The organism is Paraburkholderia sp. 35.1 (assembly GCF_050436525.1).
Lineage (GTDB): Bacteria > Pseudomonadota > Gammaproteobacteria > Burkholderiales > Burkholderiaceae > Paraburkholderia > Paraburkholderia tuberum.
In genome coordinates, this window is the sequence record NZ_JBNDMJ010000003.1 from 1890110 (window position 1) to 1947104 (window position 56995).

A 56995-nucleotide genomic window follows, 5' to 3' on the forward strand; every position below is an offset into this window, starting at 1 on the left:
GTGCCGAGCGGCAGAAAGTGGCCGGATAGGCGCATCGTCACGAGACCGAGCATCAGCGCAACCAGGGCAGTGACGATCACGCCCGCGATCAGTGCGAGCCACGGCGACACGCCGAAGTTCGTCGTCAGATACGCGGTTGCATACGCGCCGATACCAACGAACGCGGCCTGCCCGAAGCTCGTCATCCCGCCGATGCCGGTCAACAGCACGAGGCCGATCGCGACGATCGAATAGAGACCGATGTAGTTCAGCAGCGTGACCCAGTACTCGGGTACATGGATCGGATGCGGCAGAACCGGCAAAGCGAACAGCACCACGAGGAACAACCAGAAGAACTTCTTTTGCATGATTCGTTTCATCGTGTCACTCCGCTTCCTCTTCGGCGTGCGGGCTCGCAAGACTGCGCCACAGCAGCACCGGGATGATTAACGTGAACACGATCACTTCCTTATAAGCACTAGCCCAGAACGACGAATACGACTCCAGCAGACCAACGAGAATCGAGCCGGCCGCCGCCAGCGGATAGCTGACCAGACCGCCGATGATCGCGCCCACGAAGCCCTTCAAACCGATCAGGAAGCCCGAGTCGTAGTAGATCGTCGTGAGCGGCGCGACGAGGATGCCGCACAGTGCGCCGAGCCCCGCCGCAAGCGTGAATGCGAGGCGTCCCGCCTGCGTGGTGCCGATGCCGACGAGCCGCGCGCCGAGCCGGTTCACCGACGTCGCGCGCAACGCCTTGCCCGAAATCGAGCGATCGAAGTACAAATACAGCGCGCCGATCAGCACGGCCGCGGTGCCGATCACCCACAGGCTCTGTCCGGAGATCGACAACGTGCCGATGCTGAACGTCGCATCGGAAAACGCGTTGGTGCGCGAGCCTTCGGCGCCGAACATCACGAGGCCGAGACCGACCATCACGAAATGCACGGCCACCGCGACGATCAACAGCAGCAGCGTGGTCGCCTCCGCGATCGGCTCGTAGGCAAGGCGATACACGAACGGACCCATCGGAATCACGATCAGCAGCGTCAGCGCGATCTGCACGATCATCGGCAACGGCTGCAGGAAGATGCCGCGCGTGAGCGCGTAGACCGCGATCGGAAACAGCAGGTACTTCCCCGCCAGCACGGGCAGCGTGCGCGCCGCATGACGACGCCGCTCAGCATGCCGCAACACGGCCGCCGTCTCGACGACGAAGCATGCCGCGCCCATCGCCATCAACAGCCAGCAGGTGGCCGGAAACTTCTGCGTTTGCAGTGCGGCGAGCGTCAACGCACCGTACGAAACGAACTCCCCTTGCGGGATGAAGATCACCCGCGTGACGGAGAACACCAGCACCAGCGCAAGCGCGAGCAGCGCGTAGATCGCGCCGGTCGTGATGCCGTCCTGCGCGAGGATCGCCGCAATTGATAGATCCATACTTCCTCGTCCTGAAGCGTCGAAATCGAAAAACCGGGAAACAGTCGCGACGGCGCGGTGCGAAGCCGGCCATCGATCTGCATGTCAGAAAAGACAACCGCCGCGCCGGGACGCGGCGCGGCGGTCGATGCCATTGTCGTCGAACACAATGGCAATGCGGCGTCATGCACCGCAGATTGCGCGAGAGGCGCGTACCGCTACTTGTTTTTGTAAATAGTCTTAGTTGTTCTGCAACTTCCACTTGCCGTCGACGATCTGCACGATCACGCGTGCGCGCTGGTCGAGGCCGTTGTGGTCGTTCGCGGTGGTGTTCATGATGCCGTGCGACACTGGCAGCTCCTTGATGTTTTCGAGCGCGTTGCGCAGCGCCACGCGGAACTCCGGCGTGCCCGGCTGGGCGGTTTTCAGCGCGACCGGAATCGCAGCCTGCAACATCTGGCCGGCATCCCATGCGTGGCCGCCGAAGGTCGCGACCGAACCCGCGCCATAAGCCTTCTCATAGGCGTTCTTATAGGCTTCCGCCGACTTCTTCACCGGGTTCGAATCCGGCAATTGATCGACGACGAGAATCGGACCGGCCGGCAGCAGTTCGCCGTCGCAATCCTTGCCGCACACACGCAGGAAGTCGTTGTTCGCGACCCCGTGAGTCTGATAGATCTTGCCCTTGTAGCCACGCTCCTTCAGCGTCTTGGCCGGCAGCGCCGACGGCGTGCCCGAGCCCGCGATCAGCACCGCGTCGGGATTCGCGCCCATCGTCTTCAGCACCTGGCCCGTCACCGATGCATCGGTGCGGTTGAAGCGCTCGTTCGACACGATCTTCAGGTTGTGCGCTTTCGCGGCGGCGTCGAACGTCGTGTTCCAGCTGTCGCCGTATGCGTCCGAGAATCCGATGAAGCCGACCGTCTTCACGCCGTGATGCTGCATGTAATCGGCGATCGCTTCGGCCATCAGGCTGTCGTTCTGAGGCGGTTTGAATGCCCATGCGCGCTTCGCATCCATCGGCTGAATGATCGCGGCCGATGCCGCGAGCGAGATCACCGGCGTCTTGCCCTCAGCGGCCGGATCGAGCATTGCGAGCGAATTCGGCGTGACGGTCGAGCCGATGATCGCGTCGACGTGGTCTTCGTCGATCAGCTTGCGCGTGTTCTGCACGGCCTTGCTGGTGTCCGACCCGTCGTCGAGGATGATGTACTGCACGCTCTTGCCGCCGATCTCCTTCGGCAGCAACGCGATCGTGTTCTTTTCAGGAATCCCGAGCGACGCGGCCGGCCCCGTCGTCGACAACGTGACGCCGATCTTCACCTGCGCGAATGCAGCCCCCGCGCCGCACATCAGCGCCATCGCGATGCCGGTGCGTACCCAATGCCTTGTCTTTTTCATTGCGAGTCTCCAAACGCTTTGAAATGCGCCTATCTGTAAACCGGCTTGCTGGGCCGGGTGTTTGAATCTAGTGAGCGGGTTCAGGTGTGCCAAGCATGGTTTTCCCTGCTCGGCGCGCATACCTTCCCCCGCTGCGTCGGGTACCGCTCCTCTCGCGTCGCGCGAGTACGCATTCGCGTCATACGCCGCGTTTCTGTGCCGCGGCTTTATTCCAACCAGGCATTTCATAAACCACTAATATGTTAGTAGTTTGCGTTCTGCATTATCGACGGTCAAGAGAGCGTGCGCCAAATGCGGGTTTGTCCTGAAGCAGCGAAGCCACACTTTTGCGCGATGCGGACACCTGGCCCGGGCAATAAAAAAGACGCGTCAACTGCACGCGTCTTTTTCGATGAGGTCCCGTGGCGCAGAGCCTTCGCTCAGTCGCCGGCGAGCTTCCACTTGCCGTCGACGATCTGCACCATCACGCGCGCCCGCTGATCGAGGCCGGCATGGTCGTTCCCGCTCATGTTGAAGATGCCGTGCGACGCGGGCAGATCTTTCGTGCCTTCGAGCGCGGCACGCAGCGCCTCGCGGAATGCCGGCGTGCCTGGCGGCCCCTTCTTCAACGCGAGCGGGATCGCATGCTGCAGCAGCAGACCCGCGTCCCAAGCGTGACCGCCGAACGTCGACACCGACCCCGCGCCATATGCCGTTTCATACGCATGCTTGTACGCGAGCGCGCTTTTCTTCACCGGATTCGCCTCGGGCAGTTGCTCGGCGACCAGCAGTGGGCCAGCGGGCAGCCACGTGCCCTCGCAATCCTTGCCGCACACGCGCAGAAAGTCGTTGTTCGCGACGCCGTGCGTCTGATAGTACTTGCCCTTGTAGCCGCGCTCCTTCAGCGTTTTCTGCGGCAGCGCGGCCGGCGTGCCCGCACCGGCGATCAGCACCGCGTCCGGGTTCTGCGACATCATCTTCAGCACCTGGCCCGTGACCGATGCATCGTTGCGCGCGAAGCGCTCGTTCGCGACGATCTTGATCTTCGCGAGGTCAGCGGCTTTGCTGAATTCCTTGAACCAGCTCTCGCCGTACGCGTCGGAAAAGCCGATGAACGCGACCGTCTTCACGCCGTGATTGGCCATGTGCTGCGCAATCGCCGTGGCCATCAGAATGTCGTTTTGCGGCGTTTTGAAGACCCATCCACGCTTCGCGTCCATCGGCTCGACGATGCCCGCGGCCGCGGCCAGAGAGATCATCGGCGTCGAGGTTTCGGCAGCGACGTCGATCATGGCGAGCGAGTTCGGCACGACGGTCGAGCCGATCAGTGCATCGACGTGATCTTCGCTAGTGAGCTTGCGGGCGTTCTTGACCGCCTGGGTGGAATCGGTTGCGTCGTCGAGGACGATGTAGTCGATCTTCTGGCCCGCCACTTCTTCCGGCAGTAGCGCGATCGTGTTCTTTTCCGGAATGCCGAGCGATGCGGCCGGTCCTGTTGCCGACACGGTGACGCCGATTTTCACGTCCGCGAACGCATGGCCGCTCCAGGCAGCCGAGACCCCTGTGGCGACCAATGCCGCGCTGATCCAACGCAATGCCGACTTCATCCTGCTCCTCTATTAACCCCGTTATTCAATTGCAATTAAATCCGCGGATTTAATTGCCAACCCAGTGGTCGGTGAATAAGCGAGTGTAGCGGACGCAAGCGCCGTGCTGCAAGCGTTTCGCAGGCTTGTGATGTTTACCCCAGCGGCTAACGGAGAGTAAAAAATGGCGCGTGAAATAGCCGGGAGATCGCGTCAAAAAATTCGCTAAACACAAATAAAAAAGCGCTGTTGGATATCAATCCAACAGCGCTTTCTTCTGGGCACTGAGTGCCTCACTTGTCTCCTCGTTCTCCACCTGCAAATTCGTGGTGCATCAGAACTGCATGAAGATTAAACGACCACCCCCAACAGTCACAACTAGCAATTACCCTAGTGGTGCACTGCGGCACCGGATTGGGGCGCGGAGGGCGCATTTCGTCACACGGTTTGCCACAGGTTCGCCCGAGCCCTTGATCCAGCGGACCTTCTGCATGAGCCGCAATTAGATCGGAGGTCGAAGCAATTTCGTATCGCACTGCATCAAGCGAGCGACCACGCGGGCGGGATCCAACAGCCAATCTCAAGCCCGCAACGGTCGCACTCGCGCGACGATCTCACCGACGATGCCGCGCCGGAACGCCAGCACACACGCGATGAAAATCAGCCCGGTGACGATCGTCACCGATTCGCCGAGCGAGCGGAACCAGTCGATGCCGGTCATCGACGCGAGTGCCGCGCCGATATCGCCGAGCCTGTCTTCGAGCGACACGATCAACGCGGCGCCGAGCAACGGCCCGAACAGCGTGCCCATGCCGCCCACCAGCGTCATCAGGATCACGAGCCCGGACATCGTCCAATAGGCATCGCTCAGCGTTTCAAAGCCTTGCACCAGCACCTTCAGCGAACCCGCGAGACCCGCAATGCCGGCCGACAGGATGAATGCGAGCAGCTTGAAACGGTCGGTGTCGTAGCCGAGCGACACCGCGCGCGGCTCGTTTTCCTTGATCGCGACGAGCACCTGCCCGAACGGCGAATGCACGATCCGCACGATCAGCAGGAAAGCCGCGACGATCACCGCGAGCACGACGAAATATAGCGCGAGGTCCGAAGAGAGATCGAGCACGCCGAACAGCTTGCCCCGCGGCACGCCTTGCAGACCGTCTTCCCCGTGCGTGAACGGCGCCTGCAGGAACACGAAGTAGACCATCTGCGCGAGCGCGAGCGTCACCATCGCGAAGTAGATACCCTGACGGCGAATCGCGAAGAAGCCGACGACGAGCCCAAGCAGCGTTGCCGCCGCGGTGCCGCTCAGCACGCCGAGCTCCGGCGAAAAGCCGAGCGTCTGCATCGCATAGCCAGTGACGTAACCGGCCGACGCGAGAAACATCGCATGACCAAAGGACAGCAAGCCCGTATAGCCGATCAGCAGATTGAAGGCGGCCGCGAACAGCGCGAAGCACAGCACCTTCATCACGAAGAGCGGATAGATGCCGAGCACCGGCACCGCGAGCAGCACGATCAGCAGCAGACCGTAGAGCACCTTTCTCTGCATCATTTTTCCCTGCCGAAAAGACCCGCCGGACGCACGAGCAACACGAGCGCCATGATCACGAAGACGACGGTCGCCGACGCCTCGGGGTAGAACACGCGCGTGAGTCCTTCGACTACGCCGAGCATCAGGCCGGTCAGAATCGAGCCCATGATCGAGCCCATGCCGCCGATCACGACCACCGCGAACACGGTGATGATCATCGACTGGCCCATCAGGGGCGAGACCTGAATCACCGGCGCGGCGAGCACGCCGGCAAACGCCGCGAGCGCGACGCCGAAGCCGTAGGTCAGCGTGATCATCAGCGGCACGTTGACGCCGAACGCCTCGACGAGCTTCGGGTTTTCGGTGCCCGCGCGCAGATACGCGCCAAGCCGCGTCTTCTCGATCACGAACCAGGTCGCAAAGCACACGACCAGCGACGCGACCACCACCCATGCGCGATAGTTCGGCAGATACATGAAGCCGAGATTGGTCGCGCCCGACAGCGCCGACGGCACATCGTACGGCTGGCCCGACGAGCCGTAGATCGAATGGAATACGCCTTCGATCACGAGTGTGAGGCCAAACGTCAGCAACAGGCCATACAGATGATCGAACTTGTAAAGCCAGCGCAGCATCGAGCGCTCGATCGCGATGCCGACCAGTCCGACGATCAGCGGCGCGAGCACGAGCATCACCCAGTACGGCAGATTGAAATACGACAGCCCCATCCACGCGAGCATCGCCCCGAGCATGAACAGCGCGCCATGCGCGAAGTTGATCACGTTGAGCAGGCCGAAAATAATCGCCAGCCCGAGGCTCAGAATCGCGTAGAACGAGCCGTTCACGAGCCCGAGCAGAAGCTGGCTCAGCATCGCCGGTAGCGGAACGCCAAAGATGTCCATTGAAGCCCTTAGCCCTTCAAGCCATCGTCAAGGTGAGATCGGTGACGCACGATCCGGCCGGCACGCGACGAGCGGCGACGCTGCCCATCGGCGTACGGCATCTGAAACGGTCATCCGCCAGCGCGTGCCCCTGCAGCGCCGGCGGTTCTCTCAGGTCTGCGCGGTCCTCGACCGCTTACTGCGCCCGCGCTTACTTCCACAGCGCGCAGCGGGTCTGCGCCTTGGTCGTGAAGGCCTGGTCGCCCGGAATCGTCGCAGTGATCTTGTAGTAATCCCAGGGCTCCTTCGATTCGGCCGGCGTCTTCACCTGCATCAGGTACATGTCGTGGATCATGCTGCCGTCCTGACGGATGTAGCCCTTCGCGTAGAAGTCGTCGATCTTCGTCTTGTGCAACTGCGCCATCACCTTGTCCGGATCGGTCGAGCCCACCGCCTGCACCGCCTTCAGATAGTTCATCGTCGCCGAGTAGTCGGCAGCCTGCAGGCTCGACGGCATCTTCTTCATCTTGTCGAAGTAGCGCTGCGACCACTTACGCGTGTCGGCGTCCTTGTTCCAGTACCAGCTGTCGGTCAACACGAGACCTTGCGTCGTTTCGAGACCGAGGCTGTGCACGTCGTTGATGAACATCAGCAGCGCGGCGAGCTTCATCGTCTTGGTGATGCCGAATTCCTTCGCGGCCTTGATCGCGTTGATCGTGTCGCCGCCCGCGTTCGCGAGGCCGAGGATCTGTGCCTTCGACGCCTGCGCCTGCAGCAGGAACGACGAGAAGTCCGACGCCGACAGCGGATGACGCACCTCGCCGAGCACCTGGCCGCCGTTCGCCTTCACGACCTCCGCGGTCGCTTTTTCGAGCGCCTTGCCGAATGCGTAGTCTGCCGTCAGGAAGTACCACGTCTTGCCGCCCTGCTTCGTCACCGCCGAGCCCGTGCCGTTCGCGAGCGCGGTCGTGTCGTATGCGTAGTGGATCGTGTACGGCGTGCATTGCTCGTTGGTCAACGTATCGGCGCCGGCGCCAACGTTGATATAGACCTTGTGCTTCTCGCCCGCGACGGTGTTAGTCGACAGCGCGGTCGCCGAGTTCGTGCCGCCGATCACCATGTCCACGCCGTCGCGGTCGAACCACTCACGAGCGCGCGATGCCGCGATGTCCGCCTTGTTCTGGTGATCCGCGTACAGCACCGTGATCGGCTTGCCGTTCACCTTGCCGCCGAAGTCGGCGACCGCCATCCGGATCGCTTCAAGACCGCCCTGCCCGTCGATATCCGCGTACAGCCCCGACATGTCCGTGATGAAGCCGATCTTCACAGCATCGTCGGCCGCTTGCGCGCTGCCCAGCGTCAGTGCGGTGCCGGCGGCGACTGCGAAACAGAGTGAGGCAATTCGCGCGAGTGGGTTCTTTTTCATGCATGTCTCCTGGTTCTTCGCTTGTGGTTATCAGAGGCAGTCGGGCGCGCGTGTGTCCGTGTCTATACGCCCAGTAAATCGTGCAGCACCGGCATCTTGCCTTCAAGTTCGCTAGCCCCGAAATGCTCGACGATCATGCCGTGCTCCATCACATAGAAACGATCCGCGAGCGGCGCGGCGAAGCGGAAGTTCTGCTCAACCATCACGATCGTGTAGCCGCGCGCCTTCAGCGTAACGATCATGCGCGCGAGCGCCTGCACGATCACGGGCGCGAGCCCTTCCGAGATTTCGTCGAGCAGCAGCAGATTCGCGCCGGTGCGCAGAATCCGCGCGACGGCGAGCATCTGTTGTTCGCCGCCCGAGAGCCGCGTGCCCTGACTCATGCGCCGCTCGTGCAGATTCGGGAACATCGCGTAGATTTCCTCGAGCGGCATCATGCGCGCCTTGTCGCCGACGGGCGGCGGCAGCAGCAGATTTTCCTCACACGACAGGCTCGAAAAAATGCCGCGCTCTTCCGGGCAATAGCCGATGCCGCAATGCGCGATGCGATGCGTGGGCAAGCCGACCGTTTCGCGTCCGTCGATACGGATCGAGCCGGTACGGCGACCCGTGAGGCCCATGATCGCGCGTAGCGTCGTGGTGCGGCCCGCGCCATTGCGTCCGAGCAGCGTCACGACCTCGCCGCGGCCGACCGACAGATGGACGCCGTGCAGAATGTGGGATTCCCCGTACCAGGCTTGCAGTCCCGCGATTTCCAGCGCGGGTGCGCCGCTTTTCGTTTCGTTCGCTTCGAGGCCTTCGCGCTCGACCGTCGTATTCATGCGTGGGCTCCGGCGAGCGCCGCGTCGGCGCTGCCCATGTAGGCTTGCATCACGAGCGGATTCTTCGACACTTCCGCGTAGCTGCCCTCGGCGAGCACTTCACCCCGTTGCAGCACGGTGATCGTGTCGGAGATTCCGGCGATCACGTTCATATTGTGTTCGACCATCAGGATCGTGCGTCCGGCCGACACTTTCTTGATCAGCGCGGTCACGCGATCGACGTCCTCATGACCCATGCCTTGCGTGGGCTCGTCGAGAAGCATCAGTTCCGGCTCCATCGCGAGCGTGGTCGCGATTTCGAGCGCGCGCTTGCGGCCGTAGGCGAGCTCGACCGTCAACACATCGGCGAAATCGGTCAGGCCGACCTGGGTCAGCAGATCCATCGCGCGATCGTTCAGACGGCGCAACGTACGCTCGCTCTTCCAGAAGTGAAACGCGGTGCCGAGCGAGCGCTGCAACCCGATGCGCACGTTCTGCAATGCCGTCAGATGCGGAAATACCGCGGAAATCTGGAACGAACGGATGATGCCGCGCCGCGCGATCTGAGCTGGCCGTTCGCTGGTGATATCGACACCGTTGAAAACGATCTGGCCCGCGGTGGGTTCGAGAAATTTGGTAAGGAGATTGAAGCAGGTGGTCTTGCCCGCTCCATTGGGGCCGATCAGCGCATGGATCGAGCCACGGCGCACGCGCAGGTTCACGCCGTTCACGGCGACAAAGCCTTTGAACTCGCGGGTGAGGCCGCGCGTTTCGAGAATCGTATCGCCGAGAATCATGTTCCCTTCCATACGGAGTAAGGCGAAGCACTACGATCTTTCCGCGCGAAGCTCTGCGCGACTTGTTATTTTTGCGGCACCCCTTGCCGCTCGTTGGCGTGCTGCACCAATCCGGACGGTGAGCCATGGCGCGGCACGCAGCATGGCTGCCATTGTCGCGCCAATGATGCAGCGCAATCATTGGGATTTGCACTTAGGGAACGAGGCCCGCGCCGTGCGCATGTGACGCGCGGTTCACACGCACGCTTCACGTCCGCGGCGGAAAACGGGACCGGTGCGCTCACCGAGTCATGTCACACAGCTGACATCGACGCGTCAACACCGGTATGCGCGGCCATGCTGCCGCTCACGCGCGCGCGACGATCCTCGCGGATCATGTCGCTGGCGCGCTCGGCGATCATCAGCGTCGGCGAATTGGTGTTACCTGACGTGATGTTGGGCATCACCGACGCATCGACGACACGCAAGCCCTCGACTCCGATAACTCGTAGCCGATTGTCGACGACCGCGGCGGGATCGTCGGTCGTGCCCATGCGGCAGGTGCCGACCGGATGGAAGATCGTCGTGCCGACCGCGCCCGCGGCCTGCTGCAATTCTTCTTCACTTTGATACTGGAGGCCCGGCAGGATCTCCCGCGGCTGATAGCGCGCGAGCGCGGGCGCCGCGACGATGCGACGCGTCAGACGTAGCGCGTTCGCGGCGACGTGGCGGTCGTAGTCGGTCGACAGATAGTTCGGCGCGATCAACGGTGGCGCGCAAGCATCGGCCGACGCAATATGAATGCTGCCGCGCGACGTGGGGCGCAGCTGACACACCGAAGCCGTGAACGCATTGAAGCGATGCAGCGGTTCCCCGAAGCGATCAAGCGACAAAGGCTGCACGTGATACTCGAGATCGGGTCGCGACAGCGAGCGATCGTCGGCGTCGGACTTCGCGAACGCGCCGAGTTGCGACGGCGACATCGACATGGGTCCACTCTGAAACAACGCGTACTGCATGCCGATCATCAGCTTGCCCCACCAGTGCGCGGACATCGTATTCAGCGTGCGCACGCCCTGCACCTGATACGCCATGCGCAGTTGCAGATGGTCCTGCAGATTTTCACCGACACCGCGCAGATCCTGAACGACCTCGATGCCGAGATTCTGCAAACGCGCGCCATTGCCGACACCGGACAATTCGAGCAGTTGCGGCGAGTTGACCGCGCCGGCGGAAAGGATCACTTCGCAACGCGCTTTGGCGAGATAGTCGACCTCGCCGCCACGATATTCGACTCCGGTGCAGCGGCGGCCATCGAACACGACACGCTGCGTGTGGGCACCGGTGATGACAGTGAGGTTCTCCCGCTTCAACGCGGGCCGCAAAAATGCCTTCGACGCATTCCAGCGAATGCCACGCTTCTGGTTGACGTCGAAGTAGCCGACACCGGTGTTATCGCCGCGATTGAAATCGTCGGTGGCGGGGATGCCGGTTTGCTGCGCGGCTTGCGCGAACTCTTCGAGAATCTTCCATTTGAGGCGCTGCTTCTCGACGCGCCACGGTCCGCCCGCGCCGTGCGCTTCGTTGGCGCCGCCGTGGTGATCCTCGCTGCGCCTGAAGACCGGCAGCACCGCGTTCCAGGACCACGTCCTGTCGTTCGTCACACGCGCCCACTCGTCGTAGTCTTCCCGCTGACCGCGCATGTAGATCATGCCGTTGATCGACGAACTGCCGCCGAGCACACGCCCGCGCGGATACGACAGCGTGCGGCCGTTCAGACCCGGCTCGGCCTGGGTCTTGTACAGCCAGTCCGTGCGCGGATTGCCGATGCAATACAGGTAGCCGACCGGCACGTGAATCCAGTGATAGTCGTCCTTCCCCCCGGCTTCGAGCAGCAGCACGTGGATGTCGGGATCTTCGGTGAGCCGGTTCGCCAGCACGCAGCCGGCGGTACCCGCGCCGACGATGACGTAGTCGAACTCGCCTTCGAGTCGCCGTGCGGCGCGAGGCGTACTGTCGGTATGAATCATCGTTCAGCCTCCTAAGCATTTTTGCGGCGCACGCGTGGCTGCTCGATCGCTTCCACGCGTGCGCCGCGAAGCGCTTTTATTGCGCTTTTATTGTTTTCCTGGCGCGCTTGCCGACTTGATGCCGCGCAAAGCCGCCAGCTTACTTGGCGACCGGCATCGTGAATTCGGCGCCCTTCGCGATGCTGTCAGGCCAGCGCTGCATGATGCTCTTGTAGCGCGTGTAAAACCGCACGCCTTCCTCGCCGTACGCATGATGATCGCCGAACAGCGACTTCTTCCAGCCGCCGAACGAATGCCAGGCCATCGGCACGGGAATCGGCACGTTGATGCCGACCATGCCGATCTCGATCTGCCGGGAAAACGCGCGTGCAATGCCGCCGTCGGACGTGAACAGCGACACGCCGTTCGCAAACTGATTCGCGTTGATCAGTTCGACTGCGGAGGCGAAGTCGGGCACGCGCACGACGCATAGCACCGGTCCGAAAATCTCCTCGCGGTAGATCTTCATGTCGGGTAACACGTCGTCGAACAGCGTGCCGCCGAGGAAGAAACCCTTCTCGTGCCCCGCGACCTGATGACCGCGCCCATCGACGACGAGCTTCGCGCCCGCGGCGACGCCAGCGTCGATATAGCCGAGCACCTTGTCGCGATGCGCGCCGGTGACGAGCGGCCCCATCTCGGCCGCCGCTTCCATGCCGTTGAGGATCTTCAGGCTCTTCACGCGCGGCGTCAGACGCTCGATCAGCTCATCGGCGATATGCCCCACCGCGACCGCCACCGAAATCGCCATGCAGCGCTCGCCGGCCGAGCCGTAGGCGGCGCCGATCAGGGCGTCGACGGCCTGGTCGAGATCGGCGTCGGGCATTACGACGAGGTGATTCTTGGCACCGCCCAACGCCTGCACGCGCTTGCCGCGCTTCGTGCCTTCGGTGTAGATGTATTCGGCGATCGGCGTGGAGCCGACGAACGACAGCGCGCTGACTTCCGGATGCACGAGCAGCGCGTCGACCGCGACCTTGTCGCCGTGCACGACGTTGAACACGCCGTCCGGCAGGCCGGCTTCCTTCAGCAGTTCGGCGAGCCGGTTCGACGCGGACGGATCGCGTTCGGACGGTTTCAGCACGAAAGTGTTGCCGCACGCGAGCGCGACGGGGAACATCCAGCACGGCACCATCATCGGGAAATTGAACGGCGTGATGCCCGCGACCACGCCGAGCGGCTGCCGCAGATTCCAGTTGTCGATGCCGCCGCCAATCTGATCGGTGAAATCGGTCTTCAGCAGATTCGGGATGCCGCACGCGAATTCGACGATCTCGATGCCGCGCATCACCTCGCCCTTGGCGTCGGAAAACACCTTGCCGTGCTCGCGTGTGATCAGCTCCGCGAGCTCATCGTGATGACGGTCGAGCAGTTCCTTGAACTTGAACAGCACCCGCGCGCGTTTGATCGGCGCGGTTTCGCTCCAGGCGGGAAACGCGGCTTTGGCGGCAGCGACCGCGGCGTCCACCTCGGCGACGCTCGCGAGCGGCACGCGCGCGCTGACGCTGCCGAGCGCCGGATTGAAGACGTCGCCGAAGCGCCCGCTCGTGCCTTCGACGGTCTTGCCGTTGATGAAATGGCTCAGCGCGCGTGCACTCGCCGCGCTGCGTGCGGCTTCGTCCTGCGCGGTTGCGTCGGAATATGTCTCGCTCATCTCGTTCCTCTTTCCTGTGAAATCTTCCGCTTCGCGCGCGATGCCGCGCGCACAAGCGTGCTGAACACCAAGCGTACGGCCCTTACGAGCGACAAATCCAATAAGTAATGCTCATCTGCGCTATAAGCCGCGCTAATATCAGCATATGGATCTCACTCTCCTTAGGGCCTTCGTCACCGTCGCACGCGAGGGCAACCTTACGCGTGCCGCGGTGCAACTGCATCTGACCCAACCTGCCGTCAGCCTGCAAATCAAGCACTTGCAGGAGACGCTCGGGGTGACGCTGTTCACGCGGACTTCGCACGGGCTCGCGCTGACCCGCGACGGCCAGGCGCTGCTGCCGCATGCCGAACGCGCGCTCGGCGCGGCAGCCGACGTCCAGCGGGCGGCGCAGACGCTGCGCCAGGAAGTACGCGGGCGTCTGCGCATCGGCACCATTCTCGACCCGGAGTTTTTGCGCCTCGGCGGTTTCCTGAAGCAGCTCGTCGAGACCTGGCCGCAGATCGAAACCGCGCTGCGCCACGGCATGTCGGGCTGGGTGCGCGAACAGATTCGCGCGGGCGAGCTCGACGTCGGCTATTACATTGGCCTGCCCGCCGACGACGAGACGCACGACGGCGCCACGTTTCACGCGGTCACGCTCACGCATTTCCAGTATCGCGTGCTCGCGCCGGCGGGCTGGAAAGATCGCGTGAAGGGTGCGCGAGACTGGCGCTCGCTCGCGGCGCTGCCGTGGATCTGGACGCCGCCGGCGTCCGCGCACAACCGGCTGCTGTCGCGCTGTTTCCGCGAAGCCGGTGTGAAGCCGGTCAAGGTGGCCGAGGTGGACCAGGAGCCGTCGATGCTCGATCTGGTCAAATCGGGCGTCGGTCTCACGCTTGCGCGCGACGCAACCGCGATCGCGGAGGCGCATGCGCACGCGCTGACGATCGTCGATGGCATAACGGTGCCGACGCAGCTGAGCTTCATCACGCTCGACGAGCGCAAGGACGAGCCAGCGATCGCGGCGGCGTTGAAGCTGATCGAACAGCAGTGGGCGATTTGAGCGGGGACGGTCTGACGCGTTGCGATATGAGCCTCGCTAATGCCCGCCCTCTTCCACTTGTCCGCCGAGCTGAAACCGCTCCGTCACGAAGTTTTTGCTAGATTAGCGGTTTGCGCTCGCGTAGCGCCCTCGCAGCTTTCCGTTCCGCCTGGCTTCGTCCTTCCCGGCGGCCTCCGCCTGGCAACACCAGCAACTCCGGAGCCGCCGGTCACTTCCCCCATCCACAGGAGCCTGACATGGCACGCAACATCGAAATCAAAGCCCGCGCCCGGCATTTCGACCAACTGCGCGAGCGCGCCGCACAGCTCGCGACGGACGCGCCGCTGATCTTCCGCCAGCAGGACTTTTTCTACGACGTGCCGCGCGGCCGCCTGAAGCTGCGCCAGTTCGACGACGGCACGCCGGCCGAGCTGATCTTCTATCAGCGCGACGACCGCGACGGCCCGAAGGCGTCGTACTACACGCGCAGTCCGGTGACGAATCCCGAAGCGATGCATGCGCTGCTCGCGACCGCGCTGACCACGCGCGGCATCGTCTCGAAAGAGCGGCACGTATATCTGAGCGGGCGCACGCGGATTCATCTGGATCGCGTCGACGGTCTCGGCGATTTCGTCGAACTCGAAGTGGTGCTCGCGCAGGACGACGACGAAGAAGGCGGCCACGCGGAAGCACAAGCGATGTTCAAGAGCCTTGGCGTATCGGAAGCGGATCTGGTGCCGGTCGCGTATGTCGATCTGCTGAATGCCGACGACGAGCCGCAGCGGGCGGCATAGAGATCCCGTCACCGCAGGGGCCGCGGCAAGGCATGCGCGGCTCCCCTCTTCCTGTCAGTCGGCACTGCCGGCAACGGCTTCGAACCCTCAAACCGCCGCCGCCCCCGGCGCCAGATGCCCGAGCGGCAACGGCCCATTGCGCTTGAACGTGGTCAGCACGATATTCGAGCGCACGCTATCGACACCCGGCACGCGCATCAGCTTCTTCATCACGAAGGTCGACAGGTAATTCAGATCCGGCGCGACGATGCGCAGCAGATAGTCGGCATCGCCGACGACCGCGTGACATTCGAGCACTTCGGGCAGCAAGTCGATCTGCTGCTGAAACTGCTCGATGATCGAATCGCCGTGATGCTTCAGCTTCAGGCTCGTGAAAGCGGTGACGCCGAGCCCAAGCTTTTCGGGCCGCAGCACGACGCGATAGCCATCCACCACACCGACCTGTTCCAACCGTTGCAGGCGTCGCCCGATCTGCGACGGCGACAGCGGCACCTGCTCCGCCAACTGCTGATGCGTGGCGCGGCCGAAGCGCTGCAGCACGTCGAGCAGTGCGAGATCGAAGTGGTCGAGTTCAAGCATGATAATATCCCGCACTAATCTGCCATTTAACATACGATTATCGCATAACCATCCGCTTTTACGCGAAGCTTTCGCCCTTTCCGCACGTGCTCCGCTCTACACTCGCATACACCAATTTCAGGCAATTCGTCTTACTGCAGCCTAGCCATGTCCACCGCCAGCACCGCCAAACTCAAGGAACAGTTCGACGCCGGTCTCGAGACCCGCGCCGACTTCACGATCGATCAGCCCGCTTGAGCGCTACGGCCCGCTGCCGCTGCTCGCGCGGCTCTATTGGTACACAGTGGAGTTCGGGCTGATCCGCGATGACCCGGGTCCGAACGGCGTGAAGACGCTGCATAGCCAGCAAAGCGCAGCGCCGAACCGGCTCGGCTTCGCGTTGGAACGCGTGATGCGCACCCGTTATCGCATCGATACGTTAAAACAAACCTATTTCGTCATCGATGACTTCGCGCAACTTTTCCACGTCGCGCAAACAGACTTCACACCGCTGCTGACGAAGCTCGCCAACGCACCTGCCTACGCGGCGGGCGACCTGTTCGACGGCGACTGCGTGATTACGCGCGGAATCCGCGAGGGTTGGAACACCGGCGGCGACGTTTGAACGAAAAGCCATCGCAAACCGATCCGGCCCAGCGTGCGGCGAGCGTTGCGCAACCATGAAAAAATGACGGATTCGTCCGCCTGCCGGCGAGCGTGTTCCACGAGCGAGGTAACACCATGATTCAGAAACTGACTTCCGACGAGCGAACCCGGCAACTGGCGAAACTGAATCGCTGGCAAAGCGTGGCTGAGCGTGATGCGATTCGCCGCGCGTTCGAGTTCGCCGACTTCAACGAGGCCTTCGGCTTCATGACGCGCGTCGCGATCAAGGCGCAGGAGATGGACCACCATCCCGAGTGGTTCAACGTGTACAACAAGGTCGACATCACGCTGTCCACCCATGAAGCGAACGGCGTGACCGAACGCGACATCGCGCTTGCCGCATTCATCGACGGGATTACTATGTAATACCAATAATTACGGGCCTTTATGCGTGTTTATGCCTAACTCGCCGCGTAATCAGGTGACCATGAAAGGACAATGCAGGCAATTCCCTAGGCAAACCTTCAGTTCTACAGGCTATTCTTAAGTTGAACGTAAGCTTCCCAGGCCTGCCTTGCAATCGGGTCGAAACGATCGAGTGATAGCGACTGCTGACGCTGTACAATCAGCAGCGCATACGGCTTGGAGAGCGCGCTTGCCTCCTTGCACAGAACGTGTTCGTCGCCGCTTGAAGGTGAGCGGGTGCGCCAGAAGTTGATCGCGGCTTCCAGTTCGTGAATGCTGATCTCGGACATGACTTCGTGATGGCTGGCACGGTGCTTCGATTCGGCTCGACAGCTGCTTCGTGGCGCGTCTGCCGCCGCTTCGCACGCTGGCTGTGTAGCAGGCGCCCCGGCGAACCGCTTGCCCAAACGCCTAAACCCATTGTACTTGAGCGAAATCCATGCGACTCCTTCTGATCGAAGATGACCGCCCCATCGCGCGCGGCATCCAAAGCAGTCTCGAACAAGCCGGCTTCACCGTCGACATGGTCCATGACGGCATCTTTGCCGAGCAGGCCCTCACGCAAAATCGCCACGAACTCGTGATCCTCGATCTGGGTCTGCCGGGCATCGACGGCATGACGCTGCTGTCGCGTTTCCGCCAGAGCAACCGTCACACGCCGGTGATCATCCTGACCGCGCGCGACGAACTGAACGACCGCGTGCAAGGCCTGAACTCGGGCGCGGACGACTACATGCTGAAGCCGTTCGAGCCGGCCGAGCTCGAAGCGCGTATTCGCGCGGTGATGCGCCGCAGCGGTCCGCACGGTGACATGCCGCGTCCGGAAGTGTCGCTGGGCGGCGTGCGGCTGTCGGGCGTCGATCGCCGCATCTTCAACGACGACAAACCGCTCGAACTGTCGCCGCGCGAATTCGCGGTGCTCGAAATGCTGCTGCTGCGTCATGGCCGCGTCGTCAGCAAGGCGCAACTACAGGATCATCTGACACACTTCGGCGGCGACCTCGGCGATACCGCGATCGAAGTCTACGTGCACCGCGTGCGCAAGAAGCTCGAGAACTGCCGTGTCGAAATCGTCACCGTGCGTGGCTTTGGCTACCTGTTGCAGGAAATTCGCCAGGCCGCACAATCGTCGTGAAGGCCGCGCATTGCGTCGCGGCCTGACGGCCCCGGAGCGGCGCCGCGCATCGGCTGTGCCCGCGGCGCCTTGTGCCGGGCCCCGGGCCGTCTCGAGGCGCCTCGCGCCATTACTACCGCAGTTGCCACCGCAGTCACAACTTTCCCGCGCGTTCGATCATGCACCAGCCGGCCGCCAATAGTCTGCGCCGCACGCTGCTGCGGCGCCTCGCTGCTCCCCTGTCGCTGCTCGCGCTGATGAGCGGCCTGATCGCTTACTGGCTCGCATGGCAGTACACGCAGCACGTGGTCGACCGTTCGCTCGCGGACCTCGCGACCGCGATCTCCAAACAGATCCAGATTGCCGGACCGGAAGCGCCGATCACGGTGCCGCCGCTCGCGCAGGCGATGTTCTCCGACCCGGTCGAACATCTGGTCTACCGGATCAGCACCGGCGACACCGAAATCGCCGGCGATCACAATCTGCCGCTGCAAGGCACCAACGTGCGCCGCATGCATTACGCGTACGTGTTCGAGACGCAGCACGAAGGCGTGACCGTGCGGGTCGCTCAGGTGCGCGTCGATCAGCCGAGCGGTAATCCGATCGTCGTCGAAGTCGGCCAGCCCGTGCATCACCGCTTCCGCATCGCCGCCGAGTTCCTCGTCGCGATCATGATGCCGTTATTGCTGCTGCTGCTAGCCGGCTGGGTGATCGTGTGGCGCGTCGTCAATCAGCAGCTCAATCCGCTGACGGCGCTCGCCGATTCGCTGAACCGGCAAACGCACACGTCGCTCGAGCCGGTCGACGAAACCTATGTGCCGGTCGAGATCCGTCCGCTGACGGGCGCGCTGAACGCGTTGCTCGATCGTCTGAAAGCCGCCCTCGATGCGCAACGTAAATTCATCGCCGATGCCGCGCATCAGCTGCGCACGCCGCTCACCGCCGTGAAGCTGCATGCGGAGCAGGCGGTCGTCGCACGCGATCCGCAGCAGACGCTCGCTGCCGTGCACGAACTGCGCGCCGCGGCCGATCGCGCCGTGCGGCTGTCGAATCAATTGCTGTCGCTCGCGCGCGCCGAGCCGGGCGAACAGGCGGCCCGCTTCGTCAATGTCGACATGGCCGCGCTCGCGTTCGACACCGGCGCCGAATGGGTGCCGCGCGCGCTACCGGTACACGTGGACCTCGGCTTCCAGCGCCTCGACGATCCGTCCAACGATGACCCGCTGATGGCGCGCGGCAACCCTGTGCTGCTCCATGAAGTGATCGCGAATCTGCTCGATAACGCGCTGAAGTATGTGCCGCCTTCGCGGGCCGACGGCGGGCGTATCACGGTCACAGTTTCGCAGACGCTGATCGACGATCTGCGCATGGCCGAGATCGTCGTCGAAGACAACGGGCCGGGCGTGCCGCGTTCGCAGCAGTCGGATCTGTTCAAGCGATTCTTCCGCGGCGACGGGCAGACCGAGGCGGGCGTCGACAGCGGCGCGGGTCTGGGCCTCGCGATCGTCCACGACATCATGGTGCTGCATCATGGCAGCGTGCATTACGAGGACGCACCGGAGGGCGGCGCACGCTTTATCGTGAGGATTCCGTTGCTGCCGCCCGGTGCGTCCGCAGACGCTGGCACCGCCAACGATGCCAACGCACGGCGCGCCACGAAAAAACCGGCGCACTCGGCGCCGGTCGATTTGTAGAAGGTTTGCCCGGCTGCCGCGGCGGCGTTCGCCTCAGCGCTTCGATCAGCGCAGACAGCTACCGCCGCGCACCGACCCGCGGCTCATTTCTTCTTCGATTTCTTCGCCGATTTGCTCGACTTTTCCCCCTTGTCGGCGCCTTTACCCGACTTGCCGCCGCCCTTGCCCTTCTGCGGCGGCGCCAGCATCGTGCCGCGGCACTTGCGCGCGCCGCAGCGGCATTCATATTCCTTTTTCAGCTTTTTCGTCTGACGCGCGTCGATCACGAGGCCGTAGTCGTAAAAGACTTCCTCGCCCTCCGCGATATCGCGCAGCGCATGCACGTACACGTGTCCGTCGATTTCCTCGGCTTCGCAGTTCGGCGCGCATGAATGATTGATCCAGCGCGCGCTATTGCCGTTCACCTTGCCGTCGATGACCTTGCCGTTATCCAGCGCGAAATAAAACGTGTGATTCGGTTCAGCCGGATTATGCGGATGGCGGCGCAACGCTTCTTTCCAGGTAATCCGCTCGCCCTTGTATTCGATCAGTCGCTCGCCGGCCGCGATCGGTTCGAGAGCAAACACGCCTTTGCCGTGCACACCCGAACGGCGCACGGCGATCCTGCGTGAATTCATTGAATGAATCCTTGTGAAGAACTGGGGAATCAAATCTGGCAATCGTCAGGCACGTCGTGCGCGCGGCTTTTTTCTGACGCGAATAGCAAACGCGGCGCCCTGAAAGCGCCGCGTCGACTTGCGACGCGCACCGCGCCACAACCGGCATCCTACACGTTGTCCACGGCTTCCTTCAACCGTCAGCCGATGCGTTCGTTCAAGGTGCGACGGGCGTCACCGTTGACCAAACGAAATGTCGCCGAACAGCGCTTTCTGCTCACGCGGTTGTGAACGCCAGTACTGCGGCGGCGCTTCGACGGTCGCACCGAGGTTAGCGGCGGCGTGCCACGGCCAGCGCGGGTTATAGAGCAGCGCGCGAGCCAGCGCGATCAGATCGGCATCGCCCGTTTCGATCAGCTGCTCGGCGTGCAGCGGATCAGTGATGAGTCCGACGCCGATCGTCGTCAGACCGGTTGCGTGCTTGACCGCCTTCGCGAACGGAATCTGATAGCCCGGCTCGAGCGGAATTCGCTGCAGCGGCGAGACACCGCCCGACGACACGTCGATCCAGTCGCAGCCGCGCTTTTCCAGCTCGTGTGCAAACGCGATCGTGTCTTCGAGCGTCCAGCCGCCTTCGACCCAGTCCGTCGCCGACACGCGCACGCCGACCGGTTTGTCGGCAGGAAATGCGGCACGCACGATGTCGAAGATTTCGAGCGGAAAACGCATGCGGTTTTCGACCGAGTCGCCGTAGTCGTCGGTGCGCTGATTGGCGATCGGCGACAGGAACTGATGCAGCAGATAGCCATGGGCGGCATGCACTTCGAGCGCATCGATGCCAAGACGCGCGGCACGCCGCGCGGACGCGGCGAACGCCTCGCGAATCCGGTTCAGGCCGACGACATCGAGCGCGAGCGGCGGCTCCTCGCCCGGCTTGTGCGGCAGCGCCGACGGCGCATGCGGCAGCCACCCGCCTTGCGACACCGAAATCAGCTGGCCGCCTTCCCACGGCACGTGGCTCGATGCCTTGCGGCCCGCGTGCGCCAGTTGCATCGTCACGTTGACGTGCGAATGCTTGCGGATCGCGGCCAGCACCGGCACGAGCGCCTCTTCGGTCGCGTCGTCCCACAAGCCGAGATCGCCGGGGGTGATGCGCCCGTCCGGCTCGACGGCGGTTGCTTCGATGCACAGCATGCCCGCGCCGGACAGCGCGAGACCGCCGAGGTGAATCATGTGCCAGGCGGTCGCTTCGCCGCGTTCGGCGGAGTACTGGCACATTGGGGAAACGACGATCCGATTGGGAAGCGTCACGCTACGCAGCGTGAGCGGAGAGAAAAGCGCGCTCATGGATTACGCCCAGTGAAAGCCCGAGAGCGATCGAGGATAGCACCGCACGCGGTTTACTGCATGAACGTGGCACCTGGCTGGCCGCTTACGTCGCCATTCGGCTAGCCATTCAGGCTTGCGTCTCGACGTGATCGAGCCATTCGCCGAACATGCGGCACGCGGCGGCTTCGAGCACGGGACCGTATCGGCCAGTGTCGGCGCGCAACCGACGTGCGTCGATGCCGTGGCCCGAAAGTTCGTTCGCATTCCCTATCAGCCAAGGTTCGAACCGATCGGTGCGGATCTCGGGATGACACTGCAAGCCCAGTACGTGATCGCCCCATGCGAAGGCCTGATTCTCGCAAGCCGGGGTCGATGCCAGACGGGTGGCGTTGGCCGGAAGATCGAAGGTGTCGCCGTGCCAATGCAGCATCGAGGTATGAGCGCCATCGAGATGACGCAGCGGCGAGGCGCGGCCCGCATCGGTCAGCTTGAGCGGCGTCCAGCCGAGTTCGGCCTGAGCCGCGGGGTAGACGCGCGCACCGAGCGCCCGCGCGATCAGTTGTGCGCCAAGGCAGATACCGAGTGTCGGCAAACCGGCCGCGATGCGTTTTTCGATCAACGACAGCAGCGGCGCGAGCGTGGGGTACAGCGCGTCGTCGGTAGCGCTGATGGGGCCGCCCAGCACGACCATCAGCGACGCGGCAACCGGATTGGGCGCCTCGATACGGGCAACGCCCACATCGAGATAACGGACCGGACGCCCGCGCTCGCCGAGCACGAGCTCGAGACTGCCCAGATCCTCGAAGTGCACATGGCGGATGGCGAGTACTTCCCGATTCATCGGCCTGCCCTATCTTCAGGTTGACTAACGACCTGCCGCCAACGACTTTATCCGTGCACGGCACCAGCCGGCAAGCAGGCGGCGCATACCGCCCGCCGTCGCCGGCCAGGCCATGTTAGCGGATTGCCCAGGAAGACGCCCGTTATTGGGCGAAGATCTTCCAGGTCTTCTTCTGGGTGGCGACGTCCGCCGTTTCATGCACGGAGCAGTCGAGACGCACATCGGTGTCCAACATGTTCAGGTCGAGCAGCGCGCAGTGATGCGGCGTCTTCTTCGGATTCTTGCTCGGCTGGAAATGCGTGCAGCTCAGGCACATACGATGCGACGGAATCGTGTTTTGCGCTTCGAGCTGATAGATGGTCTTGAGCAGCGTGCGATAGAACACGGACTGCTCGTCGTCGCGCAGCGTACCGACCGCCTTCGAGAGGAAGTCCGGCCATTGCGCGGCGCGTTTGGCAGCGGTGCGGCCACGCGAGGTCAGACGTACCGCGAGCGCGCGACCGTCGTCGAGTGCGCGACGCTTTTCGACGAGGCCCTTGGTCTCGAGCGTGCTGACCGCATCGCTGGTGGTCGCGGCAGTCAGCGCCGTTTCACGCGCGATTTCGCCGAGACGCATCGGCCCCTTACGTTGCATCAACAGCACGAGGATCTCGCCCTGGGTCGGCGTAAGGCCCGCGCCTTCCGCCCATTCCCAAGCCTGGCTTCGCATCGCCGTGCTCAATCGCAAGAGGCTGTGGGTCACTCGCCCGGCTGCCTGTTCTCCGTATACGCCTTCGCTCATAATCTTCGATTCGTTTATTTACCGCTTTGGTGCAATGCCGGCGGCTGCCTGCCGGAGTACACCCGTTGCGTGTGTGGGGTAGCTTCGTCCAACCGCGGATGAAACCGTTTGTACTATCTCAAAAATACACCGTCTTGGAAGCCGAAGGCGGCGAAAAACGACATTCTATGCGACAGCGGCTAATCGTACAGCTAACTTATCCAACGCGAGCTGTGGATAAGCAGGGGAAAACGTTTGGACAGCCTGTGTACCGTTTTGCAACAAGCACTTGCAGCGTGTTGAACGTTTCCTCGGTTGCGCTTGCCAGGCGTGGCCGGAGCCCGTTTTACGAGCCCAGTTATCATTTCCCCAGCGCATTGACTTTGCAGGAAATTATTCAGTTGTCCACAGCCTTTGGCAATGCCTGCTTACGACTACTACGCTGGTATACGTAAACTTTCGAAAAACCTGAAGGGTTGCGCGCGCGAAAAACCATAAAAATTTTCTTACGAAAAAAACCCGCACGCGGCGGGTTTCGTCGGAACGTCGCGTAGCCGGCGCACGCGAACGGTTTCATGAAGTCTTCGCGACTAGGCGCGCCATTGCAGACACTGCTGGCGTACCGCTTCGTGCAAGGACTTTTCCTGCGCAAACACACTGCGCAGCCACGTCGCGTCGTTGACCTGACCGCGCGCGATCGCGCCGACTTCGGCCAGCGCATTCACCGAGCCGAGCGCTTCTGCATGCGGTCCGATCTGTTCGAGCGTTTCCAGAATATCTTCGGAAATCGTCTTGCGTTCACCGGTTTGCGGATTGATGCAGGTGCCACCGAGTCCGAACCGGCAGGCTTCGAAACGGTTGAACGTGTAGACCAGATAGTCGTCTTCCTGCGGCACGATCGGCTTATCGAGCAACAAATGACGCGCGAGCGTCTGGATGTAGCAGGCGATCGCCGCGGCGCGATCCACCGAAAACGGCGTATCCATCACGCGGACCTCAATCGTGCCGAAGCCCGGCTTCGGACGGATATCCCAGTAGAAATCCTTCATGCTGTTGACCACGCCCGTGTGGACCATCTTCGAGAAATACTCCTCGAAGCTGTCCCACGTCAGCACGAACGGCGCGCGGCCCGACAGCGGAAACGCGAACACGGAATTCAGACGTGCCGAATGAAATCCGGTATCGACGCCCTGTACGAAAGGCGACGACGCGGACAACGCAATGAAATGCGGGATGAAGCGCGACATCGAATGCAGCAGATACAGCGCGCTGTTCGGATTCGGGCAACCGATGTGCACGTGCTGGCCGAACACGGTGAACTGCTTCGCAAGATAGCCGTATAGCTCGGAAATATACTGAAAGCGCGGCGTATCGACGATCTGCCGCTCGCTCCATTGCTGGAAAGGATGGGTGCCGCCACCGCACAGACCAACGTTCAGATGATCGGCCGCGGACACCAGCGTGTCGCGAATCTTGCGCAGATCGGTGACCGCCTGTTCGTGCGACGTGCAGATCCCGGTCGACAGCTCGATCATGCTTTCGGTGATTTCCGGCGTGATATTGCCGGGGATTTTTTCGTCCTTGATGAGGCGCAGCAGATCCGTGCCGGCTTTGGTCAGATCATAGTCGTGCGTATTGACGATCTGCATTTCGAGCTCGATACCGAACGTGAACGGTTTCGAGTCGATGAAGGGTTCGAGTGACATGGCGTCCCCTGAGTCAGGTCGTTTGAGGCGAAGGAATTGAAAGACGGGTTCGTGAAACGCGCATGGCAGCCCATGCGTGTTTCACGCTTACCCCTCGCGCCGCTCGGCGACGAGCGCGAGGCTGCGATAGACGAGCCACGGCCCGAGAATCTGCAGCACGAAAATCGAACACATGGCGATTGCGCGCAGCTGCGGATCGAAGTTCGGATACAGGTTGTACGTGTCGTCGACGAGCAGATACGCGAGCGCCGACATCGGTGACAAGGACAGGCCGAGCGCGATGCCCTGCTTCAAGTCCAGGCCGCTCGGCTTCGCGAACGCCAGCACGCCGACCAGCTTCGCGACGAGGCGAGCAATGATCAGACCCAGCGCGGCGACTCCGCCCAACGCGATGTGCTTCCATTCGAACGACGTCAGCGTCAGCACGAACAGGATCACCGTCAGCAGCCAGCCCGCGGTGCCGAAATGCTCTGGCCACAACTGCGGACGCACTTCGTGATTCTTCACGATGATGCCCGCGGCGAGCAGCGCGAGAATCGTCGACAGCTTGAACAGATGCGCGATCGCGATCGCGAGCAGCACGAGACCGAACAGCGCCACGAACGAATGCTCGTCCTGCATGTTCAGGCGCCGATAGAAGAACGTGCAGGTGCGCGCGAGCAGATACGCGAGCACGAGCGAGCCGACCAGCAGGTACAACGGCTGCAGGATGGTCGCGAACACGTTGCCGTAAACCTCCTGATGCAGCCAGCTCGACACGAGCTTTTCGATCACGACCGCGTACATGCTGTTCAGCGCGGTCAAGGTCAGAAGACGCTGCGTGACCTGGCCTTCCGCGCGTAGTTCGGTTTTGAGCTGGATCACCATCGCGGGCGATGTCGCCATCGCGATCGCGGCGAGTACGGTTGCGACCATCAGCGGCACGTGCAGAAACAGCAACACGGGCAGCACCAGCACGAAAGTCAGCGTGGCTTCGGCGACGCTCGACAGAATCAGCCACGGATTACGGCGGATCCAGCGCAGATCGAGCCGGCTGCCGAGTTCGAACAGCAACAGGCCGAGCGCGACGTCGAGCAGCGGCCGCGCGGCGCTCGCGGAATCCGCATCGATCACGCCAAAGCCTGCCGCGCCGGCCACGAGTCCGATCACCGCATAGCCGGAAATGCGCGGCAAACGCCACGCGCGATAGCAAAGCTCGCCGCACAGACCGGCGGCAAGCAATGCAAGACCCGCCCAGAAAATGGCGTCGGGCGAAAGCGGCCACGCTGGCAAAAACGAAAACGCCGAATTCATCGTAATGGGTTCTCCTTGGCAGCAACGGCAGACGACACGAACCGGCGCACACGCACGCCGTCACGAGCGCACGGGGAGCGCACGTTGTCGCAAGCGCTTCGCGAAATCAGCGTTGCGAGGTTTCAATGATCGGATGATCGGAATGCGCCACGGCCGCGAAGAACCGCACGGAGTCGGGCACATACACGGGATGCGGCAGTAGCAACAGGCACGCTGAAGGAACGCCGTCGACCTTGAATCAGATTCTGTTTGACCGGCACCGTTCCATTGCTGCGCGTGCCGTCAGTTGCTGTGGCACGACGCGGAAAAACGGGGATTGTGCCATAGCTTTTTCCGGGTTAACCGAAAAGACGTTAACTCGCAGGCAAAACGGTAAAAAAGAACGTTATTTTCCCAGTGAACGGAAAAAGCGACCTTTTTTCGAGGTATCGCATCAGTTTCGACCACGTCGCGAACGGCAAATCCGCTCCCGGGCGTTGCCGCTGCTTCGGTGATTCGATGCGCGGTTTTGTCGTTAACGCAGCGCGTCGAGCGATCCGTTTTACGCGAACTCGAACGAAATTCAGCTAGCCCGATAGGCGGGGCGTTAGCCCCCGTCCTTGCTGTTTACTGGTTTACCGTATGTATACGTAGTAACAGTTAACAAGCTGCCTCGGTTTCTGTGGATAACCTATGTTTACCGAAACAAATCATCGAGTTCCCGCCCGCATAACCGGATGCACAGCATGTGCGGCGGCTGCCGGTATACGCGAGCAACTTTTCGCACTTTTTCGCGATGTCCCAGTTACCCCGTTTACGTCCACAACGGTTCCACACGACTTGCGCCGGTTAACCGCGCCGTTATCCACAGGTCGCAGTGGATAAGCCGGAATCCTGGTTAACCTGGTTTACAGGGAGGGCGGAGTTAACGTGCCGGGCGCAGAGATAACTTCGCAATGGTCGAAGCCGGTTAACCGATCGTTCCCTGTCGCAAGGAGCGCAGCAGAAAACGCCCAGGGTCGATGTCTTCGGCGAGATCGCGTTCGAGCGGCCACGGCTCGCCTTCGATCTGCGAGGCGATCAGTTCAGCGCCGAGCGCGGCCCACACCAGCCCGCGAGAACCATAAGCGAATGCGCCGTACAGACCGTCGAGACGCGGCAGATCGAGCGGCCATGCGCCGCGCAGGCGGGCAGCATCGCGGGCGGCAGCGGCTTCGTCGGCGAGCTGGCCGATCATCGGCATGCGATCCGAGCTCACGCAGCGAAACGCAACGCGGCCGGCGAGCGAGGTCAGCGGCGCGGCATCGAGTGCGCTTGCGAACGACGGCAACATCTGCGCGACGCGCTCGATATTCTCGCGATGACCGTCCGCGCGCAGCGACGTGTCGGGGTCGTCGAGTTCATAGGTCGCGCCTGTCAGCGTGACATCGTTCGCGAGCGGCACGGCGTAGCCCTCGCCGATCACCGGCAGCGCGAGCGGCGCGACGGTACCCGCCGGCAGCAAGCTCAACTGACCACGAATGCTGCGGGTCGGCGCATGACGCAAGCCAGCGATGCGCGCAGCTTCATGCGCACCAGCGACGATCACGACCGGCGCTCGCGCGACTACCTTTCCCGCGATATCGAAGACGGTCCACTGATCGCCGGCACGTTCGAGCCGCGCGACGTCGAGACCGAAGCGTCGTTCGAGCAAGCCGCCTGCCGATGCGAATTGCGCCGCGCACAGCGAAGCCGGATCGATCCAGCCGCCGCGCGGAAAGAACCAGCCGCCACGCGCGAGCGGCACGCCGGCGAGTCGCTCGGCATCGGACGCGCACACCGGCGTCACGTAGTCGGACGGATAGCGGAACGCGCCGATGGCCTCGCCGATTGCGCGCGCCTCGTCGTCGTCCGCGGCGATCTGCAGCAGACCGCGATCGCCGCGCGCGAGCCGATGCCCTGCACTTTCGAGCGCGGCCCAACGATTGAGCGCGTACAGAAAGCCCGCCCGCGTGACGCGCGACGCGACGCTGTCGTCGCGCGAAATCATTGGGTGGAATACGCCGGCTGGATTGCCAGACGCATCTTGTGCAACCGACGCATGCCGCTCGAGCGAAGTCACGCGCCAGCCGCGCGCCGCAAGCCGCTCGATCACCGCGCAGCCGGCCAGTCCCGCACCGATCACGACCGCGTGTCGTTCGTCGTGCCCGAACGGCGCGGGCGGCTCATAACGGCGCACACGCCAGCGCGGCGCGAAGCGACCGACCAGCATCGCGCGTTTCCAGCCGAAGCCGTCGACCTTGCGATACTCGAAGCCGCATTGCGTCAATGCGCGTTTGACGTCGCCCGCGCTGCTATAGGTGGAGAAGGTCGCGTCATCGCCCGCGACGCGCGCGAGCGCCTTGAAGATCGCCGGGCTCCACAGCTCTGGATTTTTCGCGGGCGCAAAGCCATCCAGATAGAACGCATCGGCACGCAGCCGCAGTGTGGGCAGGCTGTCGAGCGCATCGGCGAAGATCAACGTCAGCACGACGCGGCCGCCTTCGAATTCGAGCCGGTGCGTGCCGGGCACGAGCATCGGCCAAGCGTTCGCGAGCATGTTCGCGAGCCCGGCGATCAGCGGATCGGCGATCGTCGTTGCGTGAACGCGGCGCAGATCGGCGGCGCTAAACGGATGCTTTTCGGTCGACACGAAATGCAGCCGCTCGCAGCGAGCCGGATCGGCGCGCCATGCGGCCCACGTGACGAGAAAGTTGATGCCGATGCCAAAGCCGGTTTCGAGCACGGTGAACGTACGGCGGCTCTGCCATCTTTCGGGCAATTCGTTGCCGCGCAGAAAGACGTAGTGAGCCTGCTCGAGCGCGCCGACGGCGCTGTGATAGATGTCGTCGTAGCGTGGTGAAAAGGGGCTGCCGTTGTCGCGGAAAGCGAGGACGGCGGGGATCAGCGGATCGGTCATGCGCGACGGGAAAACACGCTCAAAAGGTCGCTCGAAAGAGCGGGTTCGATGGTTCGAGCCGGCGCGCGCTGCGCGCGAGTCGCCGTAAAAGACCCATCAGGACGCATTTAGACGCTTTGCTGCGTTGGCAAAAACCAACGCTAACCCCCGCCAGGACTGGGTTTCAGCCCTCGTTTAGGGGGTGCTGAGGGGCAAAATTTCGATTTCCTTGCAAGAACGGCCCGAAAACCGTGCAATTCCTCGAAACCCTTATCCTGATTGGGTTTGCGCTGCGCTATCATAGCAAGCGCCGCGAAGGGAGCGGCAGCACGGCCGCCGAACAGGGTTTTGTCCGGCGCGGGAGATCGTCAGGATCAGGGCCGCAGCTGCTCGACGGCGCGGTGCGCGCACGTATAATCGGCGCGGTCGCGCTGTTCGTATCAACCTAAACTCAGAAAGGAACCTTAATGAACAAACAGGAACTGATCGACGCTGTCGCAGGACAGACGGGCGCCAGCAAGGCTCAAACCGGTGAAACGCTGGACACGTTGCTTGAAGTGATCAAGAAGTCTGTGTCGAAGGGTGAGGCGGTCCAGTTGATTGGCTTCGGTAGCTTTGGTTCGGGCAAGCGCGCAGCGCGTACGGGTCGTAATCCGAAGACCGGCGAAACTATCAAGATCCCGGCTGCCAAGACCGTCAAATTCACGGCAGGCAAGGCGTTCAAGGACTCGGTCAACAAGCGCTAGGCAGATTCCTGCCGGGCAGTTGACACCCGCGAGAAAAACCCGCCAGTGGCGGGTTTTTTTTCGTCCATGCATATGGTTCAAGCGCGGGACGTGCTTCGTTCAGTCATGACGATGCGCGTTCCCGCCGTGGTCATGTCCGCCATGTTCTCAGTCGTCGCCGTGCCCGTGATGATGATGGCCGCGATCATCATCATGATCGTGATCGTGGTCGTCGAACTCCCACGCCGGGAACGGATCAGGGAACTGCTGCCAGGCTTGCGGCCCGAGCGCGTATTCGTCGTCGGTGAGCAGACAGGCGTCGAACTTCGCGCGCCAGATGGCGGGGTCGATATCCACGCCGATCAGTACGAACTCCTGACGACGATCGCCGATGCTGGTATCGTCCGGCGCGCCGTACCAGTCGTCGGCGATTTCGGCGGCCAGCTCGTCGTCGCCTGCCGGCCATTCGCTGCGATCCTGCGCGGCCCACCACATGCCCGCCGGACCGTGCCGGCAAGCGCCACCGGCCTGCGATAGCGAACCGCCGATATCGTTGCGCGTCGCGAGCCAGAAGAATCCCTTGCTACGCAGTATGCCCTTCCACTCCCGATGCAGCAGCTCCCACAGCCGCTGCGGATGAAACGGCCGGCGTGCGCGATAGACGAAATGGCCGACGCCGTATTCGTCGGCTTCGCTGCGATGCATGTGGCCGTGTTGACCGCCGTGCTCGTGCTCGAGTGCCGCGAGCCAGCCCGGCGCATTCGACGCTTCGTCGAAATCGAAGCGTCCGGTGTTCACGATCTGGTCGAGCGGCACGTCGGCGAAGCGGCTCACGAGCTGCACCGCGCGCGGGTTCAGGCGTGCGAGGATGCGCTGCAATCGCGCGAGTTCGTCGGCGCTGACGAGATCGATCTTGTTCACGACGAGCACGTCACAAAACTCGATCTGCTCGATCAGCAATTCGACGATCGTACGGTCGTCGTCTTCGTCGACCGTGATGCCGCGTTCGGCGAGCGCGTCGGCCGACGCGTAATCGCGCAGGAAGTTGAACGCATCGACGATCGTGACCATCGTATCGAGCCGCGCGACGTCGCCGAGCGACGCGCCTTCGTGGCCCTCGAATGTAATGGTTTCGGCACTCGACATCGGCTCGGCGATGCCGCTCGATTCGATCACGAGCGCGTCGAAGCGATTTTCGCTGGCGAGGCGACGGATTTCGTTTTGCAGCTCGTCGCGCAGCGTGCAGCAGATACAGCCGTTCTTGAGTTCAACGACCTGCTCGTCGACGCTCGACAGGTCGGCCGCGTGGCGCACAAGTGTCGGGTCGATATTGACCGCGGCGAGATCGTCGACGATCGCGGCGACGCGCAAACCGGCGCGATTCGCAAGGATGTGATTCAGGAGCGTGGTCTTGCCGGCGCCCAGAAAACCGGAGAGCACGGTGATGGGCAATAGCGGCTGGTTCATCGCGGTACGGAATACGGGAGGATTGAAAGGCGTGTCGGGAGCGGGGCCAAATGGTCGGCGTCGCTGCGACGGCGCGACAGCAGCATGAAGCCGCATTGTGCATTAAAACGGGCGCAGCCTGCGCAAGCGACAGCGCTGGACAAGCCTACTGCGCGGGCATCAACTTCCACCTGCGCAGAATCGCGGCGATCTGTTGCGAGTATTTGTCCCGCAACGCCGGCGTCTCAGAGTGGTATGCTCCGACCGCCTGCCAGGTATTGCCGTACTTGTTCATCTGGCGGCGCAGATGCCACGCCGCGATATAAACGTTCTTGCACGGCTCCATCAGCGTGCCCTGCGAGATCCCGTACTGGGCGAGCACCGGCAGATGCACCGAATTGATCTGCATCACACCGTAGTCGGTCGAGCCGTTCGCGTTCTTGTGCTGCGCATCCGGCCGGTTGTGCGACTCCTGCCACGCGATAGCCCGTAAAATCAATGGGTTGACCTTCTGATACTTCGCCGCTTCGTCGAAGCAGTCGGCGCGCGCGGAGCCGGCTGCGAGGAGCAACGCGAGCGTGGCGGCAACGGTGACGAGCGGACTTTTCATCGGTCAACAGGACTGGATAAACCCGAGGTAAGAATCGGTAAGGCAGTTTGCCGGCCGTATTTCGGCCGCAACGGCAAGCTGGCCGGGCATTTGTCGAGCATCGGGGAAAACCCGCGTCTGCAAACACATAGCAGTGAGTCGAACGGCTCGTATCATACCGGCAGTCCGACCTTCGTCAAGTTGGCTAACCGACATAAGACCGTACAAAGCCGGGTAATGGCGTCCAGGTACGGTGCTGGTTAGCTTTCAATTTACTAACCAGCCTGCGATTCCGTAAGGATTCGCATGAGGCCCCTTGTTTTGTTTCAAATCCGACATGAAAAGCTGTTACTGTTCGTTTTTTTCGGGCGTCGGGACGCTGGAGCTCCAAGCGAAACTCGCTTTTGGGGCCGGCTCACAGACCGACCGGGCGGTAGCTTGCTGCCAGGTCCGCATCGCTTGACCGTCGGTGGCAGAGGCTGCCGGCATCGATATCACATTCCATGAGAAGAAATTGTATGGCTTTGCGTCGCGTGGCAACGGCGCTGCTGGTGGCTGGACTGATCACCGCGCAGACAGCACAGGCAGAGGTGACACTCAACTTCGTCAACGCCGACATCGACCAGGTCGCCAAGGCGATCGGCGCGGCGACCGGCAAGACGATCATCGTCGATCCGCGGGTGAAGGGGCAACTGAACCTCGTGTCCGAAAACGCGGTACCCGAGGATCAGGCGCTCAAAACCCTGGAGTCCGCGCTGCGCATGCAGGGCTTCGCGCTCGTGCAGGATCACGGCGTGCTGAAAGTGGTGCCCGAGGCCGACGCCAAGCTGCAAGGCGTGCCGACCTACGTCGGCAACGCGCCGACGGCGCGCGGCGACCAGGTCGTCACGCAGGTTTTCACGCTGAGGAACGAATCGGCCAACAACCTGCTGCCGGTACTGCGTCCGCTGATTTCGCCGAACAACACCGTCGCGGCCTACCCCGCCAACAATACGATCGTCGTCACCGACTACGCCGACAACGTGCGGCGCATCGCGCAGATCATCGCGGGCATCGATAACGCGGCAGGCCAGTCGGTGGCGGTCGTGCCGCTGAAGAATGCGAATGCGATCGACATCGCGCAGCAGATGAACAAGATGCTCGATCCGGGCTCGATAGGCAGTACGGACGCGACGCTGAAGGTGTCGATCGCGTCGGATCCGCGCACCAACTCGCTACTGATGCGCGCGTCGAACACCGCACGTCTCGCGGCGGCAAAGGAGCTCGCGAAACAGCTCGACGTGCCGACCACGATGCCGGGCAACATGCACGTCGTGCCGCTGCGCAACGCGGACGCGACGAAGCTCGCGCGCACGCTGCGCAACATGCTCGGCAAGGGCGGCGGCGAAGGCTCGTCGGGCGGCTCGAACGAGGCGAACTCGTTCAACCAGAACAGCAGTGGTGGTGGCGGCGGCGGTCTGTCGAACGCCAGCAATTCGACGGGCACGTCGGGCACGCCACCGTTGCCGTCAGGCGGACTCGGCGGCAGCTCGATGAACTCGCCGATGGGCGGCGGCGCCTCGGGCTCGAATAGTAATAGTGGCGGCTTTCTCGGCGGAGAAAAGGAGAAGAGCGAAGACCAGGGCGGCGGCATGATCACGGCCGATCCCGCAACCAACTCGCTGATCATCACGGCGCCCGATGCGACGTACCGCAACTTGCGCGCGGTGATCGACCAGCTCGATGCACGTCGCGCGCAGGTGTATATCGAAGCGCTGATCGTCGAGCTGAACTCGAATACGAGCGGCAACCTCGGGATTCAGTGGCAGGTCGCGAACGGTAACTTGTATGCCGGTACCAACCTGTCGACTGGCTCGGGCAACAGCATCATCAACCTGACGGCGGCCGCGGCCGCTGCCGGCTCGACCGGCGGTCTCGCTACGGCATTGGGCGCCCAGAACTTGCAACAGGGCCTGAACGTTGGCTGGATCCACAACATTTTCGGCGTGCAGGGTCTCGGCGCGCTGCTGCAGGCGCTGTCGCAGACCGCCGACGCGAACGTGCTGTCCACGCCGAACCTGATCACGCTCGACAACGAAGAAGCGAAGATTATCGTCGGTACCAACGTGCCGATCCAGACCGGTTCGTACTCGAACCTGACGAGCGGCACGACGAGCGCGGCGTTCAACACGTACGACCGTGTCGACGTCGGTCTGACGCTGCACGTGAAGCCGCAGATTACCGACGGCGGCATCCTGAAGCTGCAGCTCTACACGGAAGATTCCGCGATCGTGAACGGTACGAACAACGCGGCGACGAACCCGGCGGGCCCGGAATTCACGAAGCGTTCGATCCAGTCGACCGTGCTGTGCGATACCGGCGAGATCATCGTGCTCGGCGGCCTGATGCAGGACAACTACCAGGTCAGCAACAGCAAGGTGCCGCTGCTCGGCGACATTCCGTGGCTGGGCCAGCTGTTCCGCTCCGAGCAAAAGACGCGCGACAAGACTAACCTGATGGTATTCCTGCGCCCGGTCATTCTCGCCGATCGCGACACCACCCAGGCCGTCACGGCGAACCGCTACGACTACATCCAGGGCGTGCAGGGTGCGTACCGTTCGGACAACAACATCATGAAGGATCGCGACGATCCGGTCGTGCCGCCGATGCCGCTCGGCCCGAGCCAGGGCGGTGTGCCGGCGCTGAACCTGTTCGATCTGAACCAGATGCGCCGCCAGCAGATGATGCCGCAGCAGGCACCGCAACAGGTGCCTCAACAGGTACCGCCGCGGGCCGTGCCGCAAGCCAACGCGCAGCCCACGACGCAACCCGTGCCGCAATCGATGCCGCAAACCGTGCCGCAACCGGCGGTCGTCGATCCGGCCAGCGGCGTGGTGCCGAGTACGGTATCGCCGGGAGCGCGTCCGTGACGCAGACGCCCGCGCAAACCGCGCCATCGCAAGGTCGGTTGAACGGCGACGCCGCCGGCGAGCGCGCGGCGCCCTCGCCGCTCGCCGCCCGGCTCGTGCCGTACGGTTTCGCGCGCAGCGGCCAGGTCCTGGTCGCGCATCAGTATGCCGATAGCCTCGAAGTCTGGATCAGCGAGCGCACGAGCGAAGCCGCGCTTGCCGAAATCGCGCGCAACTACGGCACGGTATCGGTGGTGCGCGTGCCCGCCGACGATCTGGCGCAGGCGATCAACCAGGCCTATGCGCGCCAGGACGGCAGCGCCGCGCAGGTGGTCGGTGAAGTGGAAGGCGAAGTCGATCTGTCGCGTCTGATGCAGGACATTCCCGAGGTCGAGGATCTGCTCGAATCGGAAGACGACGCGCCGATCATCCGCATGATCAACGCGCTGCTCACGCAAGCGGCGCGCGAACAAGCATCGGATATTCATATCGAGCCGTTCGAGAATGCGTCCGTGGTGCGCTTTCGCGTCGACGGCACGCTGCGCGACGTGGTGCGGCCGAAAAAAGCGCTGCACGGCGCGCTGATCTCGCGGATCAAGATCATGGCGCAGCTCGACATCGCGGAGAAACGTCTGCCGCAGGACGGCCGCATTACGCTGCGCGTCGGCGGTCGTCCGGTCGACGTGCGCGTATCGACGCTGCCCACCGGCCACGGCGAGCGCGCGGTGCTGCGGCTGCTTGAAAAAGACGCGGCGCGACTGAATCTCGAAGCGCTGGGCATGGCATCCGACACGCTCGGCAAGTTCGACAAGCTGATCGGCAAGCCGCACGGCATCGTGCTCGTGACGGGCCCGACCGGCTCCGGCAAGACCACGACGCTGTATGCGTCGATGTCGCGACTGGAGACGGCGACCACCAACATCATGACGGTGGAAGACCCGATCGAATACGACCTGTCCGGCATCGGCCAGACCCAGGTCAACGAGCGGATCGGCATGAGCTTTGCGCGCGCGTTGCGCTCGATTCTGCGTCAGGATCCGGACATCATCATGATCGGTGAAATCCGCGACCTCGAAACCGCGCAGATCGCGGTGCAGGCGTCGCTGACCGGCCACCTGGTGCTCGCGACGCTGCACACGAACGACGCGGCATCCGCGGTCACGCGTCTGACCGACATGGGCGTCGAGCCGTATCTGCTCGCGTCGTCGCTGCTCGGCGTGCTCGCGCAGCGGCTCGTGCGGCGGCTGTGCCCGGTGTGCCGCGAAGAGCGCACCGAAGAGGACGGCAGCAAGCGCTGGCATCCGGTCGGCTGCGACCGTTGTGGCCAATCCGGTTACGCGGGACGGCGCGGCGTCTACGAGCTGCTGCTGATCGATGAGACGATCCGTGCGCTGATCCACCGCAACGCGGCGGACGCCGAAATTCTCGAAGCGGGCCGCGCGCACGGCATGCGCACGCTGCGCGAGGATTCGGAGCGCTGGCTCGCATCGGGACTGACGTCGCTCGAAGAAGTGATTCGCGTGACGGGCGGAGCATAAGCGCATGCCGGCATTCCGTTTCGAAGCGATTGACGCGGCGGGCAAGGCACAAAAAGGCGTGCTCGACGCCGACAGTGCACGCGGCGCGCGCACCAACCTGCGCTCGCAGGGACTCACTCCGCTCGTCGTCGAACCGGCGGCGTCGCGCACCCGCGGCGAGCGCAATCAGCGGCTCGCGCTCGGGCGTCGTCTGTCGCAGCGCGAGCAGGCCATTCTGACGCGGCAGCTCGCGAGTCTGCTGATCGCGGGTCTGCCGCTCGACGAAGCGCTCGCGGTGCTCACCGAGCAGTCGGAGCGCGACTACATCCGCGAGCTGATGGCGGCGATTCGCGCCGAAGTGCTCGGCGGTCATTCGCTCGCGAATGCGCTGCAGCAGCATCCGAAGGACTTCCCCGAGATCTACCGGGCGCTCGTCGCGGCCGGCGAACACACGGGCAAGCTCGGCCTGGTGCTGTCGCGGCTCGCCGACTACATCGAGCAGCGCAATGCACTGAAGCAGAAGATCGTGCTGGCGTTCACGTATCCGACGATCGTCACGATCATCGCGTTCGGCATCGTCACGTTCCTGCTCAGCTATGTGGTGCCGCAGGTCGTCAACGTGTTCGCGAGCACCAAGCAGCAACTGCCGTTTCTGACGATCGTGATGATGGCGCTGTCCGGCTTCGTGCGGCACTGGTGGTGGGCGATGCTGATCGGCGCGATCGTGGTCGTCTATCTGGTGCGCGCGACCCTCAGGCAACCGGGCCCACGGCTCGCCTTCGACCGCTGGCTGCTGACCGCGCCGCTGATCGGCAAGCTCGTGCGCGGCTATAACACGGTCCGCTTCGCCAGCACGCTCGGCATTCTGACCGCGGCGGGCGTGCCGATTCTGCGCGCGCTGCAAGCCGCGGCCGAAACGCTCAGCAACAATGCGATGCGCGAGAACATCGACGACGCGATCGTGCGAGTGCGCGAAGGTACGTCGCTGTCGCGCGCGCTCGGCAACACGAAGACGTTTCCGCCGGTGCTCGTGCACCTGATCCGCTCGGGCGAAGCGACCGGCGACGTGACGACGATGCTCGATCGCGCGGCCGATGGCGAAGCGGGCGAGCTGGAGCGTCGCACGATGTTCCTGACGAGCCTGCTGGAGCCGCTGCTGATCCTGGCGATGGGGGGCGTGGTGCTGGTGATCGTGCTCGCGGTGATGCTGCCGATCATCGAACTGAACAACCTCGTGCAGTAGTAGTCGTCGTCGCGCGAGGAAGGAAGAGAAAGGATTTACGCGGCATGCGGTATCAGCCGCGCAACCGCTTCGGGTTTCAGCGCACGTAAATGGTGGGACCGCTGGAGTAGGCGGGGAGGAAGATTTCCGAGTGGGCGCCATTGCGGTCGATGATGATCGAGCGGGCGCGGACTTCGGAGAGCCTGGTGCCTTGCATCAGCGCGCTGCCGAGCGACACCGCGCGCGGCGGCTCGCCACCGACGCTGACGATCGCCGCGGCGCCTTCGCTCAACGCGAGGATGCCGAAGAGATGGATGTCCTGATTGACGTTGCGCGTGAGCTGTCCGCCGAACAGCGTCGCGGCCTGATCGGTCGAGACCTGCGCATGCGCCGCCGCAGCCGGCAACGGCGCGCCGGCCATCGTGATGAGCGTGATGACCCAGTAGGTCAGCGTCGCGCAGAAAGCGGCGAACAGCGCGAGCGACAGGAGGCGGATTTGGATGGCGTTCATGCGCACATTGTACGGACTATTGTGAAAATTGCGGTGGGTTGAAGCCCTTCAACTGCATGACATTAAAATGACGGCCCGGCATGTTCAATCTGATAAGCCGGGCCGAAAATTTCACCTGAAAAGAGGTAGCAACCTATGCAACTGTCGACCATTCGCCGCGCTGACAACGCGGGTTCGCGCGGCCGTCGTCAACGCGGTTTCACGCTGATCGAAATCATGGTCGTGATCGCCATTCTCGGCATTCTCGCCGCGCTGATCGTGCCGAAAATCATGAGCCGTCCGGACGAAGCGCGGCGCGTTGCCGCGAAGCAGGACATCGGCACCGTGATGCAGGCGTTGAAGCTCTATCGCCTCGACAACGGCCGCTATCCGACCCAGGAGCAAGGCCTGCACGCACTGATCGAAAAGCCGGCCACCGACCCGGTGCCGAACAACTGGAAGGAAGGCGGCTATCTCGAGCGTCTGCCGAACGATCCGTGGGGCAATGCGTACCAGTACCTGAATCCCGGCGTGCACGGCGAGGTCGATGTGTTCAGCTACGGCGCCGATGGCAAACCGGGCGGCGAAGGCAACGACGCCGACGTCGGGTCCTGGCAATGAACAGGCTGAACCTGGCATCCCGGCAGACTCGATGATGTTCATGCACGCGCCCTCCTTGCCACCGGTTCGGCCGCTTGTTTCGCCAGGCGCCCTGCCCGCCACGCCGTTATGTTCGCGGCGCGGGCAAGCGTGCGTGCTTCACCGATGCATTGCTGTATGAATTTCCGTTGATCGTCGATGGCCGGCACTATGCGCACGTCCGCTTGCAAGTCCCGTGTGGACACTCCGTGTACCGCTTCGCGGCCGCGCTCCCGCCTGCGCCGCCGCCGCGCGGCAGGCTTCACGCTGCTCGAAATGATGGTCGTGCTCGTGATCGCGGGCCTGCTCGTGTCGCTGACCGCGGTCACGATGACCCGCAATCCGCGCACCGATCTGAACGAGGAAGCGCAGCGTCTCGCGCTGCTGTTCGAATCGGCTGGCGATGAAGCGCAGGTGCGCGCGCGGCCGATCGCGTGGCAGCCGTTCGAAGGCGGCTTCCGTTTCGATCAGCGCACCCAGGACGGCTGGCGTCCGCTGCGCGACGATCTGCTCGGACCGCGTCAGTGGGAAGGCGGCGTGACCAGTGTCGCGATCAGTTACCCGGGCTCGGATTCGCACGCCGATCGCATCGTGTTCGGTACCGAGGCGATCGACGTGCCGGTGCAGGTCACGCTGTTTTCGGCGGCCGGCCAGGCGACGATCGTCGGTACCGGCAATGGCCGCTACGAGGTGCGCTGAGATGCGGATGCTTCGCTATGGCAGGTCGGTCCGTGCCCCTTCCCTCTTCACGATGCGCGATGTCGGGTGCCGCGAGGAGCGTGGCTTCACGATGATCGAGGTGCTGGTCGCGCTCGCCATCATCGCGGTCGCGCTTGCCGCGTCGCTGCGCGCGGTCGGCAGTCTCGCGAGCGGCGAAGCCGAGCTGCACCGGCGTCTGCTCGCCGGCTGGAGCGCGGACAACGCGCTCGCGGACCTTCATCTGAAGCATGCATGGCCCAACATCGGCTCAACGAGCTTCGATTGCTCGCAAGGCAATCTGCAACTGCGCTGTACCGAGCATGTGACGGCGACGCCGAATCCGGTGTTTCGCCGTGTCGAAGTGATGGTGACGATGCCTGGGAAGTCCGGCAATCTCGCGCAGATGGTCACGGTGGTCGCGAATGAAAACAACCGCTCGCTGTGAGCGCCGCCGCCGTTATGGCGCGCGCGGCTTCACGCTGATCGAACTGCTGGTCGCGATCGCGATCCTCGCGGTGATCGCCGTGCTGTCATGGCGCGGGCTCGATCAGATCATCCGCGGCCGCACGACGATCACGAACGCGATGGAAGACGAACGGGTGTTCGCGCAGCTGTTCGACCAGATGCGTATCGACGCACGCCAGGCCGCCAGCGACGACGAATCGGGCCAGGCCGCCGTCTCGGTGTCCGGCAACGCGCTGCAGATCGTGCGGCACATGGTGCTGCCGGCCACCGCGCCGCGTCTGCAGGTGGTGCGCTATCAGATCTCGAACGGCCGCGTGGTGCGCTACGCGTCGCCGCCGCTCGGCAACGTCGGCGAATTGCGGCGCGCGTTGCACGGCAGCGACGGAGGCTGGAGCGCGGTGCCGCTGATGGGTGGCGTGGGCTCGATCTCGGCGCGCATGTACGTGCCGAAGCTCGGCTGGACCATACGGATGAACGACGTACAGACCGCGATGACCGAAGCCGTCAACAACCTGAAGGTGCCGCAGCTCGGCAACGCGCCGATGCCACGCTCGGTGACGGGGCTCGAGGTCAGCATCGGCGCAACATCGCTCGCGCGGCCGGTCACGCGCGTTTTTCTGGTCGGAGAATGACATGACGTTCTCCTCGTCGTCGTCGAAAAAGTCGGCATCCGGTTCGCGCGTGGCCGGCGCGCGCGAGCGCGGTGTGGCCATCATCAGCGCGCTGCTCGTCGTCGCGCTGTCGGCGATCCTCGTGTCCGGCATGTTGTGGCGCCAGCAGGTACAAATCCGGCGCATCGAGAATCAGCGGCTGTTGTCGCAGGCGCAATGGGTCGCGCGCGGCGCGCTCGACTGGACCCGGCTGATTCTGCGCTCCGAAGGCGATACGTCGGCTGGCATCACGTATCTGGGCGGCGTGTGGGGCGTGCCGATCGCGAAAACCCGGCTGTCGGATTTTCTCGGCCAGATTGGCGAGGTACGCGCTGAGCAAGGCGCGGCCACCTACCTGTCGGGCTCGATCGAGGACGCGCAGTCCCGATTCAATCTGCGCAATCTGGTCGCAAGTCCGGCGCCCGGCGTGACGCAAATCAGCGCCGAGCAGATGGCCGCGTATCAGCGCCTGCTGGTGTCGCTCGGCCTGAGCGGGCAGCTCGCCAAAGTGACCGCGCTGCACGTGCGCGCGGGGCTGTCGCAATCGGCGACGCGCTTTCAGACCGGCACGTCGATCAGCAGCACGCCGCAGGTGGGCGGCGGCGGCGGTATGACGGGCGGCAACTTCACGAACCAGCCCGGCATCGAGGACGGCGACGACAACGTGGCGGTCGCGCCGCTGCTGATGACGAGCGTCGATTCGCTGCTCGACATTCCGGGCTACACGCCGGAGATCGTCGCGAAGCTGCGGCCGTTCGTCACCGTGCTGCCTACGACCACCGCGATCAACATGAACACCGCGTCGGCCGAAGTGATCGCGGCGATGGTGCCGGGCATGACCGTGTCGCAGGCGCAAGCACTCGTCGCGCGGCGCCAGACCGTGTTTTTCCGCAACGTCGGCGACGTGCAGCTCGCGCTGACCGCCGCCGGTGTGCAATCGGTGTCGATCGATCCGAATCAGTTCGACGTCAATTCGAGCTACTTTTTAGTCCACGGCAGTGTGCAGCACGAGCGCGCCGAAGTGGATCGCACGACGCTCGTCTATCGCGATCCACTGACTCACACCACGCGTATCGTGCGGGTACAAGACCAACTGTGAACAACGCAATCCATAGAGAGAGTGGCCTTTGAGCACGCTGATCGTCCTATTGCCACCGCGTGATCCGGCGGTGCCCTCGCAGGAATGGCAACTGCCCGAGCTGCCGTTCGTGCTGCTCGACAAGACGGGGCGCACGCAGCGCGCCGGCCGCTCGGCGCTCGCGCTGCTGCCACGCGCCGGCACGACGGTGCTGATGCTCGCCGCGCGCGACCTGCTGCTGATGCCCGCGACGCTGCCGCCGCTGCGTGGCCCGAAGCTGCGCCAGGCGCTGCCCAATATCGTCGAGGATCAACTGATCCAGGACCCGCAGACCTGCCATATCGCGGTCGATCCGCAGGGGCTTGGTGAAGGTCGGCACCTGCTCGCGATCATTGATCGCGGCTGGTTCCGTTTCATCTATGAGGCGTTCACGACGGCCGGTCATCGCAGTCTGCGCGCGGTGCCGGTCACGCGTTGCCTGCCGCTGGCGCCGGTGACCGAAGTTGCCGCGAATGACGATGAAACAGCCGAAGTGCGCGAGCCGGCGATGGCCGGCGCGGCGAGCGTCGCGACGTCGCTACCGGGCATCGCGCCGGTGGTCGCGCCCGAAGCGCCGTCCATCGTGCCGATGGTGGCCGCGGTGCTCGGTGCGGTCGTGCAGACCGCACCCGCGCTGCTCGTCGAAGGCGCGCTCGACAGCGGCGTGCCGCGCGTCGAACTGGCGATTGCACGCGGTGTCCAGGGCGAGGGTTTCGCGGCGCCGGCCGATGCGGTGAACGCGACGCTGTCCGCGCTAGCGGGTGCGGCGCCGGTGTCGCTGTACATGCTGACCGAGGTGCCCGGCAACGAGCCGAACCAATCTACGACGAGTCCCGCGCGGCTCGCCTCGCATATTCACGGCGCGAGTCCGCTGCCGTTCGAGCAGCTCGCGCGACGCGCGCTCGAATGCCGCTTCGACCTGTGCCAGTTCGAATTCGCGTCGCAGCCGTGGCGCCTCGATCGCGCGACGCTGCGGCGTCTGCGTCTGCCGATCGTGCTCGCGGTCGGCGCGCTCGTCGTCGCGATCATCGGCGCGAACGTGCAGTGGCTGATGCTTGCGCGTCAGCGTGACGCGATCAACACGCAGATGACGGAGCTGCTGCTCAATACGTTCCCGAAGACGACCGTCGTACTCGACGCGCCCGATCAGATGGCGCGTCAGGTGCAACAGCTGCGCGTGGCGGCGGGCGAGCTGTCGCCGGAGGATTTCCTGTCGCTCGCCGACGGCCTCGCGCGCTCGCTGTCGCCGCTGCCGGTCAACGGCATTGCCGCGCTCGACTATCACGAGCACCGCCTCGACGTGACCTTCAAACCCGCGGTCAAGGTCGACCCCGACTTCGCCAAGCGCCTCGCGCGCAACGGCCTTACCGGCGCGATCGACAGCAGTACCGGCAAGTGGACCATCAGGAACGGACAATGAAAGCTGAACTCGCTCAAACATGGGCTGGCTTCTGGGACCAGCGCACCGATCGTGAAAAGGCGCTGCTGACGTGGGGCGGCGCCGCGCTCGCCGTGGCGATTGCGTGGTCGGTGCTGTGGGCGCCCGCGCAGGAAGGCCGCGCGCACCTGCGTGAATCGCTGCCCAGCCTGCAGCGGCAGCTTGCGCAGATGACCGCGCAGTCGAACGAGGCGCGCTCGCTGTCGGCGGCCGCGCAAGGTGTCGCGCCGACCGGCGCGGCGCTGAAGGACGCGCTTTCCGCATCGCTCGGCGAACATGGCCTCGCCGCGACGCAGGTGCAGTTCGTCGGCAACGCGGTGCAGGTGCAAATGAAAAACGTGGCGTTTCCGGCCTGGACCGCGTGGGTCGATGACGTGCGCAAGCAGTTCAAGGTGCAGGTCTCCGAGGCGCACATCACCGCGTTGAAAGACGACGGTCAGGTCGATCTGACGGTCGCGCTGCAACCGTCGACCGCGAAATAACCACGCGCCGCTCGCTACAGGATCTCGCATGAATTACTGGATGTGGCGCCTGCGTGCGGCGCTGCCGTGGCTGGTGGTCGCCGTTTTGTCGGTGGCGGTCGTGACGCTCGCGTTACTGCCGGCCGCCTGGATTACGCCGCAGTTCGCGCGGCAAACGCACGGGCACGTCAATCTCGTCGACGCCGAGGGCTCGCTGTGGCACGGCTCGGCGACCCTGATGCTGGCCGCCGGCGCCGATATGAGCGCGGCGACGCTGCTGCCTGGTCGGATCGAATGGCGCACGGCGTTCTGGCCGCTTTTCACCGGACGCGTGCGCATGGTCATGCGCCATAGCGAGGCGATGCCCGACCCGGTCACGGTCGAAGCGACGCCGCGCGGCGCAACCGTCACGCCGGGCGTGCTCACGGTGCCGGCGTCGCTGCTCGCGGGGCTTGGCGCGCCATTCAACACGCTCGATCTGCAGGGCAACGTGCAGCTGTCGTGGTCCGAGTGGCGCAGTTTCAACGGCGAAGCGTTCGGCCAGCTGACGATGATGCTCGACGACGTCAGCTCCCGGGTGTCGCTCGTGAAGCCGCTCGGGTCGTACCGGGTCAGGTTTCAGGCGCAGGGCACGTCGTCGGCGCTCGATCTGAGCACGATCAAGGGTCCGTTGACGCTGACCGGCAGCGGCACGGTGTCGGCCGCATCGACGTCGTTTCATGGCACGGCGAGCGCCGCGCCGGAACAGCACGACAACCTCGCCGGCCTGCTGAATCTGCTTGGCCGGCCTAGCGGGCCGGATACGGTGGCGCTGACGTTCGTGCACTGAGTTGGGGCTGACGTGCGCTGATGTGTGCGCTGATGTGTGCCGAGGCGCGTGTTTCGCGCGCGTGGCGCGATGAAAAAAGAGGCATGGCCGCGAGTTGCGGCCATGCCTCTTCTGTTTTGTGGCGTTGCTGCGCGGCGAGCGCAGCGGACATTATTTGCTCTGCACCCGCGCTTGCGGCGCGTCTGTGCCCGACGCGGTGCTCTGTGCGATGGACGGCGCGCCGACTGACGTGGCCGCAGCTCTCGGCGCCGATGCCGGCAGCGGCGCGGGCGCCGCGACATCGCCGGTCTCGCGATTCATCTGCGACGCGTCCCAGCCGCCGCCGAGCGCCTTCACGAGCCCCACCGACGACACCATCCGCTGCCCGGCGATATTCTCGAGCTTCTGTTCGGCCGTGAAAGCCGTGGTCTGCGCGGTCAGCACATTGACGAAGCCGACCGTACCCGCCTTGTACTCGTTCGTCACGATGGCGAGCGCCTGGCGCGCCGAGTCGACCGCCTGCCGCTGCACGACGATTTCCTGTTCGAGGATGCGCAGCGACGCGAGGTTGTCCTCGACGTCCTGGAACGCGGCGAGCACCGTCTGCCGATAGGTCGCGACATCCGCGTCATAGGTGGCACGCGCGGCCTCGGTTTGCGCTTTGCGCAGGCCGGCGTCGAAGATCGTCCCGGCCAGTTGCGGGCCGAGCGTCCAGAAGCGCGACGGCAACGTCAACAATTGCGAGAACACCGAGTTCTCGAAGCCGCCGGTCGCCGACAGCGTCAGCGACGGGAAGAAGGCGGCGATCGCCACGCCGATCTGCTCGTTCGCCGCCGCGGCCTTGCGTTCCGCCGATGCGATATCCGGCCTGCGTTCGAGCAGCGCGGAGGGCATCTGCGCAGGCACGGCGGGCGGCGTCGCGGTGAGCGGCATCGGCGGCAGGGAGAACATCGACGCGGGCACGCCGACCAGCACCGCGATCGCGTGCTCGTCCTGCGCGCGCTGGATGCCGTTGTCGATCGCGGCGGCCTGCGCCGATTGCAGCTGCGTTTGCGCCTGGATCACGTCCGAGCGCGCGGCGACGCCGGCCGCGTACTGATTCTGCGTGAGTTGCAGCGAGCGCTGATAGGCGATCACGGTGTCGTCGAGCAGCTTCTGCGTGGAGTCGAGCGCGCGCAGCAGGAAGTAGGTCTGCGCGAGCGTGGCCTGGGCGGACAGGCGCGCGTTCGCGAGGTCGGCGGCCGCGCCCTGCTGGCCGGCTTTCTGCGCGTTGACCGAGCGCGTGACCGAGCCCCACAGGTCGGGCTCCCAGCTCGCCGTCATCTGCACGTTGAAGCTGTTGGTGATGCCCTCGCGACTGGTCGCCGTAGTCGCATTGCCACTGGTTTGCGTGCCGTTGCCCGAGCGCGTCGCGCCCGCCGACGCACCGATCGTCGGGAAGTACGCTGCCCGCGCTTCGCCGACGAGCGCGCGCGCCTGCCGGTAGCTCGCGGCGAATTGCGCGATGGTCTGGTTCGCGGTGTTGAGCTTGGCTTCGAGTTCGTTGAGCTTCGGGTCTTCGTAGATCGCCCACCAGTCGCCGCGGTCGTGTTGATCGGCGGGTTCGGCGACTTTCCAGCCGGGCGCGGCTTCCTTGAACGACGCGGGGATCTCGGTGGCCGGCCGCTGATAGTTCGGACCGACCGCGCAGGCGGCCAGGAGCGTCGCGCAGGCCGCGCTCACGGCAAGGGACAGGACGCGCGGAGCAAGCGCCCGCGACATTCGATCAGACTGCATGCAATGAATTCCTTCTGGACGCCGCAATACGGCCGGGAATGGCGCCACCGGCCGGGCGAGATCGTGGTCTGCCGGAATGTTAGCGTATGAGCCCGCGCGAGCGCGGGAAACTGAAAGCCGAAAGGTTAATGCGAGGCGGTGCGCAGGTGTGTTACTTGCGGCGACGCGCTGGTTACGCGTTGTTACCGGCGGCGCGAGGGGCTGCGGGTTCGCGGTGGTTCAGATGGCTAGACGAAGCGAAACTGTGTGCCGAAAAGCGCGCTACGAATCGGTGCACCTTCAGAGCCGCGATTCCGTGGATTGGGTCTGCTGGCGTTGACGCTGACACGCGAGCTTGCCAGCGGAGGCCCGGCACGACGCACCGCCAGGCGCGAGGCAAGCGTTACCGCTGTTGGCCGTCGCGGGGACGACGTTTCCCGCCTTTATCACGAAGCTTTCCTTCGGCAGCACGATCTCGCTGGATTCCGCGCCCACAACGCTGCCTTTGCTCGCCCGCTTCGTGCCCCTTCGATGCTCGGCCCACGCGAGCAACGCGACACCCACCGACCCACCCGGCAGCACGAACAGTCCCGCAAACAGCGCGAGCTTCCACCAGCGGTGTCGGCCCTGGAAGGTATGGAGTGCGGAATCGGTGAGTGAGCGGCTGAGGCCGCCAAGCGTGTTTTTGAGGTACAGCATCGGGGAAATCCTTTGGCGCGCGTCGCGAGGCGTGCGGTCGATCGGTCAGAACATGGTCTCGAATGGCGCAGGACGCGCGAAACTCATTGCTTGTCATAATATTGACTATGCAATCAAATTTCAAGATACTGTGCGGCGCCATTGATTCGACTGTTGTATTTCGGTTGGCCTCGTTGCGCACCGCAAAATGCGATTTGACTTGTCTGCTTAGGCAGCTAAACTTCGTCTTGCCTGGATGTTGCGGATACCCCATGACTGATGGCCCCTACAAAGCGGACGAGGTCGAGCTCACGAGCAGTCTCGGCTACTACCTGACGAAAGCGCGCAACGTGCTGGTCGAGCGCACGGACCGTGCGGTCAAGCCGCTCGGGCTCACCGCGCAGCAGATCGGCGTGATTCTGATGCTGTCGTCGCGGCGCGCGAGCACGCCATTCGAGCTGTCGCGCGCGATGTCGTACGACAGCGGCTCGATGACGCGTCTGCTCGACCGGCTGGAAAAGAAGGGCTTCGTCGTGCGCACCCGCAGCAGCGACGACCGACGCATGGTGAAACTTGAGCTGACGCAGCAGGGCCACGAGGCCGCGCGCCAGTTGCCGAACCTCGGCGCAACTGTGCTGAACGACCAGTTGCGCGGCTTTACCGCCGAGGAGCACGCGACGCTGATTCACCTGCTCGCCCGTTTCATCGCAAACGGTCCCGAGGGAGACGCCGACGTGGGTTGCGGACCGGCGCCACCGCCGGACGAGCCGCCGGGATGAGCCGAAGCATGCGTCAAACAACGGTCGTCGTCGGATGGCGGCGGCGCGTCATCACGAAGTACTAGCAGGACAATCACGAGGCGCGTTTCCAAGGCGTCATTGTCATCTGATATCTGTCTGGGCAGAGGGTGATGCGGCATGCAAGCATCGTATCTGAAACACCCGATAAGGCTGCCGCGACAAGCTTTCGCCGCCTGAGGAGAACAAACCTATGGATGCCACGGCTTCCAACGCCACGCTGCCCGCAGCAGAACTCGCCCCGCTCCAGGGCGGCACGCTCGCGCTGCTGACCGTCGGCCTTGCGCTCGGCACCTTCATGGAGGTGCTCGACACCTCGATCGCGAACGTCGCGGTGCCGACCATTTCCGGCAGCCTCGGCGTCGCCGCAAGCCAGGGCACCTGGGTGATCTCGTCGTACTCGGTCGCCTCGGCGATCGCTGTGCCGCTGACCGGCTGGCTCGCGCGACGCGTCGGCGAGGTACGACTCTTCACGCTGTCCGTGCTGCTGTTCACGATCGCGTCGGCGGCCTGCGGTTTCGCGCACAACTTCGAATCGCTGATCTCATTCCGGCTCGTGCAAGGGCTCGTGTCCGGGCCGATGGTGCCGCTGTCGCAGACGATCCTGATGCGCTCCTACCCGCCCGCCAAACGTGGACTCGCGCTCGGCTTATGGGCGATGACCGTGATCTGCGCGCCGATCTTCGGCCCGGTGATGGGCGGCTACATCACCGATAACTTCACGTGGCCGTGGATCTTCTACATCAACGTGCCGATCGGCCTGTTCTCGGCGTTCTGCGCGTATCTGCTGCTGCGTGGCCGCGAGACGCAGACGACGCGCCAGCGCATCGACGCGGTGGGCCTCGTGCTGCTCGTGACCGGCGTGTCGTGTCTGCAGATGATGCTCGACCTCGGCAAGGACCGCGACTGGTTCAACTCGACGTTCATCGTGGCGCTCGCCGTGATCGCGCTCGTGTCGATCGCGTTCCTGCTCGTGTGGGAGTTGACCGAGAAGGAGCCGATCGTCGACCTGTCGCTGTTCAAGGATCGCAACTTCGCGCTCGGCGTCGTGATCGTCTCGTTCGGCTTCATGGCGTTCTTCGGCTCGGTGGTGATCTTCCCGCTATGGCTGCAAACGGTGATGGGCTATACGGCCGGCCTCGCGGGTCTCGCCACGGCACCGGTCGGATTGCTCGCGCTGTTTCTGTCGCCGATGATCGGCAAGAACATGCATCGGCTGAATCTGCGCATGGTCGCGAGCTTCGCGTTCATCGTGTTCGCGATCGTATCGTTCTGGAACTCGACGTTCACGCTCGACGTGCCGTTCGGCCACGTGATCCTGCCGCGGCTCGTGCAGGGGATCGGTGTCGCCTGCTTCTTCGTGCCGATGACGACGATCACGCTGTCGAGCGTGTCCGACGAGCGTCTTGCAAGCGCGTCGGGTTTGTCGAACTTTTTCCGCACGTTGTCGGGCGCGATCGGCACCGCGATCAGCACGACGTTCTGGGAAAACGACACGATCTATCACCACGCGATGCTTGCAGATACGGTCAGCACGTATTCGGCGAACACCAACGCCTATACGAATGCGCTGGCGGGCGTCGGGCTCTCCGGCGACAGCCTGACCGCGCAGCTGAACCAGGTGGTGACGAGTCAGGCGTACATGATGGCCACCAACGACTTCTTCCGCATCTCGGGCGCGGCGTTTATCGTGCTGGCGGTGCTCGTGTGGATCACGAAGCCGCGCAAAGGCACCGGGCCTTCATTAGGACACTGAAGCAAACGCGTGGCAGCGGCGAACGCATCGCCGCTGCGGCCACCGCTCGATCTATTGCGACATCGCCTCGCCATTCGGCAGCCTGGTCGTGTTACGGGGCGTCGTCTCCGGATGCGTCGCATCGGGCGCGTTCTGCGATGGCGTCGCGCTGCCTTGCGGCGCGCTGGCGGCTGTGCCCGTGGTGCCTCTCACATACTGCTTGAAATCCGCACCGGCTTCCCACGGATTCGGCTTGCAGCCGAGCGAGCTGTCGCAATGCGCCGAAAAGCCGATCGTGGTGGTGCCATCGGGACCTGCGGCGCGCGTGATCTCAAACGCGAGCGCGCGCTTGCCGCCGTCCGGGCCGGCGGTCTGGATCAGCGAGTCGTTAGCGGTCTCGATCTTGTACTTCGAATGACTCGCGACCCACGTTTGCGCCCGTTGCCACCAGAGGTCGCATTCGGCCTTGTTCGAACACGTCAACGGCCTGGTCGCGATCTGCATGACATCGGGATCGACCTGACCCTGGGTCGAGCATGCCGTCGTCGCCAAGAGACACAGCGCGGCCACCAGAGCTTTGTTCTTCACGTCGATACCTCCCCTGTGGAGCATGTCATAAGATTTTGGACTACCCCATCGAAGCGGTGTTTCACCCAGATCAGAGAATCGCGACGTCGCGCGGAGTATTTGCCGATTCCGCGGACGCCTGAAGAGCGCAATCCGTAGAGGTTACCTGCGCGTTACTCGGGGCAAAGAAAAAGCGGCCACGTGGGCCGCTTGAAGCACTTCCGGGATGCTGTGGTCCGAACGCTCAGACGCTGAAGCGATTGAGCGTATAGGCCCGATACGCAGCGACGAACGCATCGAACGAACCAACCTCGTCGCGTTCGAGCTTCGCCTGTTCGTCGAGCGATCGCACCGCGAGGTCGGCAAACGCCTTGGACTGCGCGGCATCGAGCGGACGCGCACGGAAGTACGCGGCGTGCGCTTCGCTTTGCGCGAGGCCGAACGCGAGGAAGCTTTGCTGCTGGTCGCGCATCGTTTGCAGCACGCGCGCCGATGGCGTCAGCGACACGTCCGCGAGCTTCGCGCGTTGCGCGGCGACCGCGCGCGCGTGTTCGTCACCGCCCTTCAGGCTGTCGAGCACGGCCGCCGCGGCGTCGATTTTCACGAGCAGTTCGTCGGCCCAGTCGATCATCGCGACCGGCTTGCCGTCGCGAACCAGTTCGAGGCCTGGCTTGCGGCCTTCCATCGTCACGCGGCCGAAGTTCCGGTTCGCTTCGGTGTACGCGAGCGGAGGCAGGGACGCGCTGTCGTCGAGCGCGCACACGAGCAGGTACGCGTCGAGAAAGCGCGACGTTTCGAGCGAAATGCCGGCCGGCTCGAACGGATCGATGTCCATGCAACGCACTTCGACGTATTGCACGCCGCGCGCGGCGAGCGCATGCAACGGCCGCTCACCCGGATACGTGACGCGCTTCGGACGGATCGTCGAATAGAACTCGTTTTCGATCTGCAGCACGTTGGTGTTGATCTGCACCCACTCGCCGTCGCGTTGCGTGCCGATCTGCTCGTAGGCGGGATACGGCTGGCTCACGGCTTTCGCGAGCGCGTCGAGATAGCCGGGCAGCGTGTCGTAGTCGGCGTGCAGCGCGGCTTGCGCGGCCGTGTTCGAATAGCCGAGATCGCTCATGCGCAGGCTGGTCGCGTACGGGCGGTACAGGGTGTCGGCGTCGAACGTATCGAGCGTGTGTTTGCGATCGCGGAGAAAGCGCCGATCGAGCGCCGGCGACGCGCCGAACAGATACATCAGCAGCCAGTTCGTGCGGCGGAAATTGCGGATCAGCGCGAGGTAGCGGTCGGACTGGAAGTCGACGGCGTTCGCGGTGGATTGCTGATCGGCGTGCAGCAGGCGCCACAGGTCTTCGCTCAGCGAATAGTTGTAGTGGATGCCCGCGATGCACTGCATCGTGCGGCCATAGCGCAGCGCGAGGCCGACGCGGTACACGTACTTCAGCTTGCCGATGTTCGAGGTGCCGTAGTGCGCGATCGGAATGCCATCGTCGGTGGCGGGCAACAGTCCCGGCATCGAGTTGTTCCACAGGATCTCGTCGCCGAGTTCCGCGTAGACGAAACGATGCAGCACGTCGAGTTGCGCGAGGGTTTCGGCGGCGTCCTGCTCAGCCGGCGTGATCAGCTCGAGCAGCGCCTCGGAGTAGTCGGTCGTCAGCGACGGGTGCGTGAGCGCCGAGCCGAGCCCGCGCGGATGCGGCGTCATCGCGAGCTGGCCGTTGCGCGTCACGCGCAGGCTTTCCCTTTCGATGCCGCGCAGGCCGCGTATCAGCACATCGCGCTGCGGGCTCGAGTCGAGCACGGACAGGCGGTGCGAAAGCGCGTCGGTCGTGCAGGAAGGTGTGGTGTTTGGCATTGATGCAAGTCGGGCGTTGCCGGTCGCCGTGTATCGCCAGACGATTCACAGACGGTATAGCGGCTGACAACGTTCGGCGGAATTTTCAGTAGCGGGCACTTTAACATCTCGCCAGAACCGCTGCTTGCGGCCGCTTCGGCGGAGTTTCAGCGGGCACGTCGAGGTCGCGCTGAGCTACGCCATCGGGATCGGCATCGGCATCGGCACGTCGCGACGACGCTCAGCTCATCCCCCGCGCGCAGCGCCCGCCCGATCCGCCACCTCGTTCCACAGATGCATCGCGGCATACGCGCGATACGGCCGCCACGCGTCGGTGCGGCCGCGCTGCTGCGCGGGCCGTACGAGCGAAGGATCGCGCGCGCAGATCGATTGCATCAGCACGAGATCCGCCTCGGGCCATGCATCGGGATCGCGCCATGCACGCATCGCGACGTATTCGACGGTCCATGGGCCGATGCCCGCGAGCGCGAGCAATGCGGCACGCAGGCTCGCGGCATCGACGGTGTCGCTGCTGTCGAGCGGCACGTCGCCGCTCGCGACCGCACGCGCGAAGCCCTGCAACGCGGCGACGCGTTTGCCCGGCATGCCGATCTGCGCGAGATCGACTTCGGCGAGCGCGGCCGGCGTCGGAAAACGCCAAGCGGTGTTTTCGTGCGGATGCCCGTCGATGGGTTCGCCCGCTCGCTGCACGAGCCGTCCGATGATGGTCGTCGCGGCCTTCACGCTGACCTGCTGACCGACGATCGCGCGCACCACCAGTTCGAAGCCGGACCACGCGCCCGGCACGCGCAGGCCGGGCACCGCGGCGACGAGCGGCGCGAGCCACGGGTCCGCCGCGAGTCCGGCGGCGATCTTCCTTGGATCGGCGCACAGATCGAACATTCTTGCGATTGGCGCGGCGAGTGCGTCGGCGTGGCGGCTCGCCGGCCCCTCGATGCTCGCGACGATGCAGCGCTTGCGCGGATGCAGCCGCACGCCGAGTGTGCCGCTGTCGCCGTTCCAGTCGATCGCGCGACGATACGCGCCGTCCTCGACGGCTTCGACGCCAGGCGTCGCGCGGCCGCTGAAAAAGCGCAGCAGCCGCGGCCAGTCGAACGGTGCCTTGAACGGTAATTCGAGAGTTGCAACCTCGTGAAGCGTGCTCAAGCGGCGTGATCCAGTTGGGAGTTGTGGGAGTCGGCATCTGTGCGGCTTGCGTCGCGGCGGGGCGCGTCGCTGGCTGAAACGCCGCCTGCGTGCTGCGCCTCATTGTCGAGCAACGCGGCCTTGCGCGGTAGCCCCCAGCGATAGCCGGCGAGCGCCCCGCCCTTCTGCACGACGCGATGGCAAGGAACCGCGAGCGCGACCGGGTTGGTCGCGCATGCGCTCGCGACGGCGCGCACCGCCCGCGGCGAGCCGACCGCCTCGGCGATCTGCGAATAGCTGCGTGTCTCGCCGTACGGGATTCGCCGCAGCGCATCCCACACGCGCTGCTTGAATGCGGTCGACGCGATATCGAGCGGCAGCTCGAAGTCCTGGCGCGTGCCGCGCAGATACGCGTCGATCTGTGCGATGAACGGCGCGAGCCGGCCGGCGTCTTCGCGCAGCTCGGCATTCGCGAACTCGCCGCGCAATTCGTCGATCAGCAGCGCGGTGTCGTCGCCGAAACCGATCTTGCAGATGCCCTTGTCAGTCGCGGCGACCAGCACGAAGCCGAGCGAGGTCGGCGCGCTCGCATAGCGCACCGTCAGGCCCGCGCCCTTGCGGCGATACGCGGACGGCGCCATGCCGAGCTCGGCCGGCGCGCTGTCGTACATTCGCGACGGCGAGCCGAAACCGGCGTCGAGCGTCGCGCGCGTGACGTCGGCGCCGCCCTGCAGCGCATCGCGCAACGCGGCGCCGCGTTGCGCGGCCTGGTATTGACGCGGCGAGACGCCGACCACGCGCTTGAACAGGCGCTGCAAATGGAACGGGCTCACGTGCACGGCATCGCTCAGTTGCGCGAGCGTGAGGCGCTGCTGCGGATCGGCGTCGAGCGCGGCGCACGCCCTGGCGACGATGTCGAGCTCGCGCGGCAGGCCACCGGGCTGGCAGCGCTTGCAATCGCGAAAGCCCGCGGCGCGCGCGGCGGCGGCATCGGTGAAGAAAGCGACGTTTTCGCGGCGCGGCTGGCGCGACGCGCACGACGGCCGGCAGAACACGCCGGTCGTCCTGACCGCGTAGAAGAATGCGCCGTCGGCATCGCGGTCGCGGTGGGTGACGGCGTCCCAGCGTTCGTCGTCGGTGCGCCACTGGGTGGTGTCGACGTCGGCGGCGGCGCGCATGGGGGCGGAATGGCGAGTGGTGGCGTTCATGATGTCATGGGGCCCGGATGGGCAGGCAGTGTCGATGCTCATCAATCTAGGCCCGAACGCTACACAGTACGCGCCGGATCTTGCTCTGTCATTCGGACGCGCTTGTCCGTACCCATAGTGGGGTCAAACCCGGCAAATCGCAATCCGAAGCGCCTTGGAATGCCCTGCGGCCGGATGTTTTGCCTCAAACTGCGGCAATTTCGCACGATATCGGGTTTTCCCTTAAAAAGTTATTGCGTCGCACCAAGCCGATGTGTATATTAGTGCTTGTCTCCTCCATGTCTCCTCCTGATATGGATTCAGCCCGCTCCACTTGAGCGGGCTTTTTTTTGGTGCGCCAGGCATGGCGCGTAGCGCCGTGACTGGCGCTGTCCGACCCGCTGTGGTGGCGAGCCGGATGACTTGGGGGTGAAAGTCCTCTGCACACCCGGCAAGGGGAAGTGCTAGCTGAACGGCAAGGGTGTCCGTCGTAAGGCGGAATCTGAAGGAAGCCGCAGGCAAAATGCTGGCCTGACGAACAGGAAGCGGATATCAGGCGGTGTGGCGGGGGGGTGAGCAGTCCAAGATCTGTAAAGCCCAATACTTGCACGGAACGCCACGACGTAGATCCGACAGGCATAAGCAGGAAGGTCGCGCGCATTACCCTGGGAGCCCCGTCAGTCTGCCTTGTGCTACTGGCATCGCAAGGTGCCGGGATGGGCTGGCGGGAGTCAGCAGAGGCCATAGTAGCGGCTCGGAACCGGAGCAGTGAAGGGCCGAACCTGACGAGAGTGGATAGTCACGCGTGCTCTCTGAGCGTTTGGGCACAAGTCTCGGCACAGCCGGGAGCCTGCGATCAAACTTGACGGCCGGAAGCCTGAGAGAGGTTGGGGTGTCCATTGAACGACAGGCGACACGACGAACGAAACGAAGCTCGCTGGAGCAATCCAGTCGTCAGGAAACGCCGGATACGTGATCCGTACGTCCGGTGTTGTGGGAGGACGGCGGGGGCAACCCCGCCTCCTACCCGATCCTGCGGTTTTTGTCCGCGCCTGGTTTGCATTTGGTCCGGTTCGCCCACGACTTCCCGCCGATCCACCCCGCCCTTTCCTTTCTCCTACACTTCCTAATCGGTTCTCCGAACTAGCGAAAGGGCGTTCGACATGAAAATCCACATTCGCGAGATCGACCACGTCGTGATCCGGGCGACGCAGGTCGAAACCCTCGCGCGCTTTTACTGCGACGTACTCGGTTGCAGTGTTGAAAAGGAGCAGCGCGAACTCGGCCTCACGCAACTGCGCGCGGGCCGATCGCTGATCGATCTGCTGCAGGTCGGCGCGAAGCTCGATCGCGCGGAAAACGGCGCGGCGGGCACGGGGCGCAACATGGACCACCTGTGTCTGCGCGTCGAGTCGTTCGACGCCGACGCGTTGAAGGCGCATTTGAGCGCGCATGGCGCGCGGCTCGGCGAACAGGGAGTGCGTTATGGCGCGGACGGATTCGGGCCGTCGCTGTATCTGTTCGACCCGGAGGGCAATATGGTCGAGCTGAAGGGGCCGCCGGAAGCGGCGCGGGTCACGTCGCTCTGAATGCGAGAACGAAGCGGCGCAAAAACTGGTTCAGACCTGAGCCGTCACGCATCGGCGGGCGCCTTGAGTACGGTCCAGTCGATCTTCACCGCATCGGCTTCGGCGCTGCCGAGCCATGCTTCGCCGTCCTGCACCGTGCATTGCAGCCGCATCGTGCGTTCGGCAAGCGAGCCGAGCGATGCCGCGACGTCTTCGCCGAGCGTCCAGACCGTCACGTTGCGCAGGCGCTCGACCTTGTTGCGCACGCCCTGCCACCAGATTTCCGAAGTACGCCCGCCATACGCGATCACGACCACGTGATTCGCCCGCCCGCTCGCCTTGGCGATGCGGCGCTCATCGGGCTGGCCGACCTCGATCCACGTGTCGATCGCGCCGGTCAGATCCTTCGCCCACAAATCCGGTTCGTCGACATCCGACAAACCTTTGCAGAACTCCAGCCGTTCCTGCGCGAACAGCGCGAACGCGGCGACGCGGACCATCATCCGTTCGTCGGTTTCGGAGGGGTGACGGGCGATCGTCAGCGAATGGTCGGCGTAATAGTGCCGGTCCATGTCAGCGATCTGCAGTTCCGCCTTGTATATCGTCGATTTGAGAGCCATGCCGTTGCTAAACCAGGCGCTCGCTCCACCGGAGCGCAGCGAAAATGAATCGTCGACGGCGCGTTGCCGTTTCTTGTGTTTGCTGTACATCGTATGTTCCTCCCGCGCCGTTAGCCGGTGCCTATGACACAGAAGGAAGCATTTACCGGGCCACCGCAGGTTCCGTGGCCGTGCCGTATACGTCGCGAGCCGCATCTCGCAGCGCGTCGAGCACGACGGCGGCCGCCGGCGACAACAGATGCGACTGGCGCGTGATGATACCGAATGTATCCATCCTGCAAGGCAAATCGATCGGTACGCGCTTCAATACCCCGTACTGTTGGTACTGGCGCGCCACTTCATCGGGCAATACCGCCAACATGTCGCTTTGCAGCAGCAGGCTCGAAATCGCGAGGAAGTTGTTCGTATTGACGACGTTCTGCGGCGGATTCAGGCCGATCTGCGAAAACATCAGATCGAAGCGATGGCGCAGCACGCTGCCCGGCGGATGCAGCACCCAGCTCGCGTTGACGATGCCGCGCAGCGTCAATCCCGTTTCATTTTCGAGCGGATGGCCCGGACGCGCGACCACGCACAGCGGTTCGTCGGCGAGCGGTTCGTAGCGCACGTCGGTCTTGAACTGGTTCTGCCTTTCGAGCACGCGGCCGATCATGATGTCGAGATCGCCTTCGGCGAGCCGCGGCAGCATCACGTCGGAGGTCTCGACCTCGGTCCAGATCTGCAACTGCGGATAACGCGCCTTCACGCTCGCGATCGCGCGCGGCACCA

At 64.0% G+C, this 56995-nt stretch carries 52 protein-coding genes and 1 pseudogene (2 of these 53 cut by a window edge); 22 read left to right on the plus strand and 31 right to left on the minus strand.

Annotation, left to right across the window (positions count from 1 at the left end; all coding sequences use genetic code 11):
• The 11 genes from OKW27_RS28880 to OKW27_RS28930 all read right to left on the minus strand — a co-directional run.
• Positions 1–359, minus strand: the beginning of a protein-coding gene (locus OKW27_RS28880) for an ABC transporter permease subunit (RefSeq protein ID WP_429335510.1). It extends 1426 nt beyond the left edge of the window; 359 of the gene's 1785 nt are visible here — the first part of the coding sequence; its start codon is at positions 357–359; its stop codon lies off the left edge, out of view.
• Between the two features lie 4 nt (positions 360–363).
• Positions 364–1419, minus strand: coding sequence for a branched-chain amino acid ABC transporter permease (locus OKW27_RS28885; protein ID WP_429335511.1), 1056 nt, complete (start codon positions 1417–1419; stop codon positions 364–366).
• A gap of 219 nt (positions 1420–1638) precedes the next feature.
• On the minus strand, positions 1639–2799 hold the full coding sequence (locus tag OKW27_RS28890) for an ABC transporter substrate-binding protein (protein ID WP_429335512.1): 1161 nt from the start codon (positions 2797–2799) through the stop codon (positions 1639–1641).
• Between the two features lie 419 nt (positions 2800–3218).
• Positions 3219–4385 (minus strand): ABC transporter substrate-binding protein, encoded by a 1167-nt coding sequence (locus OKW27_RS28895; protein ID WP_429335513.1) that lies wholly within the window; start codon positions 4383–4385, stop codon positions 3219–3221.
• A 559-nt stretch (positions 4386–4944) separates the two neighbouring features.
• Positions 4945–5916 (minus strand): branched-chain amino acid ABC transporter permease, encoded by a 972-nt coding sequence (locus OKW27_RS28900; RefSeq protein ID WP_167368667.1) that lies wholly within the window; start codon positions 5914–5916, stop codon positions 4945–4947.
• The gene (locus OKW27_RS28905) at positions 5916–6800 is read right to left on the minus strand and encodes a branched-chain amino acid ABC transporter permease (protein ID WP_429335514.1); all 885 of its coding nucleotides are present in this window, start codon (positions 6798–6800) and stop codon (positions 5916–5918) included. Before OKW27_RS28905 ends, OKW27_RS28900 begins: the two co-directional genes overlap by 1 nt.
• Before the next feature lie 190 nt (positions 6801–6990).
• Positions 6991–8205: an ABC transporter substrate-binding protein gene (locus OKW27_RS28910; protein WP_429335515.1), complete on the minus strand. Its 1215-nt coding sequence runs from the start codon at positions 8203–8205 to the stop codon at positions 6991–6993.
• Between the two features lie 62 nt (positions 8206–8267).
• Positions 8268–9026, minus strand: coding sequence for an ABC transporter ATP-binding protein (locus OKW27_RS28915; protein ID WP_429335516.1), 759 nt, complete (start codon positions 9024–9026; stop codon positions 8268–8270).
• Positions 9023–9802, minus strand: a complete 780-nt coding sequence (locus OKW27_RS28920; RefSeq protein WP_429335517.1) for an ABC transporter ATP-binding protein — start codon at positions 9800–9802, stop codon at positions 9023–9025. Before OKW27_RS28920 ends, OKW27_RS28915 begins: the two co-directional genes overlap by 4 nt.
• 293 nt (positions 9803–10095) lie before the next feature.
• Complete coding sequence (locus OKW27_RS28925; RefSeq protein ID WP_429335518.1) at positions 10096–11811, minus strand: GMC family oxidoreductase; 1716 nt, start codon at positions 11809–11811, stop codon at positions 10096–10098.
• Positions 11812–11950: 139 nt separating this feature from the next.
• Positions 11951–13504, minus strand: coding sequence for a CoA-acylating methylmalonate-semialdehyde dehydrogenase (locus tag OKW27_RS28930; protein ID WP_429335519.1), 1554 nt, complete (start codon positions 13502–13504; stop codon positions 11951–11953).
• Positions 13505–13649: 145 nt separating this feature from the next.
• Between OKW27_RS28930 and OKW27_RS28935 the strand changes: the two genes are divergently transcribed.
• Both OKW27_RS28935 and OKW27_RS28940 read left to right on the plus strand, forming a co-directional pair.
• Positions 13650–14549, plus strand: a complete 900-nt coding sequence (locus tag OKW27_RS28935) for a LysR family transcriptional regulator (RefSeq protein ID WP_429335520.1) — start codon at positions 13650–13652, stop codon at positions 14547–14549.
• A gap of 236 nt (positions 14550–14785) precedes the next feature.
• Complete coding sequence (locus tag OKW27_RS28940) at positions 14786–15322, plus strand: class IV adenylate cyclase (protein WP_429335521.1); 537 nt, start codon at positions 14786–14788, stop codon at positions 15320–15322.
• 87 nt (positions 15323–15409) lie between these two features.
• Here OKW27_RS28940 and OKW27_RS28945 read toward each other — a convergent pair whose 3' ends face one another.
• Complete coding sequence (locus tag OKW27_RS28945; protein ID WP_090805519.1) at positions 15410–15901, minus strand: Lrp/AsnC family transcriptional regulator; 492 nt, start codon at positions 15899–15901, stop codon at positions 15410–15412.
• Positions 15902–16151: 250 nt separating this feature from the next.
• Here OKW27_RS28945 and OKW27_RS28950 point away from each other — a divergent pair.
• A pseudogene (locus tag OKW27_RS28950) lies at positions 16152–16505 on the plus strand (phenylalanine 4-monooxygenase); the annotation flags it as partial.
• 116 nt (positions 16506–16621) lie between these two features.
• A complete protein-coding gene (locus OKW27_RS28955; protein ID WP_184051905.1) occupies positions 16622–16912 on the plus strand; it encodes a 4a-hydroxytetrahydrobiopterin dehydratase in 291 nt (96 codons plus the stop codon).
• A gap of 104 nt (positions 16913–17016) precedes the next feature.
• On the opposite strand, the gene OKW27_RS28960 is transcribed toward OKW27_RS28955, so the two are convergent.
• Positions 17017–17241, minus strand: coding sequence for a DUF3717 domain-containing protein (locus OKW27_RS28960; RefSeq protein ID WP_090802357.1), 225 nt, complete (start codon positions 17239–17241; stop codon positions 17017–17019).
• Between the two features lie 149 nt (positions 17242–17390).
• On the opposite strand from OKW27_RS28960, the gene OKW27_RS28965 reads away from it, so the two are divergent.
• Both OKW27_RS28965 and OKW27_RS28970 read left to right on the plus strand, forming a co-directional pair.
• Positions 17391–18086: a response regulator transcription factor gene (locus OKW27_RS28965; RefSeq protein WP_429335522.1), complete on the plus strand. Its 696-nt coding sequence runs from the start codon at positions 17391–17393 to the stop codon at positions 18084–18086.
• A gap of 158 nt (positions 18087–18244) precedes the next feature.
• Positions 18245–19759 carry a sensor histidine kinase gene (locus OKW27_RS28970; protein WP_429335523.1) on the plus strand — a complete coding sequence of 505 codons (1515 nt, stop codon included), beginning with the start codon at positions 18245–18247 and terminating at the stop codon, positions 19757–19759.
• Between the two features lie 83 nt (positions 19760–19842).
• Here OKW27_RS28970 and OKW27_RS28975 read toward each other — a convergent pair whose 3' ends face one another.
• The 7 genes from OKW27_RS28975 to mnmC all read right to left on the minus strand — a co-directional run bounded on the left by OKW27_RS28975 (position 19843) and on the right by mnmC (position 29201).
• Entirely contained in the window at positions 19843–20376 is a 534-nt protein-coding gene (locus OKW27_RS28975) for an SET domain-containing protein (protein WP_018418882.1), read from the minus strand.
• A 213-nt stretch (positions 20377–20589) separates the two neighbouring features.
• The gene (locus OKW27_RS28980; protein WP_429335524.1) at positions 20590–21702 is read right to left on the minus strand and encodes an NADH:flavin oxidoreductase/NADH oxidase; all 1113 of its coding nucleotides are present in this window, start codon (positions 21700–21702) and stop codon (positions 20590–20592) included.
• Positions 21703–21811: 109 nt separating this feature from the next.
• Entirely contained in the window at positions 21812–22525 is a 714-nt protein-coding gene (locus OKW27_RS28985) for a glutamine amidotransferase (protein ID WP_429335525.1), read from the minus strand.
• A gap of 142 nt (positions 22526–22667) precedes the next feature.
• Positions 22668–23306 (minus strand): MarR family winged helix-turn-helix transcriptional regulator, encoded by a 639-nt coding sequence (locus OKW27_RS28990; protein WP_090802348.1) that lies wholly within the window; start codon positions 23304–23306, stop codon positions 22668–22670.
• A gap of 569 nt (positions 23307–23875) precedes the next feature.
• Positions 23876–24991, minus strand: coding sequence for a YbdK family carboxylate-amine ligase (locus OKW27_RS28995; protein ID WP_429335526.1), 1116 nt, complete (start codon positions 24989–24991; stop codon positions 23876–23878).
• Positions 24992–25078: 87 nt separating this feature from the next.
• Positions 25079–26284 carry a cation:proton antiporter gene (locus tag OKW27_RS29000; RefSeq protein ID WP_429335527.1) on the minus strand — a complete coding sequence of 402 codons (1206 nt, stop codon included), beginning with the start codon at positions 26282–26284 and terminating at the stop codon, positions 25079–25081.
• A gap of 949 nt (positions 26285–27233) precedes the next feature.
• Positions 27234–29201 (minus strand): bifunctional tRNA (5-methylaminomethyl-2-thiouridine)(34)-methyltransferase MnmD/FAD-dependent 5-carboxymethylaminomethyl-2-thiouridine(34) oxidoreductase MnmC, encoded by a 1968-nt coding sequence (gene mnmC / locus OKW27_RS29005; RefSeq protein ID WP_429335528.1) that lies wholly within the window; start codon positions 29199–29201, stop codon positions 27234–27236.
• A gap of 230 nt (positions 29202–29431) precedes the next feature.
• Here mnmC and OKW27_RS29010 point away from each other — a divergent pair, with 230 nt between their 5' ends.
• Positions 29432–29629, plus strand: coding sequence for a hypothetical protein (locus tag OKW27_RS29010; protein WP_090802341.1), 198 nt, complete (start codon positions 29432–29434; stop codon positions 29627–29629).
• An 18-nt stretch (positions 29630–29647) separates the two neighbouring features.
• Entirely contained in the window at positions 29648–29926 is a 279-nt protein-coding gene (locus OKW27_RS29015) for an HU family DNA-binding protein (protein WP_018418891.1), read from the plus strand.
• 147 nt (positions 29927–30073) lie between these two features.
• Here OKW27_RS29015 and OKW27_RS29020 read toward each other — a convergent pair whose 3' ends face one another.
• Positions 30074–31372 carry a GTP-binding protein gene (locus OKW27_RS29020; RefSeq protein ID WP_429335529.1) on the minus strand — a complete coding sequence of 433 codons (1299 nt, stop codon included), beginning with the start codon at positions 31370–31372 and terminating at the stop codon, positions 30074–30076.
• Positions 31373–31517: 145 nt separating this feature from the next.
• Positions 31518–31961 carry a lytic transglycosylase domain-containing protein gene (locus tag OKW27_RS29025; RefSeq protein ID WP_429335530.1) on the minus strand — a complete coding sequence of 148 codons (444 nt, stop codon included), beginning with the start codon at positions 31959–31961 and terminating at the stop codon, positions 31518–31520.
• A 497-nt stretch (positions 31962–32458) separates the two neighbouring features.
• On the opposite strand from OKW27_RS29025, the gene gspD reads away from it, so the two are divergent.
• The 3 genes from gspD to gspF are packed head-to-tail and all read left to right on the plus strand — an operon-like array spanning position 32459 to position 37588.
• Positions 32459–34849 carry a type II secretion system secretin GspD gene (gene gspD, locus OKW27_RS29030; RefSeq protein ID WP_429335531.1) on the plus strand — a complete coding sequence of 797 codons (2391 nt, stop codon included), beginning with the start codon at positions 32459–32461 and terminating at the stop codon, positions 34847–34849.
• The gene (gene gspE, locus OKW27_RS29035; protein WP_429335532.1) at positions 34846–36366 is read left to right on the plus strand and encodes a type II secretion system ATPase GspE; all 1521 of its coding nucleotides are present in this window, start codon (positions 34846–34848) and stop codon (positions 36364–36366) included. Before gspD ends, gspE begins: the two co-directional genes overlap by 4 nt.
• Before the next feature lie 4 nt (positions 36367–36370).
• On the plus strand, positions 36371–37588 hold the full coding sequence (gene gspF / locus OKW27_RS29040; protein ID WP_090802334.1) for a type II secretion system inner membrane protein GspF: 1218 nt from the start codon (positions 36371–36373) through the stop codon (positions 37586–37588).
• A gap of 76 nt (positions 37589–37664) precedes the next feature.
• On the opposite strand, the gene OKW27_RS29045 is transcribed toward gspF, so the two are convergent.
• Positions 37665–38078, minus strand: a complete 414-nt coding sequence (locus OKW27_RS29045; RefSeq protein ID WP_429335533.1) for a hypothetical protein — start codon at positions 38076–38078, stop codon at positions 37665–37667.
• A gap of 135 nt (positions 38079–38213) precedes the next feature.
• On the opposite strand from OKW27_RS29045, the gene gspG reads away from it, so the two are divergent.
• The 8 genes from gspG (at position 38214) to OKW27_RS29085 (ending at position 44355) form a co-directional block, all read left to right on the plus strand.
• Positions 38214–38678 (plus strand): type II secretion system major pseudopilin GspG, encoded by a 465-nt coding sequence (gene gspG, locus OKW27_RS29050; RefSeq protein ID WP_090802331.1) that lies wholly within the window; start codon positions 38214–38216, stop codon positions 38676–38678.
• A 189-nt stretch (positions 38679–38867) separates the two neighbouring features.
• Positions 38868–39395, plus strand: a complete 528-nt coding sequence (locus tag OKW27_RS29055; RefSeq protein ID WP_409259081.1) for a GspH/FimT family pseudopilin — start codon at positions 38868–38870, stop codon at positions 39393–39395.
• Between the two features lie 52 nt (positions 39396–39447).
• Positions 39448–39840 carry a type II secretion system minor pseudopilin GspI gene (gene gspI, locus OKW27_RS29060; RefSeq protein WP_429336603.1) on the plus strand — a complete coding sequence of 131 codons (393 nt, stop codon included), beginning with the start codon at positions 39448–39450 and terminating at the stop codon, positions 39838–39840.
• Positions 39818–40492: a PulJ/GspJ family protein gene (locus OKW27_RS29065; RefSeq protein ID WP_429335534.1), complete on the plus strand. Its 675-nt coding sequence runs from the start codon at positions 39818–39820 to the stop codon at positions 40490–40492. Before gspI ends, OKW27_RS29065 begins: the two co-directional genes overlap by 23 nt.
• 1 nt (position 40493) lies before the next feature.
• The gene (gspK, locus tag OKW27_RS29070; RefSeq protein ID WP_090802326.1) at positions 40494–41609 is read left to right on the plus strand and encodes a type II secretion system minor pseudopilin GspK; all 1116 of its coding nucleotides are present in this window, start codon (positions 40494–40496) and stop codon (positions 41607–41609) included.
• A 28-nt stretch (positions 41610–41637) separates the two neighbouring features.
• Positions 41638–43047 (plus strand): type II secretion system protein GspL, encoded by a 1410-nt coding sequence (gene gspL, locus OKW27_RS29075; protein WP_090802324.1) that lies wholly within the window; start codon positions 41638–41640, stop codon positions 43045–43047.
• Complete coding sequence (locus OKW27_RS29080; protein WP_090802323.1) at positions 43044–43547, plus strand: type II secretion system protein M; 504 nt, start codon at positions 43044–43046, stop codon at positions 43545–43547. Before gspL ends, OKW27_RS29080 begins: the two co-directional genes overlap by 4 nt.
• 28 nt (positions 43548–43575) lie before the next feature.
• Positions 43576–44355: a type II secretion system protein N gene (locus tag OKW27_RS29085; RefSeq protein ID WP_429335535.1), complete on the plus strand. Its 780-nt coding sequence runs from the start codon at positions 43576–43578 to the stop codon at positions 44353–44355.
• A 150-nt stretch (positions 44356–44505) separates the two neighbouring features.
• Here the strand turns inward: OKW27_RS29085 and OKW27_RS29090 are convergent, their stop codons facing one another.
• Together OKW27_RS29090 and OKW27_RS29095 are read right to left on the minus strand one after the other, a co-directional pair.
• Positions 44506–46110, minus strand: coding sequence for an efflux transporter outer membrane subunit (locus OKW27_RS29090; protein ID WP_429335536.1), 1605 nt, complete (start codon positions 46108–46110; stop codon positions 44506–44508).
• 279 nt (positions 46111–46389) lie between these two features.
• Positions 46390–46788, minus strand: a complete 399-nt coding sequence (locus OKW27_RS29095; protein WP_090802318.1) for a hypothetical protein — start codon at positions 46786–46788, stop codon at positions 46390–46392.
• A gap of 251 nt (positions 46789–47039) precedes the next feature.
• Here OKW27_RS29095 and OKW27_RS29100 point away from each other — a divergent pair, with 251 nt between their 5' ends.
• Both OKW27_RS29100 and OKW27_RS29105 read left to right on the plus strand, forming a co-directional pair.
• Positions 47040–47546 carry a MarR family winged helix-turn-helix transcriptional regulator gene (locus tag OKW27_RS29100; RefSeq protein WP_018418907.1) on the plus strand — a complete coding sequence of 169 codons (507 nt, stop codon included), beginning with the start codon at positions 47040–47042 and terminating at the stop codon, positions 47544–47546.
• A gap of 211 nt (positions 47547–47757) precedes the next feature.
• A complete protein-coding gene (locus tag OKW27_RS29105; RefSeq protein WP_429335537.1) occupies positions 47758–49320 on the plus strand; it encodes a DHA2 family efflux MFS transporter permease subunit in 1563 nt (520 codons plus the stop codon).
• Between the two features lie 51 nt (positions 49321–49371).
• Here OKW27_RS29105 and OKW27_RS29110 read toward each other — a convergent pair whose 3' ends face one another.
• The 4 genes from OKW27_RS29110 to ada all read right to left on the minus strand — a co-directional run bounded on the left by OKW27_RS29110 (position 49372) and on the right by ada (position 54030).
• The gene (locus OKW27_RS29110) at positions 49372–49887 is read right to left on the minus strand and encodes a hypothetical protein (RefSeq protein ID WP_429335538.1); all 516 of its coding nucleotides are present in this window, start codon (positions 49885–49887) and stop codon (positions 49372–49374) included.
• 223 nt (positions 49888–50110) lie between these two features.
• Positions 50111–51727 carry a glutamate--cysteine ligase gene (gene gshA / locus OKW27_RS29115; protein WP_429335539.1) on the minus strand — a complete coding sequence of 539 codons (1617 nt, stop codon included), beginning with the start codon at positions 51725–51727 and terminating at the stop codon, positions 50111–50113.
• A gap of 225 nt (positions 51728–51952) precedes the next feature.
• Positions 51953–52873: a DNA-3-methyladenine glycosylase family protein gene (locus OKW27_RS29120; protein WP_429335540.1), complete on the minus strand. Its 921-nt coding sequence runs from the start codon at positions 52871–52873 to the stop codon at positions 51953–51955.
• Positions 52870–54030: a bifunctional DNA-binding transcriptional regulator/O6-methylguanine-DNA methyltransferase Ada gene (gene ada / locus OKW27_RS29125; protein WP_429336604.1), complete on the minus strand. Its 1161-nt coding sequence runs from the start codon at positions 54028–54030 to the stop codon at positions 52870–52872. The genes OKW27_RS29120 and ada overlap by 4 nt, the downstream gene beginning before the upstream one ends.
• 1172 nt (positions 54031–55202) lie before the next feature.
• Here ada and OKW27_RS29130 point away from each other — a divergent pair.
• Complete coding sequence (locus OKW27_RS29130; protein ID WP_184060970.1) at positions 55203–55628, plus strand: VOC family protein; 426 nt, start codon at positions 55203–55205, stop codon at positions 55626–55628.
• A 44-nt stretch (positions 55629–55672) separates the two neighbouring features.
• Here OKW27_RS29130 and OKW27_RS29135 read toward each other — a convergent pair whose 3' ends face one another.
• Positions 55673–56227 carry a YaeQ family protein gene (locus OKW27_RS29135; RefSeq protein ID WP_026228986.1) on the minus strand — a complete coding sequence of 185 codons (555 nt, stop codon included), beginning with the start codon at positions 56225–56227 and terminating at the stop codon, positions 55673–55675.
• A gap of 142 nt (positions 56228–56369) precedes the next feature.
• A protein-coding gene (locus OKW27_RS29140) for a LysR family transcriptional regulator (protein WP_090802307.1) crosses the window boundary here: on the minus strand, positions 56370–56995 show its 3' portion. The gene runs 352 nt beyond the window's last position; only the last 626 of its 978 coding nucleotides appear in the window; its start codon lies off the right edge, out of view; its stop codon occupies positions 56370–56372.

Excerpts from the sequence above, each read along its gene's own strand:
- OKW27_RS28910 (WP_429335515.1), bottom strand. The coding sequence starts at position 8,205 with ATGAAAAAGAACCCACTCGCGCGAATTGCCTCACTCTGTTTCGCAGTC.
- OKW27_RS29015 (WP_018418891.1), top strand. The coding sequence starts at position 29,648 with ATGAACAAACAGGAACTGATCGACGCTGTCGCAGGACAGACGGGCGCC.
- OKW27_RS28965 (WP_429335522.1), top strand. The coding sequence starts at position 17,391 with ATGCGACTCCTTCTGATCGAAGATGACCGCCCCATCGCGCGCGGCATC.
- gspD (WP_429335531.1), top strand. The coding sequence starts at position 32,459 with ATGGCTTTGCGTCGCGTGGCAACGGCGCTGCTGGTGGCTGGACTGATC.
- OKW27_RS29100 (WP_018418907.1), top strand. The coding sequence starts at position 47,040 with ATGACTGATGGCCCCTACAAAGCGGACGAGGTCGAGCTCACGAGCAGT.
- OKW27_RS28960 (WP_090802357.1), bottom strand. The coding sequence starts at position 17,241 with ATGTCCGAGATCAGCATTCACGAACTGGAAGCCGCGATCAACTTCTGG.
- OKW27_RS29025 (WP_429335530.1), bottom strand. The coding sequence starts at position 31,961 with ATGAAAAGTCCGCTCGTCACCGTTGCCGCCACGCTCGCGTTGCTCCTC.
- OKW27_RS28915 (WP_429335516.1), bottom strand. The coding sequence starts at position 9,026 with ATGAATACGACGGTCGAGCGCGAAGGCCTCGAAGCGAACGAAACGAAA.
- OKW27_RS28975 (WP_018418882.1), bottom strand. The coding sequence starts at position 20,376 with ATGAATTCACGCAGGATCGCCGTGCGCCGTTCGGGTGTGCACGGCAAA.
- OKW27_RS28930 (WP_429335519.1), bottom strand. The coding sequence starts at position 13,504 with ATGAGCGAGACATATTCCGACGCAACCGCGCAGGACGAAGCCGCACGC.
- OKW27_RS28985 (WP_429335525.1), bottom strand. The coding sequence starts at position 22,525 with ATGAATCGGGAAGTACTCGCCATCCGCCATGTGCACTTCGAGGATCTG.
- OKW27_RS28980 (WP_429335524.1), bottom strand. The coding sequence starts at position 21,702 with ATGAGCGCGCTTTTCTCTCCGCTCACGCTGCGTAGCGTGACGCTTCCC.
- OKW27_RS28900 (WP_167368667.1), bottom strand. The coding sequence starts at position 5,916 with ATGCAGAGAAAGGTGCTCTACGGTCTGCTGCTGATCGTGCTGCTCGCG.
- mnmC (WP_429335528.1), bottom strand. The coding sequence starts at position 29,201 with ATGACCGATCCGCTGATCCCCGCCGTCCTCGCTTTCCGCGACAACGGC.
- OKW27_RS29130 (WP_184060970.1), top strand. The coding sequence starts at position 55,203 with ATGAAAATCCACATTCGCGAGATCGACCACGTCGTGATCCGGGCGACG.
- OKW27_RS28970 (WP_429335523.1), top strand. The coding sequence starts at position 18,245 with ATGCACCAGCCGGCCGCCAATAGTCTGCGCCGCACGCTGCTGCGGCGC.
- OKW27_RS28945 (WP_090805519.1), bottom strand. The coding sequence starts at position 15,901 with ATGCTTGAACTCGACCACTTCGATCTCGCACTGCTCGACGTGCTGCAG.
- OKW27_RS29065 (WP_429335534.1), top strand. The coding sequence starts at position 39,818 with ATGAAAACAACCGCTCGCTGTGAGCGCCGCCGCCGTTATGGCGCGCGC.
- gspI (WP_429336603.1), top strand. The coding sequence starts at position 39,448 with ATGCGCGATGTCGGGTGCCGCGAGGAGCGTGGCTTCACGATGATCGAG.
- gspF (WP_090802334.1), top strand. The coding sequence starts at position 36,371 with ATGCCGGCATTCCGTTTCGAAGCGATTGACGCGGCGGGCAAGGCACAA.
- OKW27_RS29045 (WP_429335533.1), bottom strand. The coding sequence starts at position 38,078 with ATGAACGCCATCCAAATCCGCCTCCTGTCGCTCGCGCTGTTCGCCGCT.
- OKW27_RS29055 (WP_409259081.1), top strand. The coding sequence starts at position 38,868 with ATGCGCACGTCCGCTTGCAAGTCCCGTGTGGACACTCCGTGTACCGCT.
- OKW27_RS28955 (WP_184051905.1), top strand. The coding sequence starts at position 16,622 with ATGATTCAGAAACTGACTTCCGACGAGCGAACCCGGCAACTGGCGAAA.
- OKW27_RS29080 (WP_090802323.1), top strand. The coding sequence starts at position 43,044 with ATGAAAGCTGAACTCGCTCAAACATGGGCTGGCTTCTGGGACCAGCGC.
- OKW27_RS29135 (WP_026228986.1), bottom strand. The coding sequence starts at position 56,227 with ATGGCTCTCAAATCGACGATATACAAGGCGGAACTGCAGATCGCTGAC.
- OKW27_RS28885 (WP_429335511.1), bottom strand. The coding sequence starts at position 1,419 with ATGGATCTATCAATTGCGGCGATCCTCGCGCAGGACGGCATCACGACC.
- ada (WP_429336604.1), bottom strand. The coding sequence starts at position 54,030 with ATGCGCGCCGCCGCCGACGTCGACACCACCCAGTGGCGCACCGACGAC.
- OKW27_RS28890 (WP_429335512.1), bottom strand. The coding sequence starts at position 2,799 with ATGAAAAAGACAAGGCATTGGGTACGCACCGGCATCGCGATGGCGCTG.
- OKW27_RS28925 (WP_429335518.1), bottom strand. The coding sequence starts at position 11,811 with ATGATTCATACCGACAGTACGCCTCGCGCCGCACGGCGACTCGAAGGC.
- OKW27_RS28935 (WP_429335520.1), top strand. The coding sequence starts at position 13,650 with ATGGATCTCACTCTCCTTAGGGCCTTCGTCACCGTCGCACGCGAGGGC.
- OKW27_RS28895 (WP_429335513.1), bottom strand. The coding sequence starts at position 4,385 with ATGAAGTCGGCATTGCGTTGGATCAGCGCGGCATTGGTCGCCACAGGG.
- OKW27_RS29095 (WP_090802318.1), bottom strand. The coding sequence starts at position 46,788 with ATGCTGTACCTCAAAAACACGCTTGGCGGCCTCAGCCGCTCACTCACC.
- gspG (WP_090802331.1), top strand. The coding sequence starts at position 38,214 with ATGCAACTGTCGACCATTCGCCGCGCTGACAACGCGGGTTCGCGCGGC.
- gspK (WP_090802326.1), top strand. The coding sequence starts at position 40,494 with ATGACGTTCTCCTCGTCGTCGTCGAAAAAGTCGGCATCCGGTTCGCGC.
- OKW27_RS28940 (WP_429335521.1), top strand. The coding sequence starts at position 14,786 with ATGGCACGCAACATCGAAATCAAAGCCCGCGCCCGGCATTTCGACCAA.
- OKW27_RS29105 (WP_429335537.1), top strand. The coding sequence starts at position 47,758 with ATGGATGCCACGGCTTCCAACGCCACGCTGCCCGCAGCAGAACTCGCC.
- OKW27_RS29085 (WP_429335535.1), top strand. The coding sequence starts at position 43,576 with ATGAATTACTGGATGTGGCGCCTGCGTGCGGCGCTGCCGTGGCTGGTG.
- gshA (WP_429335539.1), bottom strand. The coding sequence starts at position 51,727 with ATGCCAAACACCACACCTTCCTGCACGACCGACGCGCTTTCGCACCGC.
- OKW27_RS29020 (WP_429335529.1), bottom strand. The coding sequence starts at position 31,372 with ATGAACCAGCCGCTATTGCCCATCACCGTGCTCTCCGGTTTTCTGGGC.
- OKW27_RS28995 (WP_429335526.1), bottom strand. The coding sequence starts at position 24,991 with ATGTCACTCGAACCCTTCATCGACTCGAAACCGTTCACGTTCGGTATC.
- OKW27_RS29090 (WP_429335536.1), bottom strand. The coding sequence starts at position 46,110 with ATGCAGTCTGATCGAATGTCGCGGGCGCTTGCTCCGCGCGTCCTGTCC.
- OKW27_RS28920 (WP_429335517.1), bottom strand. The coding sequence starts at position 9,802 with ATGATTCTCGGCGATACGATTCTCGAAACGCGCGGCCTCACCCGCGAG.
- OKW27_RS29000 (WP_429335527.1), bottom strand. The coding sequence starts at position 26,284 with ATGAATTCGGCGTTTTCGTTTTTGCCAGCGTGGCCGCTTTCGCCCGAC.
- OKW27_RS28990 (WP_090802348.1), bottom strand. The coding sequence starts at position 23,306 with ATGAGCGAAGGCGTATACGGAGAACAGGCAGCCGGGCGAGTGACCCAC.
- OKW27_RS28905 (WP_429335514.1), bottom strand. The coding sequence starts at position 6,800 with ATGGACATCTTTGGCGTTCCGCTACCGGCGATGCTGAGCCAGCTTCTG.